The organism is Bacteroides sp. D1 (assembly GCF_000157095.2).
GTDB classification, from domain to species: Bacteria; Bacteroidota; Bacteroidia; order Bacteroidales; family Bacteroidaceae; genus Bacteroides; species Bacteroides xylanisolvens.
The window spans coordinates 57,565-115,235 of the sequence record NZ_JH114332.1 but is presented as its reverse complement, the minus strand read 5'-3'; the positions used below and the strand labels follow the sequence as shown (position 1 = coordinate 115,235).

The window sequence follows — 57,671 nt, the reverse complement described above, 5'->3', positions numbered from 1 at the left end:
GAAAATAGCAGCCGATGCCGCCCGCAACTTTATTAACACGTACGGAACAGGTGACGGAGCTATCATGGGACTTGACGATAATTTCAAAAATGTATTTACCAATTGGTATTCAAACGAACATAAAGAAGTTATCTTCTTCCGTGAAAACGCAATGGATAAGACGGTGGAAACAGCTAACGGTCCATTGGGACTTAGCGGTGCCAAACAAGGAAACGGCCGCACCAATCCCACACAGAATTTAGTCGATGCCTTTTTAATGAAAGACGGTCACTTTATCAATGATAAAGGTAAATATGAATACAATGAACAGCTTCCTTACGCACAACGTGATCCACGTTTGGAATATACCATTATACACAATGGTTCGTCATGGGTGAACTCTACGATGGAAACTTGGCAAGGTGGAGCCAATAATCCTCTTGGTTCGTCATACTCGCTCACGAGTTATTACATGCGCAAGTTTATGGGTGATTTCGAAGCAGCCAACGAATATCAAGACACACAACACAACTGGGTGATGTTCCGTTACGCCGAAATACTTCTGAACTTTGCCGAAGCCGAAAACGAATATTTGTCTACTCCTTCGCAAGCTGTATATGATGCTATCATCGCCCTGCGCCGACGTGCAGGTATCGAACCTGGTGAAAAGAATTTGTATGGACTAACAACCAATGAGCAGACACACAATTTGACGCAAGCCGAAATGCGCAAAGTGATTCAGAATGAACGCCGCATTGAATTAGCTTTTGAAGAGCATCGCTATTGGGACATTCGTCGTTGGCGACTTGCCGAACAGGTCTATGCACAGCCTATTCAAGGAATGTACATCACTAAATCACAGACTTCCACGACCTATGTTCCGCAAGCTGTACTCAATGTACAATGGGACAATAAACGTTATTTCTATCCGATTCCTTATTCGGAAGTAATAAAAAATAAGAATATGGTTCAAAACCCTAATTGGTAATATCTTATGAAAAGAGTAATTATAACATTCTTGTGCCTCCTCTGCATTGTACAGGCATACTCCCAATCGTTTACGATAAGCGGTACCATTATTGATGGGGAAAGCAACGAACCGCTTATCGGAGCTGGTATTCTGGTAAAGGGAGCCGGAAGGGGTACCATCACCAATATAGATGGAAAATATTCGCTGGAAGTGAAACGTGGCGAAACATTGGTATTTTCGTTTGTGGGCTATCAAAATCAGGAAGTCGCAATAACAAATCAGCGCACACTGAATATCGCATTAAGGGTTTCCGAAGCCAACAACCTGAACGAAGTTGTTATCACAGGTCGCGGCAGCGCGAAACGTATCACTTTGACCGGTGCCGTGAGCGGTATTCAAGCCAACGAATTACGTAGAGTTCCTACAAGTAGCTTACAGAATACATTATCGGGTAAACTGCCCGGCTTCTTCAGTCAGCAACGTTCCGGTCAGCCGGGAAAAGATGCTTCCGACTTCTTTATCCGTGGTGTCAGTTCCTTGAATGAGGACGGTAACAAGCCACTTATTATGGTTGATGATGTGGAATACAGTTACGAACAGCTGTCGCAAATCAATGTCAATGAGATTGAAAGCATATCTATTTTGAAAGATGCATCAACGACTGCTATTTATGGTATCAAGGGTGCTAACGGTGTGTTGGTAGTCAAGACACGTCGCGGTGAAGAAGGAAAACCTGTGATCCATGTGCGTGCAGAAGCCGGCGGTCAGATACCTGTCCGTAAACCCAACTTCTTAGACTCATACAACACCGCCCTGTTAGTCAACGAGGCACGTACTAACGATGGTTTGACTAAAATGTTTACACAACATGATTTGGAACTGTTTAAAGACGGTTCCGACCCATACGGACATCCTAATGTAAACTGGTACGACGAAGTGTTCAAAAAATCGGCTATGCAGTCGAACATCAATGTCGACGTATCGGGTGGTACCAAACGTTTGAAATACTTCGTATCCGGGGGTTATTTCTCACAAGGTGGTTTGGTTCGTAACTTTGCTAAAGCGGATGACGATGTGAATACCGGCTATTTTTACCGCCGTTTTGACTACCGTACCAACTTGGACTTTACTGTTACTGATAATCTGACTATGCGTCTGGACTTCAGTTCGCGCTTCATGAACATCAACGAACCGAGTAGTCTGAATGCTACAGGCGAGATTTACAATTTCACCGCCATGCACCCCTATTCGGCACCGGTACTCAATCCGGACGGATCGTATGCTTATCTTTCAGATGTGGACGGTTACGGACCTACATTGAATGCACGTTTGGCTAACGAAGGTTACACGCGTACACGCCGTAACGATAACAACATTCTCTACGGTGTGAACTGGAAGATGGATTGGCTCACCAAAGGATTGTCAGCCAATGCTCGTATTGCTTACTCTACCATTGACGAAGTCTTCCGCAAAGTAAACCGTGGAAAAGATGCGTACCCTACCTACCACTACGATCCTACTACGGATCAGTATAACATCAACCCCAACCGTAAATATGCTTATTCACAGTATGCTCTGACGGCCGGAACCAACCAGGCTGTGAAAAATCTGGATGTTCAGGCCTCCATCAACTATGCACGCGTATTCAATGGAATACACGACGTTAGTGCCACGTTACTGTATAGCCGCCAAAGCCGTACCGTAGAAAAAAATCCAGACGATACAGGAGAAAAGATTCCCGAAAACTTTCAGGGTCTTACCGCTACCGTAGGTTACAAATATAAAGATAAATATCTGGTCGACTTCAATGTTGCATACAACGGTACCGACCGTTTTGCCGAAGGACACCGCTACGGAATATTCCCTGCTATTGGTGTGGGTTGGCGTATCTCCGAAGAATCGTTCTTCAAGGATAACATTTCTTTCATCCAACTATTGAAAATCAGAGCTTCGTATGGTATTGTAGGTTCGGACGTAGCTATGGGTAACCGCTACCTTTACAACCAGATATATACAGCAACTGATAATGCTTATAATTTCGGACAAAGCGATGTCACTTCCACTGCTATTACGGAAGGTGACCTTGGCAATAGCAATGTGACATGGGAAGAAGCTAAGAAGTTTGATATAGGTCTCGACTTCAATGCATTCGACCGCTTCTCATTTACTTTCGACTGGTTCTATGACAAACGATACAATCAGCTTGTGAAACGCAATGACATACCGCAGATCTTAGGTGTGGGTACTTCACCTATCAACGTGGCACGCACCAGCAATATGGGTTTCGACGGACAGATTGGTTATCAAGACCGTTTCGGTGAGTTCAACTTCAATACCAACTTCGTATTCTCGTATGCTAAGAATAAGGTAGAATTTAATGCCGAAGCACAACAAAGATACGATTGGTTGTCGGCAACAGGTCGTCCTATCGGTCAACCATTCGGTTACACTTGGATAGGTTATTATACACCTGAAGAAGTGGACTTGATTCATGCAGGAGCCGCAAATGCACCGGCTGTGCCCAATACCGACGTGCCTATCCAAGCCGGTGACTTGAAATACAAAGATTTGAACGGAGACGGTGTTATCAACGACTTCGACAAGGGAGCTATTGGTAAGCCAAACTTACCCAACACCACGTTGGGATGGACAATCGGTGGTTCGTGGAAAGGATTGTCAGTGAGCGTACTCTTCCAAGGTTCGTTCAACTACAGTTTCTCGGTAAACGGCACAGGTATCGAACCTTTCAAGAGTCAATTCCAACCTCTACACCAGAAACGCTGGACATTAGAACGCTACCTGAACGGTGAAGCCATCGAATTTCCGCGCTTAACAAGCAATCCGTCAACTGTAAACAGCGCAGCAGCGTATATGTCCGACTTTTGGTTGATTGATGCTTGGTACATCCGCTTGAAAACCATCGACGTCTCCTATCAAGTGCCCACAAAAGTGTTGCCTTCATGGCTTACAAACCTCCGTGTCTATCTCAATGCTTACAACATGTTTACATGGACAAGTTTTGATAAGTATCAACAAGACCCGGAAATCAAGTCCAACTCCGCCGGTGATGCATACATGAACCAGCGCGTGTTTAACTTAGGAGTACAACTTACATTCTAATAAACTGATAAATACTCATAGTAGTATCAATGAAAAAGGGGATGCGTCTTCATAGATGCATCCCCTTTTTTCATTGATAACACATTGTAAATCAAGCATTATTATTTGATAGGAAGCCGAATCCGTACATGTAGGGGTACATGGCTTGCCGTAAACGAAAACGTCCCACTCCACACACAAGTCGGTGTGCGGGGCGGGACGAAAACTATTATAGTTGCCGTGCTAAAAATCTATCGGTTCATTCTGGTAAAAGCAGCTACTTGAGGTACTTCTTGTTTACATCTTCCAGTATCTGCATCTGCTGGATAGCTATCCGGTTCAGCCGGACAAGCCTTTCGTGCTGAGGAAGTCCTTCTCCTATGAATACGGCATTCAGATTCTCCATGTTCGAAAGACAAATCAATTCGTTCACCGTGGCATAGTCGCGGACGTTTCCTTTCAGGTCGGGATGCGCATCGCGCCATTCGAGGGCAGTGAGGCCGAACATGGCAACGTTCAGCACATCGGCTTCGCTGGCGTAGATGCGGGAAGCTTGTTGTGGTGTGACTTCTGCCGGGATAAGGTTTTGTTTGATAGCATCGGTGTGGATGCGGTAATTTATTTTCGACAGTTCTCGCTTGGCACTCCAGCCCAGTTGCGCGAGTTCCTGCTCCTTAAGACGCTGGAACTCGCGGACTAAATAGATTTTAAATTCAGCACTAATCCACATTCCAAATTCAAATGCGATGTCCTTGTGTGCATAGGTGCCTCCATATCTTCCGGCTTTCGCTTGAATACCGATAGCATGGGTCTTCTCCACGTATTCTTTCACGCTGATTTTGAAACTGTTCAACCCCGACTGATTTCTAATTGTGGCGAATTCGCCATAATTAAATCCTGGGTTATACAACCGCTCCCATATACCGAGGTATTCCAGTGTATTCCTGTTTCTCAGCCAGTCTGATATGAAGAAATCGCCATCTTTGGCTTTTAGCATGTCAGTAATGCAGATATAATCTTCGTTATTAATAGACACTACATTGATGTCTGTAGTCAATACTGTTATTTTGGTCATCTTGTCTTCTCCGGTTAAACGATGGGCAAAGGTACACTTTTCCCTTCAATCCCTAACACATTATTTATGAATAGTTTTCGTTTACAACAAGTCAAAGAACGCGTCAGGTGAGTAAAACAAAGCCTCTGTTTAAGTGAAACGAAGCCTGCATTTCACTTAAACAGAGGCTCTATTGAACGAATATAGAGGCTCTAAAAAAGAGACTGAACTCATCTCTCTTTTTTGCTTTCGGTTCGCTTTCAGTCAAAAACCTTTTTTACTGATGTTTTTGACTGGAAGCTATTTTTAGTAATCACATTTGGATTATAAGGATGAAGTTTAGTTCTAAACAGTACAAAAAGAAGATAGTTAAATAAACGAACTCCTCATTTATTGTATTCTCCCTTACAATTTCACTGTAATGCCTTTAGCTATATCACCAGAAGATTTATAAGTATGGCCAGCATGCAATACTTCTACCTTTATCATTCCAAAATCAATTTGGTCTTCCCCTTTATCTTCTGTCACTTTTACAATAAGATGATGCCCGTCTACTAACTCTGCTTTAAAAGTTAGCTGTTTATAATCTCCTTTCTGAAATCCCCATCCATCTCCTTTGTCCCAATACAAAGAGCCTTCCGCTTTGCCATCCTCATCCGGGCAAACAACTAAAGTCAATGGGTCGAATGAATTTTCATTCACATTCTGAATTATTTTGCCTACTGGAATAATAGAACCACCTCTCACTTTTAATTTAGCCTGATATTTACCTTTTGTATCTCCTTTAACCAAAGATAAATTTTCCCAAATTCCTTTGGGTAGAGAAGGATTCTTTGCAAATGCAGGAATTATCAACAGGTCTGTCCCCAACATGAAAGCTTGCTCTTCAGCACGCAAACTTTCATCTTTCGGATCGGCAAAGAAAACCGGAGCCATCACAGGCTGTCCATCTTTATGAGCCACATGAAAAGCAGTGTAGAGATAAGGCAGCAAACGGTAACGACGTTCTAATGCCATGCGTGATTCCTTTTCTATATCTTTAGTAAATGCCCACGGTTCCTTGTTATTTGTATCACAGGAAGCATGTCCTCTGGAAAAAGGGAAAAATGCACCGAAGCCTAACCAGTTTCCCCACAAATCGGGAGTCGTATTCCCAGCAAATCCACCTATATCCGGACCATTGAAAGGCTGACCGGACAACCCCAATGTAATAGACATCGGTACAGAAAGTTTCATCTGTTCATAAGTAGCTTCGTTATCGCCCGTCCACATGGCTGCATAACGCTGTCCGCCAATAATATTGGAGCGGGAAAGAAGAAATGGACGTTTGCTTGGATTAGCAGCCATCATGCCATTATAAGAAGCTTCGACCATCAGACGACCATAAGCGTTATGATACATTAAATGGCTACCAATAGGTAAATTGCCTCCTCCTAAATGAATATTGTTCTCCGGCATCGTTCCCCCAGGACCATCAAATACAGACGGTTCATTCATATCATTCCAAATGCCATCTATTCCATTAGCCATAAAGTCTTTATAAAGTCCGGACCACCAAGTGCGCGTCTCCGGACGGGTAAAGTCAGGAAATGCGCAAGCACCCGGCCATACTTTCCCGTGAAACTCATTACGATAGATATCACAAACAAAAGCATTTTGCTCTTTTCCGGTTTTATATACAAAATAGTTATCATCCACTTTTACGCCTGGATCTATCATATACACGGAATGGAATCCATTATCATGCAGATACTTATTCATGCGCTTCGGATCGGGAAAATCCCTGTTATTAATCGTGAATACACGGAATTCATCCATATAGTTGATATCAAACCATATTACATCGCACGGTATCTTCTTTTCACGAAAAGTATTGGCAACTTCTTTCACTCTAGCTTCCGGCACGTAAGAAAAACGAGACTGATGATAACCGATTGCCCATCTGGGAGGCATACTTATAGTACCGGTCAATTCGGCAAGTCCTTTTAATACAGCTTGCGGAGATTCACGATCTATGATATAAGTACGAAAAGGTGCTCCTTCAGTATTAAATTCAATTTTATCTGAATTAGTAATCAATTCAGCCTTCCAAAAACTATCAAACAATACGCCAAACGCTGTCCCGTCCGGACGAACACCCAATACCCACGGATGCGTTTGATACAGACGTGAGCCACCATCAACCCGATACATACCATTATCCGTATTCCACATTTTAATCTTTTGCCCATTACGCAGCAACGGACCGGTCACTTCACCACCTCCATACAGACTTGTTCCGGCTGGAACATCCAATGAGGCATTTGCCTTGCCATCAGTCATCGTAAATTGAGGAACTAATTTCCAGTTTTCCGGTACTCCACCTTTCTTTTCCGGTTCATGGGAAAGAATTAATGAAGGCGTACGGGAAACATCATACCCTACGGGGATAAATTCTACAATTCCATTTCCTACCAGTGTTACTTTTTCTGTTTTTATATTACCTGCCCAAGCTACCTGAGCCGTAAAGAAGAAAACAGCCATTTGCAATAACGATATTCTTTTTCTCATTTAAATATTATTTTAGTTATTAGTTCCGCCAACGGATTTTAGTCTGGCAATTTCATTATCAAAAGCTTGGAAAACAGTCCTCATGATATCATATTTTCATTTTGGTCAAACAGGATTTCCAGCAACTCCTCCGGTCACTCATAAAAGAAGAATAAACAGACCGGAGGAATATTGTGGAATTTCAAACACCAATCCTAACTTTTTACCTATATCTATTGAACTTTATACTATGAACGTTTGAAATTTAAGAAACCACTAAAGAGAAATTTAAAAAGAATCATATAAAAATAATAATCAAGGCGATTAACTTCAAGTCCATTCACTGGACAATTTTCCTAAAGTTAATTTTGTTTCTGCACAGACTTAAATTAAATGATAATTTAGTTTATTACGGTGCGTTTTTAAATGTATCAATAAAAAATTCAGCAGCCTCTAGAGACGATTTTTAAATTTCATTTCTCATATTCTCATAGGTGACTGATAAACAACAAATAATCAAATAAATAGCTTATGAGAAATACTTTCTAAGACGGCATTTCTCATAATACACCTTCTATTTTTGCTTAAAATTCACCTTATTCTCATAGTATTTCAGAGTATTTCTCATAGTTAAATACGATCTTCTCCTTTTTTCTGGTTGAAGATAAACTGTAGTTCCGATTGTCCCATATATTATGGGAAAATATTCCCTAATATTATGAGAATTTATTCCCACAAAACAAGAGAATCTTTTCCCTGTCAATAGGGAATACTTTCCCACAATATATGGGACAAGGAGAATATGTACTTCCCTGATAATGGTTGACTAGCTGTTTCTTTATTCTTGTATAGGTTGATTGGAAAAACACTATGAGAAATGAATCCAACAAGTATGAGAAATAAGGTAAAATACGGGGTATTTGACGGAAAAACTATGAGAAATACCATCTTAAAAATCATCTCTCATAGTCTATCCTATTAGTCTTCTGCCATTTATGATTAATGAATGAGAATATGAGAAATGAAAATCATAAATACACTCTAGTAGGGTATCTATTTCAAATTAAATAGAAAATCATAATGCCCTGCTTCTACATCAACAGTCTGCTCCTTAACGCTCACTTTCTTCTTATTCTTTTTACATGAGACAGCATTATTAGGGATGCAAACTGTAGCCGTTGTTCCGGCAGGAACTGTCAATTGAAGATTCAACTGATTATCATCTTTCAACTTCCAATTAACGGCAATTGTGCCATAAGGTGATTCTTTCGTTACTTTTGCCCAGGTCACACCGTTTGGAATTTGAGGATCGACATAGAAGTGACGATATCCAGGGTTAGCCTCGTCAAGACGTATTCCTCCTACAGCCTGATAAAACCAAGTACCAATTCCATTGTAACAATTGTGCACACGACTTCGTTCTCCGCTCCAATATTCCCAAGTCGCTGTCGCACCATGGTCAATCATATATAGATAACCGGGATAATCACGTTTCTTCATCATTTGATAGAAGAAATCCACTTGTTTATACCGAACAGCCCATTCTGTCAAAATAGGCACTCCAACCAAACCTACAGCAATATGTCCTTTATATTTTTCTTCGGTCATGGCAACGACATTCTCTTTCACTTTATTGTACAAAGAATCAGGTACAACACCTACCAACATAGGATAGCACATATCCAACTGTGAGCCGGTAGAATAGATCCCTTCATCCTCACGGTAGAACGTCTGATGAATCAACTTGTTAAGTTTTTCTCTACGAATAGCAAACTCTTCCGCCTCTTCTCTTTTTCCTAATGTTATGGCTGTCTTATACATAGTGCTCAAGCATTCGCTGATAAAACAGTTACTTACCAAATCCACTGAAGCCTGATTACCTGCATCTACTCCCATAGGTGCCAGCCAATCACCCAAATACCAGTCACGGTATTTGGTATCGGGCCAACGTTTCAGCAAACCATCCACTGTATATTTATCAACATACTTAAACCACTCTTTCATTTGAGAATAATATTTCTCAATCAAGCGAGGATCATTATAGTTGACATACGTTCTCCAGGGAGCCTGTACAAAGAATCCGCACCAATACGGACCGCCGCCACCGGCACCCGGATTAGGACCAACATGCGGTAAACTTCCTCCTTCACGCATGGAGTCTCCCCATGTTTGCACCCAGTTTTCAAATGTTGGAGCTACATCGTACATCGTTTGCAAAGACATCGTTGAGGAGTTTCCATCACCACCATATCCTGCACGTTCCAAATGCGGACAGTCTACCATATATCCACTAAAAGTCAGACATTTCATCGTATACTGAATCATTTGGTGAATAGCATTCAAGTCGGCATCCGAACATTCAAAAGTTGCAGTCTGTTTATAATCTCCATAAATCTGCAGAGATTTCATAGCACCTGTTTCCGGTTTTTGAGGAAGATTGGAAATGCGCACATATCGAAAAGCGTGATGATTGAATTTATTTCTGAAGTATTCTCCTTGCTTACCACCAGATATATAAATATCACTTTCACCTTGCTTGTCAAATTCACCGTCTTTCGTCAAATTATCACTATATTCCATAATAACTTCATGACCCGCCGGCAATATAGGCATTTGCATCTCAAACCATCCGGTCTGAACCTTCCCCATATCTACCAGCCAGAGACTTTCACCCAGCTTCTTTACAGACACAGCCGGCAAAATCTGATGTATCTTGTTTATCTCACACATTTGAGGGGAAGTGATATGATCGGGAACATTCACTTTCACAACAGGAGTCCATTTCATTTTGTCTAAAGCCTGTGTTGAAAGATCTCGCGGAAGAATCCTTCCATCCACCCTCTCACCTCCAAACTGCAAAGCACGCCAAGTACCTGTATCCGAATAGCCACTTTCACATCCGTACCATAATCCGTCTGTCTTCGTAACGACTTCCCATTTACCATTTCTCAACACATCCAATTCTGCTTTTACCAGCGGACCTTCATAAGCTGCTCCGAAAGTCGTCGTTTTATACCAACCTTGTCCCAGCCAGATAAGCAAATCATTTTCTCCTTCTCTTAAATAAGGAGTAATATCATAAGTAACAATTAGTGAACGTTTAGATAAATGTGATACAGCAGGGGTCAGAACGTCCTCCCCAACCTTTCTCCCATTGATATAAATTTCGTGATAACCTAACGTATTTACATGCAGGAAAGAAGTCTCTCCCTGAGTCAATTTCACTTTCTTGCGAAGAATAGGAGCACAAATCTTACCACCTTCAACAGAAGCCCCTATATATTCTCCTTTCATCTGTGACTGATCCAAGATGCCAACTCCAAAACGGGCAACAGGACTCCATGATGAAGCTTGTTTTTTAGCATCCCAAACACGTACCCGCCAATAACACAAAGAACGAGAAGTTAAAGTCTTCCCTCGATAAGGTACCATAACCGAAGTTTTGGATTTCAATTTTCCGGTATTCCATAAATCTGCTTTATCCTGCACCAACAGAATACTATCCGAAGCTACCTGTATTTCATAATAAGTTTGCCCGCCTTTCCAGCCGTCCCCCTTTAACTTCCAACTGAAGTGAGGAGTTACATTATCAATCCCCAAAGGATCAATAAGATTCTCACATTTTAATTCCGCCAAATAGAAAGGCGAAGTTTTCTCATTTCCATATACTATCATCGACAGACAACAGAAATAACAAATCAAACCTAAACATAACAATCGTTTCATTCTATTCATCTTCTATTATTATTCAACTCTTGCCAGCCTCACTTTATGAGTGACAGGTTTATTGATTTTATAAATTGTTTCAACGAGACTCTTTATATAATTGCTCCAAACTTCCCGTATTTCGGGGTTCATCGCTTTTATATACCAGTCGTAGCTCATCCTGAGAAACCCATCTTTAGGTAAGTACTCTTTTAGCTTATCAATAGCCTTCTGATCGTCTGCAAACAACAATCCTTCTTTTTTCAGGAATGAATATTCGGTCCACAAGTATTCTCTAAAACGTTTCTCCACTTCAAACCGTTCTTCATTCAGATACATGATTTTCGCAGCTTGTTGATATTGGGGAGTATTTGGGTAATCTGCCAAATTCACACCATTCGCCAACTTTTCGGATGAGAGATTGTCAATAAACTGATTGTCTATAGTTAACCGATACATTCCTTTCTCTAAGTTTGTTACCTGAAAACGTTCCTGATTAAACTCTTCCATAAATGGAACCAACTGCATTGCATCGCGTTGTGACCTTTTATTTCCCCAGCCACTTCTAGAAATAGAATCCAGCGGATAAGGAAGAGCATACGCCAGATAATCAAAAGTCAGATCAGCTCCGTTCTTTTTCAGTTTTGAAATCTTGCAGTTCTTATGGGTTATTACAGATGAATGATATGCATCAATAGATACTGATGACACTTCATCCCCAGCCAGTCCCTGTGCTTTCAGAAACAAATAGGCCATAACCATCTGTCCGTCATTATCCGGATGAATTCTATCTATCCTGCAGAATGTAAATGTAGAATCTGCCTCCTGCTCTTTTCTGCTTATCTCACGCATCGGTTGGTTAAAATCAACAAAACCCCAGCCATTCTTTTTAGCCGATGTACGTTGGGCATCTATTATTTTTAAAATGGCGTTGTTCTTATTATGCAATATAAAATTATTAAACTGGGAAGTCTCATCATAAGGAGAACCACCAATCAAAACTTTCTTTATTTTATTTTTAGCCAGTAAGCGTTCTTCTATTTCCCGATAGCTTTCCAATGACTTTGCAATCCGTTGTTCCGACAGTTCTTTTGCATCGTCTTTCATGTAAATATCATAACCGGTATCATTCATACCGAAAGTTAGAGTCACATAAGTTGGTTTCCTGTTGAAAACATCATAGTCCAAACGATCCTTCATATCCCACGCACTCTCTCCACCAATTCCGGCATTCATGATAGTAATCGGTTTATCCGGGAAACGAGTCATGTAATACAACCAGATAAATGAATGATAATGTCCGCCGTGAGTAATGCTGTTTCCTACAAATACGACACGTTCCCCTTCTTCAAACCGGGGTATTGTTGTTTGTGCCTGTAAGTAATCGCAATTTATATAAACTAAAGATAACAACAAAAGTATCCTCATTTTTAGTCTATTAGCCATTTTCTTTATTCTTTTAATCAAACCATAAAGATAACCGTACAACAATCAATCTGCTATATCCAGCTTATTCTTCTCTGCTTTCCCATACTGTTTCACCAATACACTTACGCCTCCTTTCAACAGTTCGGGAGTTGCCTCCATAGTGATAACCTTTTCTTCGCCCGGCATCAACGTCGCATAATTATCGGACATAATTATTGGAAGTATTCTTTTCTGCGTAGCCTTATTAACAAGCCTCACCCGATTAGCAAAAGCCACAGTCCCGGAATTGTTCTTTACAGCGATCTTCATCTTTCCGTCAGACATCGATTTATCCACCAATCGGCAAGACAAATCGGCCTCTGGGAGTGTATTCAGCAATGTATAATCAAGATCATTCACACCATTCCGCCAATAGAAGTTTTCAGAGATTAGATTACCTTTGACATCTGTCAGTTCCAACTTGATAAAATGAAGCGGAGTCAGTTCTTCTATCTCTTTTGGTTTCTCACCGTAGATTTCGAATTCGAACAATGAATATCCAAACTGTGTGGCACGGCTGATGCCTGCCAATTTCACATAACGTGCTGTAACAGGTTCCAATTCAATCTGTTCAGTACCACCTCTTCCATCTTTGTTGGCATAAACGGTTTTCCATTCTTGCGCATCATTCGATACTTGCAGTTCGTATTTCTTAGCACAAGCTGCCTCCCATTTCAAAATAGCCTTTTCTATCTTTTCTTCTTTACCAAGATCAATGTATATCCATTGAGGATCACTGTATGCACTTTCCCAACGACTTCCCGCTCCTCCGTCAGTAACCATTGAAGCACTTTTAGAGGCACCTGTTGAAGAAGAAGCTACAGCCTTCTTTCCATAAGCCAGATTGAAAGGGTTAAAGTTCAAAGAAAATGCTTCTGCAATGTTGCTGGCTGCCACATCGACCTGTTTTGCCTGTCCGTATGCAGGCACTTCTTTTCCATTCAAGTTGTAAATTGCAGCTTTAGCTATTGCACCTTTCAAGTCCTTTGCTGTAGTATTTATTACTTTTATATTGTTATTGGAAGCATTCCATTGGATATGTAAAGGTTCACAAGCCTTTTTTGCTCCCCAATAAGCACCTGTAGGATCGTAATAATAGTCATAAGTCTGCCATACAAACGAGGGATAAGCCGGATGGCTCATCCAGATCAGAAGTCCGGCTGCATCATTCCACATCTTATCGTTCCAAGCCTCATACATACCTTTCATCACTTCAAGATTCAGCATTTGCGCTTTCTCGCAGAATTCTTCCAGTCCGGATGATTCTCCGTACTGTGTGTTTACTGAATTCTTATAATTAACCGGGTTGGCATTAGACGCTTCCTTACCGAAGAAATGTTTGTTCCATACATTGTCATCATCATTCTTCAACTGCTCATCAGTAGGTAGAGGCCACCAGTCTTTTTGCGGGATAAACTCTTTGATGCTTTCAAATGTGGGGAAAGTGGCCGTTCCTATTTCTGTACGCATACCGTAACCGTGATCAATACCGTATGGATAAGCCGGTGTATTAAATGCCAGATTACTGCCTGAAGTTTCAAAATGGTGTCTTGGAGGTTGATTTCCCCACCAACCACTTCCGGACAATCCATCCTGATTGGAGCAAGACTTATACATACGGTCATTATTGTCCTCCTTCGCAATCATTTCACGCAGGTAATTATCCAAATCAGGTGCCGGATACGTTTCATTTGCTCCACACCAAATAGCAATAGAAGGATGGTTTCTAAGACGTCTGACTTTATCAAGGGCATTCGCTTTAAATGCTTCCGGTTGCGCCACGTCATTGTATGCTACATATAACCAAAAATCATTCCATACCATAATCCCATATTTATCACAATAATCATAAAACTCATCATCAGTAACACACCCTGTCCATAGACGGATCATATTGTAATTCATTTCCTTATGAAGTCTGATTTTCGTTTCATACTCTTTACCCTGACATCGAAGCAGATATTCGCTCATTCCCCAGTTTCCACCTTTCAGATAGATCTTCTGTCCGTTGATAAAGAATGTAAGAACAGGATATCCCACTACATTATCGACCATTTTATACTCATACTTCTTGATACCGAATGTCATTTCTTTTACATCCGACACTTTTCCATCTACAGAACAAGTCAGCTTACAAGTATAAAGATTGGGATCACCATAGCCATTCGGCCACCAAAGCCTCGGATGATCAACAACCAATTGCGCTATATCATCTTTGTTAATAGATAGTCTGGCTGTTGTTCCTCCTTCTACCCGAATGTCTTTAGAGAAAGAAATATTCCCCGGCTGAATCACTCCGGATACAACGACTTCTTTAGGGGAAGAAGAAGCATTTCTAATATCTGTTGAGACAGAAAGCTCTGCTTTCTGCAAGGTCGGTAACTCTGAACGTACCCAAGGATCTTCCATCACTACATCTCCTGTTACCACAAGATAAGCATTGCCTGTGATACCAGCCAGACGTCCCGGAACGTATGGCATCCAGTCCCAACCGGCACCAGCCAGATAACTGGGGCTACACGCAACTCCATACGGGTCTTTAGCCTTACGCGTCTTTTTCTGATCGGCATCGGTAATCAGAACAGCTATCACATTCTTACCGGATTTCTTTATCAAATTAGTTACATCAAACTTCGAACGTAACATGTGACCGCTTACATCTTTAGTAGATGCTTTTGTTCCTGATATCTTCTCACCATTAAAATAGAAATCGGCAAAGCGGTTCGTATTGTCGAAATGAAGCCATACCCGCTTCCCCTCCGAATAAGAAGACGGGAGTTCGAATTCCGTACGATACCAGAAAGGACGGTTATAAAACGTTTCGTCTACTTTATAAATATTATCGGCATAATTAGGATCTGGAACGATTCCTGCTTCAACATAAGCAGTAAAAACAGTTCCGGGAACCACACCTTTAACGTAATCGGACATTTTAAATTCCGGAGTAGAAATCTGCTCTCCGGTTATGTTCTCTAAATCTGCCTGGGGTTTCACTTCCCAGATAATCCGAGGATTAGAGCTGTTCAAAGACATCCATGTACTCTGCTCTGCACACCCTGTCTGGATTAGAGCACATATAACCGATATAATGATAAGCCCAAGTTTATTCATCATACTATCAAGATTTTAAAGTAACAATTTGTTTTAGAGTATGTTATTCAATCAAAGTCCCCACTCAACATTAGGTTTATCACCCATAAACAGCTCCAATGTACCTCCGGCTGCAATGTCCGCAAAATCAAGATAACATTTATTGTATTCCTGACCGTTCAACAAGGCCTTTTGTATATAGACGTTATTTATGCTGTTATTATGAGCTATCACCGTGAATTTCTTACCAGTATAATAGCTGGGATCAAGATTGAACTCTACTTTATCAAAAACCGGACTTGTAATCTCCATACGTGTATTTCCCGGACAGGAAGGATGAATACCGGAAGCAGCCAACACATACCACGCTGACATCTGACCTACATCTTCATTGCCAACAATTCCTTCAACTTTGTTTGCATAAGCCTTTTCACATGTATAGCGTGTCCATTTTTGAGTATACCAGGGAACTTCAAGCTGATTGAACAAAAAAGGAACGAAGTGCACAGGTTCATTCGCATGATTATAATATTCATTCCACAGCATATTAGAAGGAGTTTTATTAAAGAAATCTGTTAAATCCGCAATAACTTTCTCCTTACCACCCATCAAATTCACCATTCCCGTAACATCGTGAGGTACAAACCAACCTTGCTGATAAGAGTTTGCTTCTATACACCCATACCATTCTTTAAGACGTGCATTCTCCGGCCATTCTACCCATGTTCCATCTGCTTTACGGGGACGGAACCACCCCTTTTCTTTATCAAAAATATGATGATATGCCTGTCCCTTTTCATAGAAACATTTGGCATCATCTTCTTTCCCCATAGCTTTCGCTAATTGAGATATACACCAATCAGTATAAGCATACTCCAAAGTGGTTGAAATACTCAATGGTTCCGGAGCATACCCCAATGAATCATTACCAAAACGACGGGATGTGTTAACGGCATAACGATATGCTTTCTCTGCATCATACGTACGAATCCCTTTGATATAAGCATCCGCCAAAACAGACAAAGCAGGATTTCCCAACATACAGCCGGAATAGGAATTCAGCAATTCCCAACGTTCATAGTATTCGCGCCCACTCTGATCTGCCATAGTAATCAATGAGTTCAGTTCATCACTTACTAAACGCGGATTAATTATAGTCTGCAAAGGAAACTGACTACGAAATACATCCCATCCACTGAATATAGTACGTTTTGTAAAAGTGCTGTCAGCCGTATGTATTTTATAATCACCACCTACATAACGTCCGTCTACATCTGTATAGATACGAGGATCAATCATCGTATGATACATGGCAGTATAGAATATCGTTTTTTCATCATCCGTACCACCGGATATCCGGACACGATTAAGTTCTTTGTTCCACAATTCAGTAGCTTCCTGCTTTACTTGTCCAAAATTTTTAGAGGCTATTTCTTGTTCAAAGTTATTTGCAGCACCCTCCATATCAACAAAAGAGATACCAACTTTCATCTCTACAGTCTCTCCCTCCTTCGTTGGAAATTCAGTAAAAAAGCCCAGATGTTTACCCGTCAGTTCTTTCTTGTCTTTTATAACCGGAGCTTGTGATACACGAGTCAAATAAGGAATACTCACTACTTCATCACGTTTCCGAACCCAATGTTCGGGAATATCTGCACTCCAAAAGCCATAATTAGTCAAAGGTTTACTAAATTGTGCATAATAATAAACGGTATAATCGGCTTTTCCTTCACCATTACCCCATCCACCACCATCAGGTGTACACTTCATCCATCCTTGAATAGTGTAATCATCTACAACTTTAATATACTGTGAAGTAGATGTTCCCCCTACTCTACGAGCTAAATCAATCTGAATACGCGATTGGTCACTAGAAGGATAAGTAAAATGTAAAATTCCACAGTGTGGTGTCGCGCTACTTTCTACTTTGATATGATAATCAGTCAATTCTACCGAATAATATCCGGCCTTAGCCGTTTCAGTGGCTTTGTTATAAGCCGAACGATATCCTTTTATACTATCATTATTCTCTTTACCTGCCACTTTATATAATTCACCAGTTGTAGGCATCACAAGAAAATTGCCCAAATCACCAAACCATCCCACACCACTCATCTGGGTAAAGGCAAATCCTTCGATTGTCTTATGTTCATCACTGTATCCGGAACCGTTATCACCTCCCGTTATTGTATTAGGACTAACCTGTACCATACCATACGGAGTCGTAGCTCCGGGAAAAGTTTTACCTAATCCGTGATAAACACCGGCAGCCCCTACACTAGTACTGGCACCAATAAACGGGTTTACATAATCGGTCGGAACCCAATCTTCCGATACGGTATTGGTTGATGAGCAACCCGTCATCCAACACAAAAAGCAAACAATTAAAAGATTAGCAGTCGCTTTATACATAACAATAATCTAATTATTTTAAGTCAAACTAAGAACGAAAGTCTTAATACCAAACCGAGGCATTGAAATCATCATTTCCGATTTACCTGCACGTGTTTTTATCTTCTTTCTTTCGATACATTGTCCATTCAAATCAACTTCCTCCACTCCGGATAATGGCATGTCAATGGTAACCTTTTGTAATTTTTCGTCCCCTTCAGAATTGAACAGGCGCAATAGTACCTTTCCATCTTTCATTTGAAGAGCACTCACTTGATAACCAGTATTCTGTAAATCAATAAATGATTTCGATTCCGGTTTTGCCACTGGATAGCAAGAATGCAGCAATGGTTCATTCCAACAATCGCTATCATCTGCGATTGATGCTTTGTCCCATTTGCCACGATGAGGTATAATTGCATACTTCATCCTCAAAGGGTGTGTTATTTTATAATCAGGTCCCCAAAGTCCTCCACCCGAATATTGAGCAGTCAGTCCTAATGGATAGTCCTCTCCATAAGAATAAGAAGTAGTATGATCTGATAATAAAGCCAGAGCATAGTCGCCTTCCTGTTCAGCCAAGTCAACCCAATGAAGTATAATATTATGTTTAATTTGATCCCAAGAACCAAAGAAAGTATCAGTCAGTTTGCTTTCGCATACGTCAAACGGTGCATTTTTGTAAACGCGGGGAGCATGTAAATCAGTCGGGAATAATACACTTAGTTTAAACCGATCGTCACAATAAGCTCGACGATTATCACGCCAACGTTCCTCTTTATATTCACCAATACCTACATTCTTTTTCCAGTCAACCGTCAAATCAAAATCGATCCGTCTCGTTCCTTTAGTGAGAGTGATTACTTGTGTAAACGGATGGGAAGCAATCTCACCCTCTATCTTAATTTTTTGCTCATATACATTATCCCTTACTACTGTCAGCTTGGCCGGAGTCTCTATAGAAGAACGAAATTTACCTTCTTCATAAAAAAAGCCTCGTAGCTCCCCTAAGGCATATTTCTCCGTTTTACCTGCAAAATCCTTATTCCCTTCTTTTTTAGCTATCAGGCTTTTTATGGTTCCTCCCTTTGATAAGTCAAAAACAATTTTATACATATCATTTTCAACCACGTATTCCTGTTTATTCACCTTATTACCTTCCAAAACGAATCTACTCTCCGAAGCCTCTTTCTTACCGGCTTCTTTCTTTTTTATACAATACGTGGAATAACCAAAGGGAGGAATCTCTGCCTCAAAAAATAATCTTATCTCTTTACCTCCATTTTCTACCAAACAACCTATATCTTTACCTTTCCAGTCATAAACACTTAAATCCGCATTTTCAAATTCCGTAGGCAGAAGAACACTTACGATTTCCTTTCTTCTCATTCCTAATGTATTAAAAACACGTATATATTGCTGTTGAGCATTATTTTGCGGAATAAACTTTTCATTAAAGCTCCGCATAGATGCCTCAATAATTCCATCTGCAAGATGATTGGTACTGTCTGTCCATCGCTTAATCTGATCAGCCCATGTTCCTTTCCTATTCAGTCCATTATAAGGCACAATCCATGAATCATGATGTTGTGCCAACATCAGTGTACGCCAAGCCTCATCCATATCTGCCTGTCGACAAATATATTTATTTTCCAGATAAGCCATTACAGACATTTTCTCTGCCATGACAATTCTATTTTCTGAAACGCGTACTTCTTGCGCTATTTTTTGCAAAACCTGACTTCCCCACATAAGATTCACAGGTATATCTTCCTGTGAAAAAGACCAATTATCATCCGTTTTTCCGATGGAGACATTTTCAATATAATCTCTCCATGTCATATATATAGAGTTATTTTTTGTGTTCTTTCCACTTCCCAGCCATGGGCCGTTTTTCCATCCCGCATCCTGAAAACACATACCAACAGGATGCTTGATACCTGCGTTACGGCAATCTTTTAAATAAGCATCCGAATTTCCCCAAGCAGTTGTCTGCCAAGTTGATCCCGGCTCCAGTTTTTCACAAGCATATCTGGGAACAGTCAATATTGCAGTCCCGTCCGGTCCCACCCAATTAACCAATTCTCCGCCATAAGCAGCAGTATACCCTCCCCAACAGGTGTTGGGACATTTTAATACAGCATATTTAAAGCCGAATTGTTTAAGGATTTGTGGCAAGCAACTTGTGAAGCAAGGTTCTTCTACCGAATAGGTTACAAAATCTACCTCCGGAAAATGTTTGTTTATTTTAGCAATACCATATTGAAACTGTCTTATTATACTCTCTCCCGAGATATTATAGCAATAAGGCTGTGCATAAGTAGGATTCGTAAACTCTACCTGATTACTAGTAGCCATCTCTTTAAAACGCAAATAAGCCTCCGGAGTCTGTACTCTGACTGTATCCCATGTTTCAGGCTCTATCTCCATACAAATCCGCCAGTCCGGATGCATAGCCAGCTGATCCACAATAAATTGAGTTTTCCACTTTACCGGATAATGTCCATATATCCCGCCATGATACCCATCAACAAAATAAGCTTGTTGAGAATAAACATTTGCATAAAAGAAAACAGTCAGTAATATGATATAAATTTTACTCATAGTATCCTAAAGCTATTTATCTTTGTGTTGCTCCATTCTACGCATAAATTCATATAATTTATGTTGGACAACTTCTTTATTATTTTCATATTCCGGAGATATCCAATCAACGAGTGCCAGCAAAGTCTGATTTTCTATAAATTCTTCCTTCAGCCTTTCGTTGTTTTCCACTTCTATGAGAAACTCTGTTTTTTCATCAGAAGTAAATTCATCCGCAAAATATTTATTCAGACAATTCTCCATATACACAGTCCTTTTTTATCAAAGAACGATTATCTCAATAAATACCCCTAAAAAATACCGATAAAATCATTAAAAAGTTATGCAGCCAATGTTACATTGAGTTTTGCTCTCAACTTTTTTAGTGCTATTCCCATCTGACATTCCACTGTATTTACCGAAATGCCTAAACGTTCGGATATTTCCCTATACTTCAATCCTTCCATGCGACTTAACAAAAATATGTCACGGCATCTTTTAGGCAAACTATTGATAGCATCCCGTATCAGTTTCTCCATCTGATTTCTTTCTGATATATCATATACATCAAAACGATCTAAAGATTGCAATTTCAGATTCAACTCAATCTCAAAAGAAGCCTTCACATTCTCGACATACTTTTGCTCGAATACTTTATGCTTTAAATAATCCAAACATTTGTTTCTCACAAGTCTGAAAAGATAAGCATTCATATTCTCAATATGATTCATTGACTCTCTCTTTTCCCATAAGTCTGTAAACACATCTTGTGTTATGTTCTCAGCATCCTCTTCCGACATCACAAATTCTTTTGCAAACCGAACTAGCTTGGGATAATAAATAAGATACAATTCTGAAAAACTCATAGTTGTGTGTTTCTTTAGATTAGTATTCAGTTATCAAAAATCTTGTGATGCAAATATAGAGATGAAAAAAGCCTACTTCTTAGTGGAAGTAGGCGGGAAAGTAAACGTTTTATAGATCAATTATTGTATATACATTTAATAATCAACAATTTACAATAAGACCATTTTTTAGTTTTGGTAAACCGGATAGAATCATTTTTGAGACAAAGAACCAAGCTTTTTTACCTCCTCCTCAAAGATATTACTATCAAGAGTGGACATTCTCTTCACTTTACTCTTATAATTATAGATTGTCTGCACAGAATAATGCAAAAATACAGCAATCTGTCCAACATCGGTAATTCCTAATCGTATCAATGCAAATATGCGTAATTCTGTATTCAGTTGGTCCTTTTCCAGTTTATAACGCTCCTCCGGTTTCAACAAAGAATTAAACTTTTCCACAAAGTTAGGATACAAATTAAGGAACGCTTTATCAAAGTTATGATAAAGTTCTTCAAGTTCCTTTTCAAAAGGTCGGGAGGATGACTTATATAAATCATCAATCTGTCCGGTCTTGATTTTCCTGTTCACATTCTTCCTGTACTCATCGAGTTTATTAATATAAACGGCACATTGATTCATAAAATACCCCACATATTTTTCCTTAATCAGATTAGCTTCGTCGAGATTCTTATTCAGCCCGACCAGTTCCTCATTCATAGCTTTAAGATGCCGTTTAGCCCGGGATACAATTTTTGTTTGTTTATATGTAAAATACAGGGTGATAGCAAGAGCTACCACAAACAAGCTAGTCAGAAATATATAGAAACGGAGGTTCTGCTTTTGTTTTTCCAACCGGATCAAGTATGTATTTTCAATAATCGGATGGATGCGGGCAATTACCGTATTCTTAAAACGGGAATTATAAAAGATGGCATCATCCAACGCTACTTTAATATAATTATAAGCCCTGTCTATATCTCCTTTATGATATAAATTAACTGCCAATGTCAATAATGCCTCATTCTCTTTGACAGCCAGTTTTGTATCTGTCATAGCAGCCAGCATTAGAAACTTTTCTTCCAATGCATAATTCCCAATCAACCGATAAGCCCTGGCAAGTCCCATAGCCATCATAGCATAGCCATGAGATGCCGGCTCTTGTTTATCATATATCTCTGTCAAAATCAGAAGAGCCTCTTTGGTACTTCCCTTATCTTGAAGCTTCACAGCTTTTTCTTTTCTATATTCATCCGACTGGTCAAATAAGATGCTCATCACAGTATCCCGATAAGCCTCTTTTTCCGATATATACTCGTTTGAAAACCGTACATCGTCCGTGTATTTAATGAGATTTTCATAATAACGTATACGATTCCAGCAATACAAAGCTTTCAAATGATCGGGTAAATCCGCACATTTTATCGACTTAAAAATATCATTTGCTTGAATAAACAAACCGGATAAAGAATAGACAAAAGCCAACCGGAGCTGCTCTTCCAAAAGATATTCTTTATTACCAATCGTTTTTGCTATATCAATATTCTCATGAATATATTGTTCTGCCGAGTCACAGACAAAAGTCTCATATTGATGGATAATCTCTTTATTTAAATTGTATATATCCTCCAACGAATTAAGGCCAACTTTCTTTTTCTTTAATTCTTTTATGGTAGCTTCTTTTTTCTGGGTATATATCAAACGTTCAGAAATCACTTTGTCCAACACCTTCAACAAAGAATCATTCTCACTATCTGCATAGAGGTAAAACAAGGAGTTTAGAAGGAAAAATATAAACCAAAGTGTGCGTTTCATAATCATGTATTCTTTCTTAATCTGCAAAAAAATGTATTTTCTTTGTGTTATTCGCCAAAAAGAGCGTAAATCATTCTTTTTATTGCATCTTTTAACAAATGAAGATGGAGAAATTACCCCATTCTAAATGATATTTGTGAAACCATGCTGACTAAAAAATGAATCTAAAAGATATGGAGTTAAAAAAAGCTTTTTTGCTATACGGACTTTGCAAAAAGTATAAATATTAGTTCTATATTTGCAGCCGTTAAAAGAGAAAGATGAAACAAAGCTTAAAATTCGGACTACTTTTAGTGTTGGCTTTGCTCATCCATTGTGCAACTAATGGAGCAATGGAAGATATGTGCAAAGTTTCCTCCCCGACTTATCGGCAGGAGAAATGCTATGTATCACAAGATCGTCCGATTCAGGATGCTTTGGAACGTCTTTATAATCTTTATACGACGCAAACCTGTGACATGAGTCATACAGACGTCGCACATGTTCCGACAGATAAAAGCATGTTTTTGTTAATCGCTTATTTCTGTGACCATTACAAACATCAAAGTCCACCTTACCCTGTTTCATCCCATTCTCCTACATATTATTACGATCCTATCTCCTATTATATATATGGGTTGAGAAAGATTGTCATTTAGCCTACAGTACAGTAGACTCTTTTGCTCGTCATTTATTACAGTTGGTTTTATTCTCCATAGGGCGAATAGACTAATTGCTTATTTCTATATAATATTCAATCTAAACAGCTATTGAATTATGAATTTTACATTTTTAGTTGTTGTTTTACTGACAGCGCTTGCTTTTGTCGGTGTAGTAATAGCCCTCTCGCGTGCTATCTCTCCCCGTTCATACAACCTGCAAAAGTTTGAGGCTTATGAATGTGGTATACCGACACGTGGTAAATCATGGATGCAGTTCCGTGTAGGCTACTACTTGTTTGCCATCCTATTCCTTATGTTCGATGTCGAAACAGCTTTTCTGTTTCCGTGGGCGGTAGTTATGCGTGACATGGGACCACAGGGACTTATTAGTGTTCTCTTCTTCTTTATCATTTTAGTTCTGGGTCTTGCTTATGCCTGGAGGAAAGGAGCTTTGGAATGGAAATAACCAAAAAGCCAAAAATAAAATCTATTCCGTATGATGAGTTTATTGACAATGAATCATTGGAAAAGTTGGTCAAAGAACTTAATGCAGGAGGAGCCAATGTTGCCCTCGGAGTACTTGACGACTTTATCAACTGGGGACGCAGCAATTCACTGTGGCCGCTTACCTTTGCAACCAGTTGTTGTGGTATCGAATTTATGGCACTGGGTGCCGCGCGTTATGACATGGCCCGCTTTGGGTTTGAGGTAGCACGTGCCAGCCCGCGTCAGGCTGATATGATTATGGTATGCGGAACAATCACCAATAAAATGGCTCCGGTACTGAAACGACTTTACGACCAGATGCCCGATCCGAAGTATGTGGTTGCCGTAGGCGGATGCGCTGTCAGCGGAGGTCCTTTCAAGAAGTCCTATCACGTAGTAAACGGGGTGGACAAGATTCTTCCGGTAGATGTATATATTCCCGGATGCCCGCCACGTCCTGAAGCTTTCTATTATGGCATGATGCAATTGCAACGCAAAGTGAAAATAGAAAAGTTCTTTGGTGGAGTAAACAGAAAAGAGAAGAAACCGGATTATTTAAGAAATGAAGAATGATGAATGATGAATGAAGAATTCGCATGCAACATCCCGGCAGATTTTTCATTCTTAATTTTTCATTCTTAATTTAATTTGATTTATGCAAGAAATACAATTTATAGCTCCTGCAGCGTTACACGACGAGATGCTGCGCTTGCGAAATGAAAAACAGATGGACTTTCTCGAAAGCCTCACCGGTATGGACTGGGGAGTAGCCGATGAGAAAGACGCTCCGGAAAAACTCCGCGGCTTAGGCGTAGTCTACCATCTGGAATCTACCATTACAGGCGAACGGATAGCACTAAAAACAGCGACAACCAACCGCGAGCTACCGGAAATACCGTCTGTCAGCGACATCTGGAAGATAGCCGACTTCTACGAACGTGAAGTTTTTGATTTTTATGGCATCACCTTTGTCGGTCATCCTGATATGCGCCGGCTCTACCTGCGCAACGATTGGATTGGTTATCCGATGCGTAAAGATAACGACCCGGAAAAGGATAACCCACTGTGCATGACCAATGAAGAGACGTTTGATACGACTCAAGAAATAGAACTGAACCCGGACGGAACCATCAAGAACAAAGAGACGAAACTGTTCGGCGAAGAAGAATATGTAGTCAACATCGGTCCGCAACACCCTGCTACTCATGGTGTAATGCGCTTCCGTGTTTCTCTGGAAGGTGAAATTATTCGTAAGATTGATGCGAACTGCGGGTATATCCACCGAGGTATCGAGAAAATGAATGAAAGCCTCACTTACCCTCAAACATTAGCTTTGACAGACCGTCTGGACTATTTGGGCGCGCATCAAAATCGTCACGCATTGTGTATGTGTATTGAAAAAGCCATGGGCATTGAGGTCAGTGAACGCGTACAGTACATCCGTACCATAATGGACGAGTTGCAACGTATCGATTCTCACTTGCTGTTCTACTCTTGTCTTGCTATGGACTTAGGAGCGTTGACAGCATTCTTTTATGGATTCCGTGACCGCGAGAAAATTCTCGATATCTTTGAAGAAACTTGCGGCGGACGTCTGATTATGAACTACAATACGATTGGCGGTGTACAGGCTGATCTTCATCCTAACTTCGTCAAACGAGTAAAAGAGTTCATTCCATATATGAGAGGAATTATCCACGAATATCACGATATATTCACGGGTAACATCATCGCACAGAGCCGTATGAAAGGCGTCGGTGTGTTAAGCCGTGAAGATGCCATCTCTTTCGGTTGTACCGGAGGTACAGGCCGTGCATCAGGATGGGCGTGTGACGTACGTAAACGAATGCCATACGGTGTATATGACAAAGTCGATTTCAAAGAAATCGTTTATACGGAAGGTGACTGCTTTGCCCGTTACCTGGTGCGTATGGATGAGATCATGGAAAGTCTGAACATCATTGAGCAATTAATAGACAATATTCCCGAGGGACCTTATCAGGAGAAGATGAAACCTATCATCCGTGTTCCGGAAGGCAGTTACTATGCAGCAGTAGAAGGAAGTCGTGGTGAATTTGGTGTCTTCCTGGAAAGTCAGGGTGACAAAACGCCTTACCGTCTGCACTACCGTGCTACGGGATTGCCGCTTGTTGCTGCAATTGACACCATTTGCCGGGGCACAAAGATTGCCGACTTAATTGCTATTGGCGGAACAATAGATTATGTCGTTCCGGATATTGACAGATAATACTTAATTATTAAAAATATATGTTCGACTTTAGTATAGTAACAAACTGGATACATGAGCTACTGCTCTCCATTATGCCGGAGGGATTAGCCATCTTTATAGAATGTGTAGCTGTCGGCGTGTGCCTCGTAGCACTGTATGCCATCCTGGCTATCATATTGATCTACATGGAGCGTAAGGTCTGCGGTTTCTTCCAGTGTCGTCTTGGACCGAACCGTGTTGGTAAATGGGGTTCTATCCAAGTGGTCTGCGACGTGCTCAAAATGCTGACCAAAGAAATCTTCATGCCGAAGGGTGCCGACCATTTCCTTTACAATCTTGCTCCATTCATGGTGATTATCGCTTCATTCCTGACTTTCGCTTGTATTCCTTTTAATAAAGGTGCGGCGATTCTGGACTTTAATGTGGGCGTGTTCTTCCTGTTGGCAGCTTCCAGCATTGGAGTTGTCGGTATCTTGCTGGCCGGTTGGGGTAGTAACAACAAATTCTCTTTGATCGGTGCCATGCGAAGCGGTGCACAGATTATCAGTTATGAACTTTCGGTTGGTATGAGTATCATGACAATGGTAGTGCTGACGGGAACCATGCAATTTTCTGAAATCGTAGAAGGACAAGCTGATGGTTGGTTCATCTTCAAGGGACATATTCCTGCGGTCATTGCTTTCATCATCTATCTGATTGCCGGAAATGCAGAATGTAACCGTGGCCCGTTCGACCTTCCCGAAGCGGAAAGTGAGCTGACAGCCGGATATCATACTGAATACTCCGGTATGGGTTTCGGTTTCTTCTATCTGGCAGAATACTTGAATCTGTTTATCGTAGCCAGTGTTGCCGCCACCATCTTCCTGGGAGGATGGATGCCGCTGCACATTGTTGGTTTGGATGGATTTAACACTGTAATGGATTATATTCCGGGCTTTATCTGGTTCTTCGCCAAAGCATTCTTTGTGGTATTCCTTCTGATGTGGATCAAATGGACTTTCCCACGCTTGCGTATCGACCAGATCTTGAATCTGGAATGGAAATACCTGGTTCCAATTTCTATGGTAAATCTATTATTAATGGCATGCTGCGTAGCTTTCGGCTTCCACTTTTGATAAATGAAAATTATGGAATATAAAGATAAAAAATATACGTACTTAGGTGGTCTGGTGCATGGCATCAGTACACTGGCAACGGGTATGAAAACCAGCATCAAGGTATACTTCCGTAAGAAAGTGACCGAGCAATATCCCGAAAACCGGAAAGAGCTGAAAATGTTCGACCGTTTCCGTGGTACGCTGAATATGCCCCACAATGAGAATAATGAACATCGCTGTGTAGCTTGCGGACTGTGTCAAATGGCCTGTCCGAACGATACAATCAAAGTGACCAGCGAAACCGTCGAAACAGAAGATGGAAAGAAGAAGAAAATCCTGGCAACCTATGAATATGATTTGGGTGCCTGTATGTTCTGCCAGCTCTGTGTCAATGCTTGTCCGCACGATGCCATCACGTTCGATCAGAACTTCGAACATGCAGTCTTCGACCGGACGAAACTTGTCCTGAAGTTGAACCACGACGGTAGTAAAGTAATAGAAAAGAAAAAAGAAGTTTAGATATGGGATCAACACTTGAAACAGTAGTATTCTACTTTTTGGCAGCATTTATTATTGCTATGTCCATCATGACGGTGACTACCCAACGTATCGTACGCTCGGCCACCTACCTGCTCTTCGTGCTCTTCGGCACGGCCGGCATCTATTTTTTGCTGGGTTACACCTTTCTGGGTTCCGTTCAGATTATGGTTTATGCCGGTGGTATCGTCGTTCTTTATGTATTCTCCATCCTATTGACCAGTGGAGAAGGCGACCGGGCCGAGAAAGCAAAACGAAGTAAAGTCTTAGCCGGACTCTTCACTATGATTGCCGGTTTAGCCATTATCCTGTTTATCACACTGAAGCACGATTTCATGCAGACAGCTAATTTGGCCCCGCAAGAAATTAGCATTCATGCTATCGGGAACGCTTTATTAAGTAGTGACAAATACGGTTATGTATTGCCTTTCGAAGCTGTCAGCATATTATTGCTGGCGTGTATCATCGGTGGCATCATGATTGCACGTAAGAGATAGGAATTTTAAGTATTAACTATCAAAATAGAGTTCGAATATGATACACATGGAATATTACCTGGTAGTTTCTACCATCATGATGTTTGCAGGAATCTATGGATTCTTTACCCGCCGAAATACACTGGCTATCCTGATTTCTGTAGAGTTAATGCTGAATGCTACGGACATCAACTTCGCCGTATTCAATCGTTTCCTTTTTCCGGGGGGAATGGAGGGTTATTTCTTTGCACTCTTTTCCATCGCCATCTCGGCTGCGGAAACTGCAATAGCTATCGCCATCATGATTAACATTTATCGTAATCTTCGAAGCATTCAGGTGCGCAACCTGGACGAGTTGAAGTGGTGATTTGTTTCATTCCCAGGAACAAGGTGTTTCATCCCTTGAAACACTTCGTTTCACACCGAGAAACAAAGTGTTTCTCACCGAGGAACAACTAGTTTCACACCGGGAAACCAAACAGAAGGTCCGAGTATAGTGATTATCAGCTATAAGACCAAAAATTAATAATAATAACTCAAGTAATTAAATAAAACTGTATGGAACTAACAATTCTAATACTCCTTCTTCCTTTCTTCTCCTTTCTCATATTGGGAATCGGAGGTAAATGGATGTCCCACCGGACAGCGGGTACAATCGGTACGCTGATACTGGGAGCAGTAGCAGTACTATCCTACGTTACAGCTATCCAATATTTCTCCGCTCCACGACTGGAAGACGGAACATTCGCCACACTGATGCCTTACAACTTCACGTGGCTTCCTTTTACAGAGACTTTACACTTCGATTTGGGCATCTTGCTCGATCCTATATCGGTAATGATGTTGATCGTCATCTCTACAGTGTCACTGATGGTACATATCTACTCTTTCGGTTACATGAAAGGAGAAGTCGGTTTTCAACGCTATTACGCTTTCCTATCCCTGTTTACCATGTCTATGCTGGGATTGGTCGTTGCAACCAACATCTTCCAGATGTACCTTTTTTGGGAGCTGGTGGGGGTAAGTTCTTACCTGCTAATCGGTTTTTATTATACAAAACCGGCTGCCATTGCTGCTTCCAAGAAAGCGTTTATTGTTACTCGCTTTGCTGACTTGGGCTTCCTGATCGGTATCCTGATTTACGGATATTACGGTGGTACATTCGGCTTCACTCCGGATACAGTATCCTTGATAAGCGGTGGAGCTTCTATGCTTCCGTTGGCTCTCGGACTGATGTTTGTCGGTGGTGCCGGTAAAAGTGCCATGTTCCCGTTGCATATCTGGTTGCCGGATGCAATGGAAGGTCCTACTCCGGTCAGCGCATTGATTCATGCGGCTACCATGGTAGTTGCCGGTGTATATCTGGTGGCACGTATGTTCCCACTTTTCATTACATACGCACCGAATACGCTGCACATGGTTGCTTGGGTAGGTGCATTTACAGCATTCTACGCGGCAAGTGTGGCTTGCGTACAATCAGACATCAAACGTGTACTGGCTTTCTCTACCATTTCACAGATTGGCTTCATGATGGTAGCTCTGGGTGTTTGTACTTCCATGAATCCGCACGAAGGAGGTTTGGGCTACATGGCTTCCATGTTCCACCTTTTCACACATGCCATGTTTAAGGCATTACTCTTCCTCGGTGCAGGTAGCATTATCCATGCCGTACATTCTAATGAAATGTCCGCTATGGGAGGTTTACGCAAATATATGCCGATCACTCACTGGACATTCCTGATTGCTTGTCTGGCTATTGCCGGTATTCCTCCGTTCTCGGGCTTCTTCTCGAAGGATGAAATTCTGGCTGCTTGTTTCCAATACAGCCCTGTAATGGGATGGGTGATGACAGTCATCGCTGCAATGACAGCTTTCTATATGTTCCGCCTTTACTACGGTATTTTTTGGGGGAGCGAGCCGCCCCGGGCAGGTTCCCATTCGGAACATAACACGCCGCACGGAAACTTGGAAGCGGCACCTTGCCGCCCACATGAGAGTCCGTTGGCTATGACTTTCCCGCTGATGTTCCTGGCAGTTGTAACTTGTGGAGCAGGATTTATTCCTTTCGGACACTTCATCAGTTCGAATGGTGAATCTTATTCTATCCATCTCGATCCGTCAGTAGCTATTACGAGCGTTGTTATTGCGATTATTTCGATTGCAATCGCTACATGGATGTACAAGAATGCCAAACAGCCTGTTGCTGATTCGTTGGCAAAACGATTCAAAGGTCTGCACAAGGCAGCCTATAATCGCTTCTATATTGATGATATCTACCAGTTTATTACGCATAAGATTATCTTCCGCTGCATCTCTACTCCTATCGCATGGTTCGACCGTCATGTAGTGGATGGATTCTTTGACTTCCTGGCATGGGCCACCAACACAACAAGCGACGAGATTCGTGGTTTGCAGAGCGGTCAGGTACAACAATATGCGTATGTGTTCCTTTGCGGTGCATTGGCACTTATCCTACTGCTGATTCTCTAAATAGTAAATAGTAAATCTTTAAATAGTAAATCATAAAGATGAATTTCTTATCCATATTCGTACTTATCCCCTTATTGATGCTGGCCGGACTTTGGGCAGCACGAGGAATCAAAGCCATCCGGGGGGTTATGGTTACTGGCGCATCGGCACTTCTGATTGCCTCCGTCGTACTTACATTCCTGTATCTGGGAGAGCGTAGCGCCGGAAACACGGCAGAAATGCTTTTCCGTGCAGATACGCTTTGGTATGCCCCGCTTCACATATCTTATTCAGTAGGTGTTGACGGAATTTCGGTAGCCATGTTGTTATTGTCTGCTGTCATCGTATTCACCGGTACATTCGCTTCCTGGCGCCTGCAACCGCTGACGAAAGAATATTTCCTCTGGTTCACCCTGTTGTCTATGGGAGTATTCGGATTCTTTATATCCGTCGATTTGTTCACCATGTTCATGTCCTATGAAATTGCGTTGATACCGATGTACCTGCTGATTGGTGTATGGGGATCAGGACGTAAAGAATATGCAGCCATGAAACTGACCCTTATGTTGATGGGCGGTTCCGCTTTCCTATTGATCGGTATTCTCGGAATCTATTTCGGCTCGGGAGCAACCACCATGAACCTTCTCGAAATTGCACAGTTGCACAACATACCTTTTGCACAGCAATGCATCTGGTTCCCGCTGACTTTCCTCGGCTTCGGTGTATTGGGCGCCCTTTTCCCGTTCCACACATGGAGTCCTGACGGTCACGCTTCTGCCCCGACTGCCGTATCCATGCTTCATGCCGGAGTATTGATGAAACTGGGAGGTTACGGATGTTTCCGTATCGCCATGTATCTGATGCCGGAAGCAGCCAACGAACTTTCCTGGATATTCCTGATACTGACAGGTATCTCTGTAGTCTACGGAGCCTTCTCCGCTTGCGTACAGACCGACTTGAAATATATCAATGCTTATTCATCCGTATCTCACTGCGGACTGGTTCTTTTCGCCATTCTGATGCTAAACCAGACAGCAGCAACAGGAGCAATCCTTCAAATGCTTTCACACGGATTAATGACAGCCTTGTTCTTTGCTCTGATAGGTATGATATATGGACGTACACACACACGTGACGTCCGCGAACTTGCCGGTTTAATGAAAATTATGCCGTTCCTTAGTGTATGTTATGTGATTGCCGGTCTTGCCAACCTCGGTCTGCCGGGATTAAGCGGTTTCATTGCTGAAATGACCATCTTCGTCGGCTCTTTCCAGAACAACGACGTATTTCACCGCACACTGACCATCATCGCCTGCTCTTCGATTGTGATTACCGCAGTCTACATCCTGCGCCTGGTAGGTAAGATTCTATACGGAACCTGCACCAACAAACATCACCTCGAACTGACCGACGCAACTTGGGACGAACGTGTAGCCGTTATCTGCCTCATCGTTTGCGTTGCCGGACTAGGTATGGCTCCTTTCTGGGTTAGCCACATGATTGGTGAAAGCGTATTACCGGTTGTCTCACAACTAATCCCCTAACTCATAAATCATAATTCTTAATTCATAAATAAACAAGATGGATTATTCACAATTTCTAAATATGCGAGAAGAGCTGTCGCTCATAGCTGTCTTACTGCTGCTATTTCTAGCTGACCTCTTCATGAGTCCGGATGCACACAAAAATAGTGGGAAAGCACGCCTGAACACTATGTTGCCCGTTATTCTGATGGCTATCCATACGGCTATCAACTTAATTCCGGGAACTGCTACCGATGCATTCGGTGGTATGTATCACTATGTACCGATGCACACAGTTGTTAAATCGATCCTGAATGTCGGTACACTGATTGTTTTCCTGATGGCACACGAGTGGATGAAAAGAGAAGACACTTCATTCAAACAAGGAGAATTCTATGTGCTTACACTCTCTACCTTGTTTGGTATGTATCTCATGATTTCCGCCGGACATTTCCTGATGTTCTTCATCGGTCTTGAAACAGCTTCTATTCCGATGGCAGCATTGATTGCCTTCGATAAATACCGTCACAACTCTGCCGAAGCAGGTGCCAAATACATTCTGACAGCTCTTTTCTCCAGTGCATTGCTGTTGTTTGGTCTGTCCATGATCTATGGTTCTGCCGGGACTCTTTATTTCGATGACCTCCCTGCCCATATCGACGGAAATCCGTTACAGATCATGGCATTTATATTCTTCTTCACAGGAATGGCATTCAAGTTGTCACTGGTTCCGTTCCACTTATGGACAGCAGACGTTTACGAAGGCGCTCCGAGTACAGTTACCGCTTATTTGAGTGTTATATCAAAAGGATCGGCAGCATTTGTTTTATTGGCTGTCCTTATCAAAGTATTCGCTCCAATGATTAATGACTGGCAGGAAGTACTTTATTGGGTAACCATCGCTTCTATCACTATTGCAAATATATTTGCTGTCCGTCAGCAAAACCTGAAACGTTTGATGGCGTTCTCCAGTATTTCGCAAGCGGGATATATTATGTTAGGCGTTATCGGAGGCACAGCACAAGGCATGACGGCATTGGTATATTATGTATTAGTGTACGCTGCCGCCAACCTCGGAGTATTTGCCGTTATCACTATCGTGGCATTACGCAGTCAGAAATTCACGCTCGAAGATTACGCAGGACTTTATAAAACGAATCCTAAAATCGCTCTCTTGATGACTCTGTCTCTGTTCTCATTGGCAGGCATCCCTCCGTTTGCCGGATTCTTCTCTAAGTTTTTTATCTTCATGGCTGCTTTCGATGCAGGTTTCCACTTGCTGGTATTCATCGCATTGGTAAATACAGTGATTTCGTTGTATTACTATCTATTGATTGTAAAAGCAATGTACATCACTCCTTCCGACAACCCGATTCCTACTTTCCGCAGCGATCGTTGCACAAAATGGGGACTAGCACTTTGCACATTGGGTATCATCGGACTGGGTATTGCAAGTATCGTATATCAATCTATCGATAAACTGTCGTTCGGAATTTAAACGGACTACACCTTTTCACCAAAGAAACGGTCTTGGTTTCATGTCAGTATCAATCGACATCAAAACCAAGACCGTTTCTTCTATATAAAAGCCGCTTTTATTAATGAGGAAGGAAGATATTCACCTGCCTTATTACCACTCTACCGGGCACAGTTCATCTCTTCCGTCACGATCACTCCGGGAATAGTAAACCAAAACCTTGATCCTTTTCCTTTTTCAGAATCAACGCCAATCCGCCCACCTAATTGTTCAACGATGCTCTGACAGATAGAAAGTCCCAATCCTGTACCGTGTACAAAAGAATTAAGCTTCACAAAACGCTCAAAGATATGTGGCAACTGCTCTTTTTCAATACCGATGCCTGTATCTTCAACATAGAATTCCAATTCGCCATCTTTTAGTTTATATCCCACATGAATACTACCTTCAGAGGTAAACTTCATTGCATTGTTAACAAAGTTAGAGATCACCTGATGTATACGGTTACGGTCACTAATGACATGACAAACCGGAAGATGATCATCAAACACCAGTTCCACCTCTTCTTTCGCTTTCATCCCCATAGAGCGGACAATATCCTCACATAACAGATTTACATCTACATCTCCGTTAGTAAACTCAAATGTACCCGCTTCAATCTTTGACAAATCGAGTATATCTGAAATTAATTGCAACAAAAGTTCATTATTCTCACGTACAATCTTAATATACTCCTGACGTTCTGCCAGCTCTTCAGTTTCTACCAGCAAATCGGAGAAACCGACAATGGCATTCAGCGGCGTACGGATTTCATGACTCATATTGGCAAGGAAAGCACTTTTCAAACGATCCATCATCTCTGCTTTATCACGTGCCTGAATCAATTCGGCTTCAGTCTCCTTCAATTCTGTAATGTCATAATTGATACCGATGATTTCTATTTCATTTTCTTCCGGTTTATAATTGGTGACCATCACATTACTGCTGACCCAATTCCATTCGTTCTTCGTTCCGGGACGACGAATACGCATCTCCCCTTGGAAATGCCTCCTTTTTCCGTCTCTGACTCCATCATAAAAATCAAGGAAACGCTTACGGTCTTCGGGATGCATTTGGCTATAAACTGCTACCACCTCACTCAAAGGAATATCTTCCTCCTCACCTAAATTCTTATACCACTGTTTTATAGCATAACCTTTGCGGTTCAAGAGATTCAATTTAGCATATCCTACTTTTGCATAATCGGATATCATCAAGAAGAAATTCTCAAAATCACGAATACGGTTCATTGCATCAATACGCTCCGTATTGTCAATGCTTATTAAAATATATCCGCTGAAGTTGCCCTCATTATCATATAGTTTACTAACCTTCGAATATAGTTCTATCACATTAGAACGGCTTGTCTCATAATATCCTCCTGCTTGCTCAAAAGAATAATTAAGTCTGAAATCTACTAAATCTTCATTCCGTACACGATCACGTATGTTCTGCGGCACATTCGGATTATCAAAGAAGTTAACTCCGATCACATCCGACTTATTCACTACACCGAATATCTCCAAATCCTTATTATTCAGGTCTATCAAATAGCCATCCTTATCGTAGATCTCTACTCCTGCCGGAATATTAGCAAATATGTTCTGAAAGAGCTTCTCGCTACGGTCCAATGCCCGGTTAGCTTGTACCGATCCTGTAGAATCGAGGAACAAACCGACTATTTCATCTTTTCCGGGAGAATAAATAACCCAATGCGTATACCGTTCCGTTCTTGGAAAATATTCATCTTTCTCCCTATAAGAATTACTATCCAGTATCTCTTCCAGAAAATTAAGTTTTTGGAGATAGTCAGGATGCTTTTCAGATGCCAAAGAACCAATATACGATTCCAAAGGAAGCCCGAAAAAGGTTGAACTGACCTCATTCGCATCCGTCACCCGATAATCGCAAGGTTTATTATTCTCGTCACGGATAATGGACATACGTATATATCCCATCGGCATAAAATGAAACAGATTATTTAGGAAAGTCTGTTCACGGATTACCTTGTCCTTAGTTTTACGCAACTCGATACAGATATTTATAATATTTCCCAATGAGGAGAACCATTGAAAATCTTCATTACTCCAGTCATGGTAGGTCTCAACCAAATCAATCCCCATATATCCCCAAACGCGGTCGCCTGTCATCAAAGGAGTCACCATTAACGATTTGATTCCCTGAACTACAAGAATCTGATATTCATCAGGAGCCTCTTCTAATAACTGCTCCAGTGTATTTAAAATAATCGGCTTGCCCGATAATATCTGTTCACTCCACCATTTTGACTCACTGGCAGGCATGTCCTGCAGATTGTCTATCTCTGCCGATACTCCTTCAGAAACAACTTCGTAGATACAACTATGATGGGCATAAATTTCATCGTATTCAAAAATATAAACACGACCTTTTCCATTATAAAGATTCAGAATATCTCTTAAAATATCTGCGATACAAGATTCTACTGCCTCATCACGTAGGAAACGAAGCAACGATTGCGAAACAAAATTCTGACGACAAAGCAAATCATTCACACGCCTTAATGCATCCCTTTGATCTTCCTCCTTGGGAGCCTCAACGCGCTGGATTATTCCGAAAGCCTTATCACCTCCATCAACACCTGTACCCTTCTCACGAAAAGCCAGACGAGTATGCAACCAGACCTCGCCATATTTTGAATGAATAGGGAAAGTTTGTTCATAAAAGTCCTTATGGATAGAAGAATTTGCCCGGAACTCCTGGGCAATCTGCTTGCGATAATCTTCACGTATCAGGTTCAGAAAATCCGAAGTAGAGATGGTGTCGCCGTCCAATCCCAAAAGATCAGAAAGATAATCGGAACATAAATAACATCCTGCCGTTAAATCTACTTCCCACCACCCGATTTGTGCAAGAGAAGCCATTTTTTTGTATCGCTCGTTGTCTGTTTGCATATTTTGTATCGTTGTAAAATAATAGGTTGACAAATATACGAAAAAGGTAATCACTGATACCATAAAGGAGCAAATAAAAAAGCTAAAAGAAGATTACGAAAACAAATAAATAGAATATGGGAGAATCTGTTTGTTACAAATTCTCCCATACCTCCTATTAAAAAAGATACACTTTGCTACTCTATATCTTATTTATAAGGAAGAGAAATTATATCCGCTCCAAGTGAACAGGGATGCATCTGCACCTGTATTCGTAGTTGGCTCGGTAAATGTATTCAATGTACCGTTCAGCTTATTCTTAAAGTTCAATGTATAGGTGATGCTGATGCTGGAAGCAGCATTTCCTGCACCTTTACTGTCATTCATATCAATCAAATCGATTGTACCGCCTGAACCTTTGACAAGAGCATTGGTGATCGTAGTTTTTGCTCCACGACGGATTTTAATCACGTCTTGCATACGGTCTGCATTATCCGTTGTATTGGCAGCATTATTTACGATTGTCATATTTTCAACCGCAAAGTCTGACTGACGTAAATGATCCGGATAAATGCCATCCAAGTTACCATCTGCTTCAATGCCGCGCGGATCTGCTTCCGTACTGGTATAACCGCTTTCCCAAACACCATAGCAGTTTTTCAATTTACCGGAATATCCTTGAGTGAAGTCGAACATATCATCATCCGGGTTCACAGCCAACAGGTTGGTTACATTCACCGTACCGCCAAAGAATTCGATGGCATCATCCGCGCTCTCAAGAATGTAGATATTCTCGATCTTGGTACCGTTTCCAACACCGTTCAGTGTCAATCCGTTGTGCTCGATATCGGCAGTAGAGCGAGCACCGGCATAGCAGATTTTCACATAAGTCAGTGAACCGGAATTGTCATTATCGACATTACCACCGTATTTATAGTTGTTGTCAATTTCCGTCAGACCTGTATCACTCTTATTGGCGTTCGAACCGGAAATCGGAGCTTTACCATTGATAATGATTCCTCCCCAATAACCGGATGTAGGGGTTGTTGAATTGGCAGTGAAAACAATCGGTTTATCAGCTGTACCGTCAGCATAAAGTTTACCGCCCTGTGCTACCAGCAGATAACTGCTGAAACCTTCGCGAGCCTTAATCGTTGTTCCGGCAGGGATATTCAGACGGCCTCCATTTTCAATGACTACCGTTCCGTTCAGAATATATTCCTTAGCTTCCAATGTCTGTTCTCCGGTCAGCGTGCCGGACAGGATATTTTCGCCCACAACAATAGAGCTACCGGTCCCACCGTTGTTTCCACCATCTCCGTTACCATCACCGTCTCCGTCACTATCACTGCTACATGCAGTCAATGTAAGTGCTGTTGCCATAACGGCAAACGTCATAAAGTTCACAAACAATCTTTTCATTTTGCTTTCATTATTAGTTAATAATCTTATTTCATCACCCGGTTTAGAATGTACACGACACTCCCAGGCTTATATTTATTCCTTTCTTATAATCATTCAATATCACCTTTTCCCCGTTTTCGTTCACTTTGCGGCTTAACTTATAAGAGGGATTCAGCAGGTTGCGGGCTTTCAGGTTAAGGGAAAGATGCTTGTTCAGTTTGGCTTGGGACACAAAATCCAGTGTCAGTACTCCCTGCTCCATCATATCCTGATACCCCTGCGTGCCAATGGTATATATCTTATCACTCACATAATTAAGTACCAATGTATTGACAAAACTGCGTTCTCTTTTCGTGAAGTTATGCGAGAGGTCGAAATTGACAATCCACGGTGCAGCTCCTTCCAGTTGCGAACCGGTGGTAACCGTTGCCAAAGGCATTTTTGCATTCGTGTAGATATAAGAGCCATTCAATCCCAAAGAGAGTTTATTCATTCCATGCGCAGCATTACTCACCGGACGGACAAACAGATTCTTACGTATTTCTACTTCCACTCCTGCCACGGTTGCCTTATCCGCTATATTCTCATAAGAAAGATAACCTCCGGCGCTTGCCACTTCGATGCGGGATATCGGATTCTTAATCAATTTATAGAAAGCTGTGAGAGAAATCAACTCGGTCGGAGTGGGATTAAAGTCCCACTTCAGATCAAGGTTATAATGATCCGAAGGTTTCAGATTGAGGTTACCCTGACTGTTGAAGTTCACGCCGACATAACGGTAAGGAGATATTTCCTTTGCCTGCGGAAGCGTATATGTCTTACTAGCTCCCAAGCGAAGCGAGTTTTTATCATTCAGATTGCATTTGAGATTCAAGCTGGGCAGGAAATAATCTTTTTGGATGGTATTGTTTCCTTTAGAGCCTCCACGATTCACATTGTAATCCACTTCAATATCTACCTTGTCGTATTTCAGTCCCAGATTCACAATCCAACGGGGAGTAAACTGGTAGGTAGCCTCGGCATAAGCGGAATGGATATTCTTTTTTACGGTATATTCATCTAAGTTCTTTTGTATCTTGAACCAGTCGGAAGCAAAGTTTTCCTGATTATAATAATCGTCAAGCGAGAAGTCGTCCAAAGAAGGGAGGGTAGAAACATGTCCTACGGTCAGGTTATATTCCGTAGCTTTGAAGTTATCATCTACGAATCGGCCTGTATATCCGAAACGGATATTCGAAATTTCTTCTATATTATCTTTCAGACGATAGACCAAGCCTGCTTTTACATTCAAGTCGTCTTCATCTAAAGTTGAGAAGTAGCGCTGTTGTGAGTTGCCCCTTAGCAACGTATAGCCGTCTTCCGCTTTAGTCAGGTTATTGATACGACGATCCGGTTCGTAGCCTTTCACCATATTATAGGAAGCACCTGCATCGAGACTTAATGATTTGGTTAATCCCCAGTTAGACATCAGTTGATTAACGATCAGCATATTATCATTCGTTTGTTGGCGACGGGTGAATCCGAGGTTTTCATAGTCGTCACTAAAAATCGAGTTCTTACCGTTGTAATCGCCCACCGACTGGGTATTGGCATGAATCATCATCAAATTATAACTGATGTGATGACGGTTCTGCATATCGAAATCCACATTGGCAAGTGCCAGTTGACTGATATTCTCCGCATACTTCTTTCCATTCATATCTTTGTAGACCGTACCGCCGGTAGTTGTATTACGTATGATTTCATCCGTATACTGATAGTCCGTCGTATGTCCGGCAGTCAGGAAGAAAGAAAGCGGATTTTTGTCTTTTCCGACATAGAATCGTTTACCTCCGGAAATACTGTAACTCCGGTTGATTTGCAAATGTTGAGCGGAAGGGTCTAACTTATTTCTGAAGTTCCATGAGTTTTCATCGGCAGGTTCGGTACGATTGGCAAAGCCCATGAAGTTCACTCCATCCTGTTTCAGAAAATCGGCTGCTACCGTTTGTGTATTCAAGCCACCGGAAATGCCGAATCCCAGATGACCGCTACCAATTAGTTCTTTGGATACGATATCAATGGTTGCCCCTCCGACATCGCTGCTGCCTCCCGCGTTGAATGCTTTATTTACGCCTACGGACTGAATAATGTCCGTACCGAAGAAATCAAGAGAGATATTCTTATATTCCGGGTCTTCGGAAGGAAGAGCAAATCCATTAAAAGTAGTTGCATTGTACCGGTCACCCAATCCACGGACAAAGACATTTTTCACTCCGTCTTGTTTAGACACTCCGGCAACTTTCGTCACAGCACCTTCTGCATCCGAAACACCTTTGCGGGAAAGCTCCCTGACACCAACAGATTGTACGGCAATGACTGCTTTTTGCTGTTCGAGCAACAGCATATTCTCATTTTCCCTATTCTTCTTAGCTACAACCACCACATCGGCAAGTTCCTGTGCATCGGTTTCCAACTCCAGATTCAGTATCACCAGTTTTCCATTCTCCACACGCACTTTACGGCGCACTTCCGTTTTGTAACCTACATATTTAATCTCAATATCATACATACCTTCCAGAACGCCCATGCTGTTCAATTCGAAATTACCCTCCATATCGGTCACTGCTCCGACTTGAGTTCCGAGCAAACGTATCGTAGCTCCTATCAAAGGTTCCTTGGATAGTTTGTCTTTCACAGCTCCTTTAATCTTGATATTGGCAGCCAATGCAGGAAGTACACACAACAGGCAAAAGAAGGCCGCCACTGAAAATCGGATAAGAAATAGTTTTTTCATCTAACTTTGCTCTACGTTTTAATTACGTCGGCAAAGATAGAGGGTGAGCATTACAACCGTAAGACGAAAAAAATACAATCTATTGAAAGAGTCATTGCAAGATGATGACAAGATGTTACAAACGTATTATCAATCAGTTACGCTATTAGTTTAACTTGTTTATAAGCAAATTTAAGACCGGAACTTCACTCTTTTATCTCTCATTATGCATAAAATTAATCGGCTGACAGTTGTGAGAAGGTGAAAATTTTGGCTGATAGTGTATTTCCACCCGCTTGTCGTCAAAGATATGTTTCACCGCTTTTCAATGCATTACGCAAAGAAACACCGATAGCTCCTTTCCCACTAAGTATATATCCAACGTTGGACTTTCTTAAAAAAAGAACAGGCATAATTGACTTGAAACTAAATATCATTATCTTTGTGAATGTTTCACGCTAAAAACAGATATGCGTCATGGAAGAGAATTTCAGAAGATATCCGATAGGAATACAGAACTTTGAAGATTTACGCAATAATGATTGTGTCTATGTTGATAAAACAGAATTGATTTATCGTTTGACTCATACAAATAAAGTCTATTTTCTAAGTCGTCCCCGACGCTTTGGGAAAAGTTTGCTGGTTTCTACACTAGAAGCTTATTTCCTGGGAAAAAAAGAACTGTTTCAAGGCTTGGCTATGGAGACTCTGGAAAAGGATTGGACGGTCTACCCGGTACTACACTTTGATTTTAGTGTGAGTAAATATATAACCGCTGATATGCTGTCAGCCGTTATTAACCGCCAATTGCTTTTATGGGAGAAAATTTATCAACGGGAAGAAGGAGAAACGACTTTCAGTTTACGTTTTGAAGGAATTATTCGTCGTGCTTACAAACAGACGGGTAAACAGGTGGTGGTATTAATAGATGAGTATGACTCACCAATGCTGGACAGCAATCATAATGATGAAGTTCAAAAGGAAATACGTAATATCATGCGGGATTTCTTTAGTCCACTGAAAGCCCAGGGACAGTATCTTCGCTTCTTATTATTGACAGGTATCAGCAAATTCAGCCAAATGAGTATCTTCAGCGAGTTGAATAACTTGCAGAATATCAGCATGAGGGATGATTACAGTGCCATCTGCGGCATCACCGAACAAGAGTTGCGCACGCAATTGCAAATTGATATTGAACAAATGGCCCAAGCCAACAAGGAAACATACGAGGAAGCCTGTGTACATTTGAAACAACAATATGACGGTTATCATTTCAGTAAGAATTGTGTAGACATTTATAACCCATTTAGTTTATTCAATGCATTTGCGCAAAAGAGTTATGAGAATTTTTGGTTTTCGACCGGTACTCCCACTTTCCTGATAGATATTCTGCAAGAAAGCGATTTTGATATCCGGGAACTGGATAACACGACCGCCACCGCCGAACAGTTTGATGCGCCCAGCAATAGAATCACCGATCCTCTTCCGGTGCTCTACCAAAGCGGTTATCTCACAATTAAGGGATATGATCCGGATTTCCAACTGTATACACTGGCTTATCCCAACAAGGAAGTAAGAAAAGGATTTATCGAATCGCTGATGCCCGCTTATGTGCATCTGCCTGCACGAGAGAATACATTTTATGTAGTGTCCTTTATTAAAGACTTGCGTATCGGTCATTTAGAGGAGTGTCTGGAAAGACTGAAGTCTTTCTTTGCATCTATCCCGAATAAACTGAACAACAAGGAGGAGAAACATTACCAAACTATCTTTTATCTGTTTTTCCGGCTGATGGGACAGTATATAGATGTGGAAGTGGATACAGCCATCGGAAGAGCAGACGCGGTTGTGAAACTTCAAGATACCATCTATGTTTTTGAATTTAAAGTAAATGGTACACCCGAAGAAGCATTAGCGCAGATTAACAGCAAGGGGTATGCTATTCCGTATCAGGCGGATCACAGGAAAATAGTTAAAGTAGGTGTAAACTTTGACAGCGCCACACGAACGATTGGTGAGTGGAAGATAGAACTCGGGAGTTAATCACCGAGTTCATAAAAGAGAATAGGCTAAATCAGTTTCTTTTTCTTCCGGTAGTTCTCACGAAACTCTTTAGGCGAACAACTCTTTTTCTTCTTGAAGATCCGGTTGAAATTGGAAAGGTTATTAAAACCGCACTCATAACAAATCTCGGCGATAGACATCGTAGAATCTACCAGCAACCGGGAAGCAAAGCCCAGCCGAATATCAATGATATAATCGGAAAGATTCTTGCCTGTACGCAGTTTGAAGAAGCGGCTGAATGACACATCCGTCATCCCCACCATATCGGCCAACTGCCCCAGGCGTATTTCTTCCTGATAATGTGTATTGATGTACTCCTGCACTTTCTGCACACGCCGGCTGTCCGAATGAATATCTATCTTGGCAAAAGACGAACTGGACAAGGTACGCGCTTCTTCTTCAAAGAGAGAAAGTTCATACAGGATCGTCATAAACTTAATGACCGCATAAAATCCCTGTTTTTCGGAAGCAAGCGTATCCAGCAACGGATATATTTTGAGTATGGCAGACATCGGGAAACAAAGCCCTTTTTGTGCTTTATCCAGCATCCGGCGGATAGAGTCGAACTGATTCTTATTGATAAAGCTCTTGAAGAAAAGATCGGAAGAAAACTGAATCGTAATCTCCCGTATCTCTTTCGAATGGCAGTCGTTCTGTTCCCAGACGTGCTCCAAATCTTTTCCTGTTATCAACACCAAATCATAATCACCTATCACTTCGGAAGAGTCTCCCACAATCCGCCTTACTCCGGCAGCCTTTTCGGTGAAGTTCAATTCAAACTCGGAGTGGTTGTGTATAGGATAAGTGAATTCCGTTTTATAACGTTCCGCAATGTAAAAGCAATCCTTATCTGACAAAGGAGTGATTTCACGGATAATCTGGTTGGATAACGGTGTAGTCATAGTAATTACAATTTATAAGCGTTTTATCGTTTGATTAGTTTTCTATCTTTACCCCTATCTGATGCAGGTCTGCCCCCGACGGGTTTTGGAAGACACGCAAGTCGAATTCGGGAATAATGGCAAGCACATGATCGAAAACATCTGCCTGTATGCCTTCGTAGGCAACCCATACTTTATTGGCAGAAAAGAAATAAAGTTCCAACGGGATACCGGTTTCGGTAGGCTGAAGCTGACGTACCATGCAGGTCAGGTCTTGGTTGACAGTAGGCAGATTCTTCAGATAGTTAGTCAGATAGGCACGGAAAACTCCCAGGTTTGTTTGCCGGCGTCCATTCACTAACACAGAGTTGTCGATATGATGTTCCTTATTATATTCTTCCACTACCTTTTCCGTTTCATCCACATAGTCTTTCAACAGTTGTATCTTCCGGTATTTTGCCAACATCTCCGGTGTACAGAAATGCACACTGGTCATGTCTATATTGATGGAACGTTTCACACGACGTCCGCCGGATTCCTGCATTCCCTGCCAGTTTTGGAAAGAATCACTAATCAATAGATAAGGAGGAATGGTGGTGATGGTATTATCGAAGTTACGTATTTTTACGGTATTCAATGTTACTTCTATCACCGTACCGTCCGCACCGTATTTCGGCATCGTGATCCAATCGCCCACCTTCAGCATATTATTGGCGGAAAGCTGGATGCCGGAGACAAATCCCATGATACTGTCCTTGAAAACCAACATCAGAACCGCAGCGGAAGCTCCCAATCCGGTCAGCAACACCACCGGACTTTGCTTTATCAAAATACTGATAATGATGATAGCTCCTATAAAGAAGAGAATGACTTGCGCTGTCTGCAAAAGCCCCTTCAAAGGTTTGTCTTTATATTGTTCACGCGCGCTATATACCAGATACACAGCCGTAAACAAAGCACTGACGAAGCGAAGAAAGACTGCAAGGATATAAATCATGCAAAGTCTTCGAAGAAAATCAAGCAAAGCAGAGTCTGCATGTTCGGGGAAGGCAATAGGAATAGATATATAAATCAATATAGGCGCCACCATCCTGCTGATGTTCACCATTACTTTATCATTAAATACAATATCATCCCAAGTAGCTTTTGTCTGTCTCACCAATTTAGCCACGGTACGCAGAATAATCTTGCGGCAAATCAGATTAGCCAATAATGCTATTCCAATAATAAACAATAAAATGATAAAGTTATCAATCTTATCAGCCATAGCTTCATCCACTCCCATCGAGAGCAAAGCATGATTCACCTCTTGCATCACTACATTACCTGCTTCTTCCGGTTGCCCGTTTGCTAATGCCACACTCACTGTATCAACCACTTCTTTTACTTCTTTCATAAGCAATCGTCTCTCTCTTTTTTAGTTTTTCTTTTATTTATGATCTCTGTTTCTTTTCTTCTTTATTCTTTCCTTCTTCCAAATATTCACTGATATCCTGCCGTAGCCAATCATAATGGAAGAGTCTTTTGTAGGCTACATTCTTCTTGAGCATGATTTCTACGTTCACCTGGCTGTTCTGATAACAAGTCAGTTCGTTTCTGAACTGTTCATTGTGTTCGGCCAACCGCTTGATTTCCTGTTCCCGTTCACGGCGCAATACGGTGCAGACCGGAATCAGTAGTTTCATTACCACATTATCCATCACATGGTGTCCCTGCATATACAAGTAAGTAGTTTCCGGCACCAAGCCCAGCTCTTTAAATTCAGTCCGCAATCCATTCACCTGATTAATGTTATGGGGGAATTTCCTTTTCAACTCTGCCAACTTCTGATTAACCCGTTGTTGAAGGGATTCCAAGCTCTTTTCCGGATGCCGGAGATTAATCTCGCGCAAAGAAGTATAAGTATGGAAATCGTACATGGGGAAAGTGTAAGTATCCCGTTGGCGATAGAACCATACGTTCCAGAGGAAAAGCGGATATACTATTTCAGAGTACTTCTTCAGGTAGAAGTTGAAATCTAAAATGGAACGGTCATTCAACGTAGCCTGCACACATACTTCGTGAAGGCTTTCGGCAAAACAATGATAGTTTTCAATAGCATAGGTATAAGTCTGAAAAATATACCTGTTCCGATTGATTTTACGGGAAGTATTGGTAGCTCCCTGCAACAGGAAATCATAGTCACTGTCCACACAGGCAATCAGACTTCTCCCCAATTCGGCTGTATTCAGCGTGTTCATGAGTACCATCTTTTTTCCTTTTGCCAGGGAGGTGGCCGAAGGAAGCATCACTTGGAAATAGTGTTCGTCGTCTTCAAACTCTTCAAGCAATGTGCGCCAGAAAGCGATGTCGTCATAGCTTTCTACGTAAGCGATGATACGTCGGCGGGCTTTCTTCGGATAAAGCTTATGGGCGGCATTGAAATAAGAAGAAGTCAGATTATCTCGTAGTGAAGTTGCCATTTGTTCAATTACAGGTTACGAATTACAAATTACAGTTGGGAGAATCCTTGTCGAGCTTGTGCCCTACGGTGGTAGATATATCACTTACTTCTGTCACGGCATCCAGCCAGCCTTCCATAATGACGGCAGGCGAATGGGTAGTCAGGATAATCTGCACATTCGGATTCAGTTCACGTATCATAGCAATCAGTTTCTGCTGCCATTCTATATGAAGGGAGGCTTCCGGCTCATCCATAAACAATACACAATGGCTGTTGTCCTGCACGAGTACGGTCAGCAGGATAACCAGCATTTGCTTTTCACCGGACGACAGTTTATAAGGGAATAATAGTTCGCCATCCTGATAGAAAGCGATATCGTTCCGTTTCCGGTCTATCTTTTTGCGTGTATAGCTGAACAGTTCGTCAATCATATCCTGAAAACGACGTTTGGCTACAGATAATGTAGCTGCTTTACGACGCTCTTCTTCATCAGTGCTGGAAAGCATTTCAATCATCTTATTACCAATGTTGACCTGATAATCGAGGTAACGGCGTTGCAAGAGATAGAGTTGCCAGTCCAGTTCAGACTTTACATTCTTGTCGGCCATGCGGGCTGTGAAGTCACCCATAATCAGGGGACGGTCGTAGCTTCGGATGACGTCATAAGGAATATAGGTTGCCTGGGGATTGTCGAAAAAGAGACGCACTCCGTTCTTCTCGTCACTTTTCATTTCACCGGAAAGTTCTTCGAGGTATCCCACCGAACGGTTCAGAATGGTAGTCTTCCCCACTCCGTTGATGCCGGAGAGGATGTTCACATCGGGACGCAAATCCCATCCTATATTAAAGCGTTCCCATAGTCCGTGTATCTCGATACGACGGATATAATTGGCTTGTTGTTCCATAATATTCAAGTTTAATCAAGGCAAATATAAACAAATCATACGATAAAAGACTACCTTTGCAACCGTTTTCTCTATTTGATTGTTAATGATATCAGAGATATGGTAAAATAAATAGTATCAACATGGACAAAAGTAAGAACCTGTATGGTCATTTGTTTGCGCTTACAGCAAACGTTATGTGGGGATTAATGTCTCCCATCGGTAAGTCGGCTCTTCAAGAGTTTTCTCCAATTTCTGTCACTACATTCCGCATGGTGGGGGCAGCAGCCGCTTTCTGGATCCTTTCCATGTTTTGCAAACAGGAACATGTGAATCATCAAGATATGCTGAAAATCTTCTTTGCTTCACTGTTTGCGCTAGTATTCAATCAAGGAGTGTTTATCTTCGGACTTTCTATGACTTCTCCTATTGATGCTTCTATCGTAACTACCACTCTACCGATTGTAACAATGGTTGTAGCGGCCATTTACTTGAAAGAACCTATTACCAATAAGAAAGTACTGGGAATTTTTATAGGTGCTATGGGAGCGCTCATTCTCATTATGAGTAGCCAGGCAGGAAGCAACGGAAATGGAAGCCTGATTGGCGACTTGCTTTGTCTCGTTGCACAAATCAGTTTTTCCATATACCTGACTGTATTCAAAGGATTGTCTCAACGATATTCGGCAGTAACGATTAATAAATGGATGTTCATATATGCTTCAATGTGTTACATTCCGTTCTCCTATTATGATATTTCTACGATTCAATGGACTTCTGTTTCCACTGTCGCCATTCTACAGGTACTTTATGTCGTATTAGGAGGTAGCTTCCTCGCGTATCTCTGCATTATGACTGCACAGAGGCTGCTCCGTCCTACGGTAGTCAGTATGTACAATTATATGCAACCGATCGTGGCTACGATTGCGGCAATCGCGATGGGTATCGGAAGTTTCGGCTGGGAGAAAGGAATCGCTATCGCGCTCGTATTCCTGGGAGTATATATTGTGACTCAAAGTAAATCAAGAGCTGATCTTGAAAAAGCAGAAAAGCCTCATTAATAGTACAAGCGGGTAGAAAGACTGACGTTTCCTACCCGCTTATGCTAAATGTATTCTTTAAGAATCAGAATCTTATTATCATTTAAAGTCTTATTTCAAATCCTCAAAATAAGTATCGAGCAAGCTTCTTGCAGCTATAAACGAAGTCAGGTTGCCTTTCAATACCTGCTGTTCTTTTTCTAAGAGCATTGTTTCAATCTTCGGATTATGATAAAAGCTGTCACGAAGTTGTTCATTGATGCTTTCATACATCCAATATTTACTTTGCTCGTTGCGGCGATATTCAAAATAGCCGTTTTCTTTCACGAAGTCAATGTATTCGTAAATCATATCCCAGACCTCCTTCACTCCCAGGTTATAAAAACCGGAGTAAGTCAATACTTTGGGAATCCATCCGGATTCAGGCGCAGGAAACAGATGCAATGCATTACGGAATTGAGTGGCAGCCAACTTGGCACGTTCCAGATTATCTCCATCGGCCTTATTGATAACGATACCATCCGCCATCTCCATAATACCACGCTTAATCCCTTGCAGTTCATCGCCCGTACCGGACAACTGAATCAACAGGAAGAAATCAACCATCGAGTGAACAGCCGTTTCGCTCTGTCCCACTCCTACGGTCTCCACAAAAATCTTATCGAATCCGGCAGCTTCACAAAGAATAATCGTCTCACGTGTTTTGCGTGCCACTCCTCCCAAAGAACCGGCTGACGGACTAGGGCGGATAAACGATTTAGGATGCACGGAAAGCTGCTCCATACGCGTTTTATCCCCTAAGATACTGCCTTTACTACGCTCACTACTAGGGTCGATGGCCAATACCGCCAGTTTGCCCCCCTTTTCGAGCACGTGCAGACCGAATACATCTATGGAGGTACTCTTTCCCGCACCGGGAACGCCGCTGATACCAATCCGGATCGAATTACCGGAAAATGGCAGACACTTCTCTATGATTTCCTGTGAGACAGCCTGATGTTCAGGCTTTACGCTTTCAACCAATGTCACAGCCTGACTCAATATGGTGACATCACCTTTTACGATACCTTCTACAAACTCTGCTACTGAAAGTTGGCGTTTCTTAGGTTTCCGCTTTAAGTAGGGATTCACAGATGAGGGTTGCTCAATGCCTTTATTGACAACAAGCCCCTTATATTCTTCACTATTTTCAGGATGTTCCATAATCATAGGATTTAGCGTTTGATATTGATTTCAACTTTCGGGCGTAACGGATCATTTGTTATCATCAGGATACGTAAATGATGCTTCTTATTACCTACGTCACGCTTACGAATAGTTACTTTGAGCTTCGTCATTCCATCCGGAGGAAGGACCGTCTTCTTCAGGCTCACTCCTACCGACGAATTGAATACCTGCAACTTACTGATGACTAACGGAGTCTTTCCGGAATTGGCTATCAATATATCATGGCTTACCTTATTCTTCTTTATCAACGGGATACTAAGATCAATATCCGTTTCCGAAATGTGCATGGCAGGAGCGTTCAAAGAATCTTTTTCCGTCATACGAGAGAAGTCGGGAAGAAGAATGGCCGAAACCGGTATTTCATTATCTTCGCTCACCTTATCACCGGAGAAACGGGAAAGGTAGACAGAAGTCTGTGTCAATCCGTAATCTTTTAGCTGGCTCGCATCCAGCGTCAGTTTGATAGTTCCCTTCTTGCCTTTCAACAAGACTTTGGGTTCCGCTTCCATTTTCAGATAAGGAGGCAGATGCATCAATACCGGTTCGTAAGGACGATCCGAAAGATTGGCGATATCAAAGGTCAATGAAGGCTGCTGTCCGCGATAGACATCGGGGAAAGCAAACTCATCACGATCTAAACGAATATTTCCAATTGTATAAGGAAGTAGCTTTGTATAATCTTTTATTTCCTGCACTACTTCACCGGTAAACTTCAGATAGACCAAGCTCGGACTGGCATTGCTATATATTCCTATCGACTTTTCAAAATGTCCTAACGCTTTTGCGTCAAAAGAAGCTTTTACTACTCCTTTTCCTCCCGGGGCAATCGGTTCTTTGGTCCAGTCGGCCACGGCACAGGCACAAGAGGTTGTGACGTTGGTCAGTACCAATGGCTGGTTTCCCGTGTTAGTGATGGTATATTCCACTGTCACCGGACGTTTCCACTCAATTTGTCCGAAGTTATGTGTCTCTTTATTTGAAGAGATACGAGGTTGGGCAACGGCTGCCAAAGCGACAGTAAGTAAAGATAATATAGATAGTAAACTACGTTTCATGCGATATTTTTTATTTTGGTGCACAAATGTAGGGGTTTTAGATGAGTTTTTCACCACAGATTACACAGATTAACACAGATTGACGAAAGAGGATAATTCTCCCCATCAAGAGGTATCAAATAGATTCAGGCACGGATTACGCCTATTTTACGGTTTCAGTTTATCTAATGAACCGTAAAATCGGCATAATCCGTGCCCGAATATTTCTCTTACAAATGTCCTGCGTTACTCTTTAACAGCTACCGTCATCGAAGCAGAATGTGAAGCATATTCTGGTGCGTATGCACATTGCATGGTTGCCAGACCTGTTTCGTAAGTTCCTGCACGGCTGACACGGTAACTATATTCCAATACATATACTCCTTTTCCTAAATGATCGAAGAAGAAATTGGTCGATGCATCTTTGATGTCTACGTAATAGCCCAGTCCGTTGTTCCAACGATAGCCGGAAATGCTGCCGATCGGTTCGAAGCAAGCTCCCCGCTGATCTTTCAACTGCACAAAGTCCATCGGACGGTCTACACGGATGCTCAAACGGGAAACGACTTTATCACCTACCTGAAGAACAGTTTTCGCTGTTATAGGCTGCAATTGAGGGACATTATTTACCATACGTTCCACATACAATTGTTTCTCTACATTCAACTCACCACCCTGTTGTTTCACATCACTGATGGGGGATTCAAATTCTGCATATACAGCTCCCCAGGCGATACCCGGATTTCTCTTTTCCACTTCAATCTTACGGGCATCCACCACGCTCTTCTGTGTGAAAGAACGTTTGATATATCCCAATCCGGGAACAGTTGTTTTACTCGGAGCAACCGTTTCCAGCACTTCATTAGCAATTACAATCCGTACATCTCCCTGATTGTCGAGCAAGTTAACACCTTTCATCAGCAATGCAAATACCGCGTCGGCAGTAGCTACCGGAGAGTTCCATTGTTGTGTTTGCTTTTGCTTCAACAGCCAAAGTTTCATTTCTTCCACGGTATCGCTGTTACCGCCTATCGCCTCCAATGCTTCCATCACATCTACGTGAGCCTGCATCTGCATTCCGCCCCATGTATACGGATTCTCGTTGAAAGCAAAGAACATTCCCTGTTCATCCGTCTTGGTCAGGAATTCTTTCAGAGAAGCGACAAATTCCTGTGCTTCTTTCTTGCGTCCGGCTTTATCCAGTACAATAGCGGCAATCGCTTTCGTATCCATCGAAGGAGAAGTAAGCAGTTCTCCTACTTTAGAAAGATAATAGGTATAAGCAGCTTTATTGGCAGCAGGCACCTGCTCTCCGGAAATAGCGATGAGATACAAATATTGCAGAATACTACCCGAAACACCGGTAAATTTCACTCCTTCTTTCTGTGCTTTCAAGATTTCCTTATATTCGTCTAAAGCTGATTGATGAAGGTAAGTGAAAGCATTTTGTTGCAAGGAGAGAGCTGGACCTGTTAATTTCTCACCTGTCAACATAGCCAGACGGGCATTCAGTTCGGCGATATAGGTAGTAATATATCGGCTGCCGGTCATTCCTTTATACCAAGACCATGCACCGTTTGCGTTCTGCAACTCCTGTAATCGGGTCAAAGCCGCTATATTATTGCTACGGATATTATTCAAATCAAACAAAGTGGCGATACGTTCTTTCTGTTGCTCTTCCGTTTGCGCTTCGAGCACCCAGGGAGATTCGGACAGAATAATATTCTTCACTTCCTGATTCTTTTGCAGATTGCTCAAGAAGGTTTCTTTCGTACCTCCCTGCAATTTCCAACTTTCAAACACTGCTTTGATCTTCGGCTGACTGTTCATAATGAACGAAGCCAAGGTATTTGCATAATATGCCGTAGCCCAGGAGATCGCATTATTGCTTGTAGGAAGACTCAAAGAAGGCAATGCCTGAATAGCATACCAGGCCGGATTTCCTGTAAACTCGACAGTCAGTTTACGGTCGGTTGCCGTTTTACTTTGTTGGTTGAACAGGCGGTCGAGTGAGAAAGTACGGGTTTCTTCTCCACGTACAGGCATTGGAAGTGTCTCTACCAAATGTTCTTTATTGCTAAGCACCGGAAGCAACTGTTGTTCTCCATCGCTGAAAGTACCGCTGTCGGCTATCATCCGGCATCCCAATATTTCGTATTTATCACTGACGGTAAACTGGAAGCTCACGCCAATCGTCTTTCCGGCAACAAGGCTGAATTTCTGTTTTTGTGTACTGATTACTTTCTCCGTCATCGGATCGAAAAGAATCAGAGTTACTGTTCCGGCTTGCGACTTACCAGTCATATTAGAGATAGAAGCTGTAAGAGAAGTCTTATCTCCCACACGTACAAAGCGGGGAAGATTAGGAGTCAGCATAAATTCCTTACTCGTGGTAGCTTCACCGTCCAATGTTCCCATCAGCATCCCTTTCGTATGAGAATATCCACGGAAGTTCCAACGCGTCAGACTTTCGGGCATCGTGAAAGAGAACGAGATTTCTCCCTGTTCATTGGTACGAAGTTGCGGATAGAAGAAGGCCGTTTCTGCAAGATTTGTACGCAGGTCGGCAGGAGCTTCAGGGAGTGTTTCGTTTCCGGACGTTTCATCAAGTTTACCAAGTGTTCCCGTTTGACCCCATCCTGACTCAAATTCCACATCTTCAGAAGCATCGGAGACTAAAGCCGGTACATATTTCACTTCCACCGCATTGCTCCGGCTTGTAACACTTCCTGTCATCGACACCTTTCTCTGAACCGCCAGACCTCTAACCACCACTCCATCAGCCAAAGACTCCGACAATGCATATACATTTCCTACACCGGAAGACATCACGAAATAATCATACGCCAATCCCGGCACTTTAAGACTTTTCGTATTCCACCAATAATTAAATGAATTATTTCCTGAATATCCGCTCATCCAATTAGAATACGGAACAATCTGACTATAGAAGATTTGGAAATTCTGCTGACGGTTCCATATCTTATCCAGTGAAGCATCATACATCGTTGCCAGCATCTCCGCATTAGCGGCTTGTCCTTGCGGCGTTTTAATCGTCAGTTTCCATTCTTCCTTCTGTCCGGGACGCAACTTATCGCGGAATACTTCCCACTTCATAGTCAATGTCTTATCCGGTACACGTCTGGTCAGCCGGGCATGTTCCTGATAAACCTGTCCATCTCTTACCATACAGAAATTCACAAACACACCGTCACCATAACTCTCCTGATATGGATATTCGAAGCGAACAATCGTATCAGACAAGTTCAACGTCTTACTTTCCAGCAGTTTATCACCGGAGAATACATTCATCATCACATAAGCATCCTTTTTCGACGTACCGAAGCAGAATACAGCCGGATGAGTCGCATCAAATTCCATATTTTCTCCATAGAACCAAACTGTCGTTTCTACAGGCGGACGTTTGTCCTCAATGGAAAAAAGAATCGTGTTAGTATCAGCAGTCACTTCCTTGCCCTGATTATCTTTCACCGATGCTTTCAGTACATAAGGGCCCGAAGGAAGATCCTTCCAATCGAGCGTTATTTCTTCGTTAGAAGTAAAAGTTCCCGTTGCAATCGATTTCTCTTCCAGTTGTTTGAAATCCTGGTCTTTGGCAGGATACAAGTAATAATTTCCTTTCACTTCCACAGGTTGTCCATTCAGGTTTTGCACGTTAAACATCGTGTCGAATGGTTTATCCTTACAAGTCTTATCATGCAATTCCACCTGCAAAACCAACGAACGATTTCCGGCCGAAATGACATCCGTAGAAGATTGTGTTTCACCCGCCACATTGGTAACAGTAGCTTCAATGGAATAGCGATAATATACTTTATCATCATTCTTATAAGAGTCACTTTCCTGCAGGCGGACCGGTATCGTAAATTCTCCGTTCTCATTGGCCGTCACTTCACCGGAAGCAATCTGTACCGATTCCGCAAACCGCCAAAGGCTGTATGTAGAACGCATCACTTTATATTTTACCGGAAGATCCTGAAGCAATACACCGCTATAAGATTCTATCTTGCCTTTCACCTGCACTTCATCTCCCAACTTGTAACTTCCCTGTTGCTTTTCAAAAGTGATGTCAAATGTCGGACGTTTATAATCTTCCACACGGATACTTGTACGGCCTCTTCCTGCCTTCAACGAGAACATTCCGTTCAGGCAAGCTGAAGGCAACGCGAAATCAGTGGCAAACGAACCGAACTCATTGGTGCGTACCGACTTCTGCCCTACTTCCTGATTATTCGCATCCAATAAAGTCACCATATATTCCTTGTTCGGGAGCACATCCGCCGTATCTGATTTTTGAGAATAGGCAATCCCTTTCACATACACCGTTTGTCCGGGACGATACAAAGAACGGTCAGTCAATAAAGTCATATTTTCCGCCACTTTATCTTCGTCACCGTAGTATCCGTAACTTCCTGCATAGATACCTTGCTTCGGCATCGCTGTATCCGTGCCCTTGGAGGCTCTCAAATAGCGGTATTCAGATTTCCAGGGAAATACCACCTTACCATCTTTGTCCGTCGTAAACTCTTGCAAAACTTTTTCATCGTTACTATACATCGTAACTTTCGCATTCGAAATAGGATGTCCCGTCTGTCCGTCCAACGTCACCACTTGATATTGTTTTTCCGGCAGACGACAAGTCAACACCTTGAAACGTGTTACGTCAAACTTGCTTTCACTGTCTCTCTTTGCACGAATATCCGGTATGATACGCATTATGTAAGCTCCAAGTTCGGGAGCTTTGAACGTAAACACCGTGTCCTGTGTCCGGTAATCTTCCGGACGAATTACAGAGTAATGTTGTTCTTTTATCAGTTTCTTCGCCTGATAAATCCGGACGGTAAAACCATCCAGATTCTTATGTGAGGCTCTTAGTTCTATCTCTTCGTTCGGGAAAGCCTGATCTGCTGCATAGACATTCAAATAAGGAGCCAATATCTCTTCCCGAAGATTTTTTAGAGCATTGATTCTGTCATACCCCGGATAAAGACGAATCGCCTCATCGCAAAGCTGCAATGCATTAACCTGCTGTTGCTTTTCAATTGCATAACGGGCTTGTGCCAGATACACTTCAGCACATATCGGTTCCGAAGCATATTTACTTTTCAATGTATTCAATGCTTTCAGGTAAGTGTCATCCGTCAATACCAAAGCCTCTCCCTTCGCTTGAAGAGGTCGGATATACCGTTCCGCTCCCCGTCTCCATTCCAAATAGTTAAGTGCGGTCAACACATAACCTTCTTTCAATCCGGCTGCTTTATAAGCAGAAAGCATATTTCCGTAAATAGCTATTATATCCTGTTTCACCGGATTTACGGCGTTCGTTTCAGTATACCCGCTACCTAGTTTTTCCACTTGCAACAGAGCATCAATTCCACGGGAAGCCAATAGATGATAGAGGTCATGGTGATAATATTCACTCGTTTTCCCCAGTTCTACGAAAGGGATATAGTCGCGTGAAGAAGTTTCGAGCAGTAACACAGAGTCAGCCAAGGCTTCTTTCACATTTGTCCGCACTTTTTCTACAAACATATTGGCGGTCCACTCGCGTATATCCGCAGAAGGCGTTTGGCCTACGATTTCCGTCCGTTGGCGAAGTTGCCACTGGTTGTTGGCAGCATAATTTGCATAAATTCCGGCTATCAGAGAATGCAAAATAGCACGGTCCATTGGTTGGTCGGTTTGTTTCACCCACTGTTCCAGTCCTTTCAGACCGGCATAAAGACTATCCGGATTCAACATTTCCCGGTATTTCATCCGCCACGCGTATGCTTTGAGCATCTGCGGAGAGTTTTTCTCTTTTTCCCCTTTCTGATAAATCTCATCAGTCAGTTTTATCACTGTTTTAGGCAAGCTCTTTTTCTCTGCTTGCTCCACTTCTTTCCATAATTTGTCGAAAGTCTGTGCCTGCACCGCCGGAATCACTCCCAACCATAGTAGCACCATCATACAAATCTGCTTTACTTTCATAATCTTTCTAGTTTAAGTTCGCTATAAGTCTCACTCTATAAATAACAAAGTAAAGAAATAAAGTTTAAAGATTTGTACTTTTTAGCTTAAAAAAAACTTTTATCAAGCTACCAACCTTATACTGTATCGTATAGACGTTAGCTCATTAGCAGATTCACTTTAGAATAAAAAAATATTATTCGGTTTGTTATTTAATTGAATAGTTCATTTTTGCACTGTTTTCACCACAGAGGACACGGAGGGCACAGAGGTGAATTGGGTTTATGATTACGGTTGTGACCCTAATTTTGATGCGTAATCCTTCCTCTATAAAGTTGAAAAAACGGTTCTTCGTCAAATTTGGTGGTACTTCTTCTATTGTGAATAAAGAATCTTGGCTCTCAGTAGTTTACTTCCTGCCCTATTGTACATCTGCCTTTTTACCGCTTTAATTTTATTCACTGTCCCCTCCAGTAATCCGTTATTAAAGGGGATATCAATAGCTGCCTGTACTGCCTCCCAGTCTTTTTCTAATACCATATGCAAGTTCGT

The 57,671-nt window shown here is 41.7% G+C and carries 35 protein-coding genes (1 of these 35 running past the window's edge); 15 read left to right on the top strand and 20 right to left on the bottom strand.

The features are described 5' to 3' along the window. Together BSAG_RS17970 and BSAG_RS17975 are read left to right on the top strand one after the other, a co-directional pair. A protein-coding gene (locus tag BSAG_RS17970) for a RagB/SusD family nutrient uptake outer membrane protein (RefSeq protein WP_004320977.1) crosses the window boundary here: on the top strand, positions 1 to 967 show its 3' portion. 809 nt of this gene lie to the left of the window's left edge; only the last 967 of its 1,776 coding nucleotides appear in the window; its start codon lies beyond the left edge, outside the window; the stop codon is at positions 965 to 967. Between the two features lie 6 nt (positions 968 to 973). Further along, positions 974 to 4,069 (top strand): SusC/RagA family TonB-linked outer membrane protein, encoded by a 3,096-nt coding sequence (locus tag BSAG_RS17975; protein WP_004315042.1) that lies wholly within the window; start codon positions 974 to 976, stop codon positions 4,067 to 4,069. A gap of 256 nt (positions 4,070 to 4,325) precedes the next feature. Here BSAG_RS17975 and BSAG_RS17980 read toward each other — a convergent pair whose 3' ends face one another. From BSAG_RS17980 to BSAG_RS18025, 10 genes are all read right to left on the bottom strand, one after another. Continuing rightward, positions 4,326 to 5,123, bottom strand: coding sequence for a KilA-N domain-containing protein (locus BSAG_RS17980; RefSeq protein ID WP_004301479.1), 798 nt, complete (start codon positions 5,121 to 5,123; stop codon positions 4,326 to 4,328). 384 nt (positions 5,124 to 5,507) lie between these two features. Next, positions 5,508 to 7,652: a TIM-barrel domain-containing protein gene (locus BSAG_RS17985; RefSeq protein WP_004315041.1), complete on the bottom strand. Its 2,145-nt coding sequence runs from the start codon at positions 7,650 to 7,652 to the stop codon at positions 5,508 to 5,510. Positions 7,653 to 8,684: 1,032 nt separating this feature from the next. After that, entirely contained in the window at positions 8,685 to 11,366 is a 2,682-nt protein-coding gene (locus BSAG_RS17990) for a family 78 glycoside hydrolase catalytic domain (protein ID WP_004315040.1), read from the bottom strand. Positions 11,367 to 11,375: 9 nt separating this feature from the next. Continuing rightward, positions 11,376 to 12,782, bottom strand: a complete 1,407-nt coding sequence (locus BSAG_RS17995; protein ID WP_004315039.1) for an SGNH/GDSL hydrolase family protein — start codon at positions 12,780 to 12,782, stop codon at positions 11,376 to 11,378. 45 nt (positions 12,783 to 12,827) lie between these two features. After that, on the bottom strand, positions 12,828 to 15,917 hold the full coding sequence (locus BSAG_RS18000; protein ID WP_008997374.1) for a discoidin domain-containing protein: 3,090 nt from the start codon (positions 15,915 to 15,917) through the stop codon (positions 12,828 to 12,830). Between the two features lie 48 nt (positions 15,918 to 15,965). Further along, positions 15,966 to 18,305 carry a GH92 family glycosyl hydrolase gene (locus BSAG_RS18005; RefSeq protein ID WP_004301473.1) on the bottom strand — a complete coding sequence of 780 codons (2,340 nt, stop codon included), beginning with the start codon at positions 18,303 to 18,305 and terminating at the stop codon, positions 15,966 to 15,968. 18 nt (positions 18,306 to 18,323) lie between these two features. Then, the gene (locus BSAG_RS18010; protein WP_004315037.1) at positions 18,324 to 20,888 is read right to left on the bottom strand and encodes a glycoside hydrolase family 38 C-terminal domain-containing protein; all 2,565 of its coding nucleotides are present in this window, start codon (positions 20,886 to 20,888) and stop codon (positions 18,324 to 18,326) included. A gap of 12 nt (positions 20,889 to 20,900) precedes the next feature. After that, positions 20,901 to 21,131, bottom strand: a complete 231-nt coding sequence (locus BSAG_RS18015; protein ID WP_004315036.1) for a hypothetical protein — start codon at positions 21,129 to 21,131, stop codon at positions 20,901 to 20,903. Between the two features lie 77 nt (positions 21,132 to 21,208). Continuing rightward, entirely contained in the window at positions 21,209 to 21,733 is a 525-nt protein-coding gene (locus BSAG_RS18020) for an RNA polymerase sigma-70 factor (RefSeq protein ID WP_004301470.1), read from the bottom strand. Positions 21,734 to 21,925: 192 nt separating this feature from the next. Continuing rightward, positions 21,926 to 23,530 carry a DUF6377 domain-containing protein gene (locus BSAG_RS18025; RefSeq protein WP_008020697.1) on the bottom strand — a complete coding sequence of 535 codons (1,605 nt, stop codon included), beginning with the start codon at positions 23,528 to 23,530 and terminating at the stop codon, positions 21,926 to 21,928. Positions 23,531 to 23,790: 260 nt separating this feature from the next. On the opposite strand from BSAG_RS18025, the gene BSAG_RS18030 reads away from it, so the two are divergent. The 11 genes from BSAG_RS18030 (at position 23,791) to BSAG_RS18080 (ending at position 34,487) form a co-directional block, all read left to right on the top strand. Beyond that, positions 23,791 to 24,168 carry a hypothetical protein gene (locus BSAG_RS18030; protein WP_004312115.1) on the top strand — a complete coding sequence of 126 codons (378 nt, stop codon included), beginning with the start codon at positions 23,791 to 23,793 and terminating at the stop codon, positions 24,166 to 24,168. A gap of 118 nt (positions 24,169 to 24,286) precedes the next feature. Next, complete coding sequence (locus BSAG_RS18035; protein ID WP_004312114.1) at positions 24,287 to 24,637, top strand: NADH-quinone oxidoreductase subunit A; 351 nt, start codon at positions 24,287 to 24,289, stop codon at positions 24,635 to 24,637. After that, complete coding sequence (locus BSAG_RS18040) at positions 24,628 to 25,230, top strand: NADH-quinone oxidoreductase subunit B (RefSeq protein WP_004312113.1); 603 nt, start codon at positions 24,628 to 24,630, stop codon at positions 25,228 to 25,230. The genes BSAG_RS18035 and BSAG_RS18040 overlap by 10 nt, the downstream gene beginning before the upstream one ends. Before the next feature lie 82 nt (positions 25,231 to 25,312). Next, positions 25,313 to 26,905: an NADH-quinone oxidoreductase subunit D gene (locus tag BSAG_RS18045; protein WP_004312112.1), complete on the top strand. Its 1,593-nt coding sequence runs from the start codon at positions 25,313 to 25,315 to the stop codon at positions 26,903 to 26,905. Positions 26,906 to 26,925: 20 nt separating this feature from the next. Continuing rightward, positions 26,926 to 28,002: an NADH-quinone oxidoreductase subunit NuoH gene (nuoH, locus tag BSAG_RS18050; RefSeq protein WP_004315645.1), complete on the top strand. Its 1,077-nt coding sequence runs from the start codon at positions 26,926 to 26,928 to the stop codon at positions 28,000 to 28,002. Positions 28,003 to 28,014: 12 nt separating this feature from the next. Then, positions 28,015 to 28,503 (top strand): 4Fe-4S binding protein, encoded by a 489-nt coding sequence (locus BSAG_RS18055; RefSeq protein WP_004305338.1) that lies wholly within the window; start codon positions 28,015 to 28,017, stop codon positions 28,501 to 28,503. A 2-nt stretch (positions 28,504 to 28,505) separates the two neighbouring features. Beyond that, positions 28,506 to 29,018, top strand: coding sequence for an NADH-quinone oxidoreductase subunit J (locus BSAG_RS18060; RefSeq protein WP_004312110.1), 513 nt, complete (start codon positions 28,506 to 28,508; stop codon positions 29,016 to 29,018). A 37-nt stretch (positions 29,019 to 29,055) separates the two neighbouring features. Further along, entirely contained in the window at positions 29,056 to 29,364 is a 309-nt protein-coding gene (nuoK, locus tag BSAG_RS18065) for an NADH-quinone oxidoreductase subunit NuoK (protein ID WP_004312109.1), read from the top strand. Positions 29,365 to 29,555: 191 nt separating this feature from the next. After that, complete coding sequence (gene nuoL / locus BSAG_RS18070; protein WP_004312108.1) at positions 29,556 to 31,487, top strand: NADH-quinone oxidoreductase subunit L; 1,932 nt, start codon at positions 29,556 to 29,558, stop codon at positions 31,485 to 31,487. A gap of 38 nt (positions 31,488 to 31,525) precedes the next feature. Beyond that, the gene (locus BSAG_RS18075; protein ID WP_008771081.1) at positions 31,526 to 33,010 is read left to right on the top strand and encodes a NuoM family protein; all 1,485 of its coding nucleotides are present in this window, start codon (positions 31,526 to 31,528) and stop codon (positions 33,008 to 33,010) included. A 37-nt stretch (positions 33,011 to 33,047) separates the two neighbouring features. Next, positions 33,048 to 34,487 carry an NADH-quinone oxidoreductase subunit N gene (locus tag BSAG_RS18080; RefSeq protein ID WP_004312106.1) on the top strand — a complete coding sequence of 480 codons (1,440 nt, stop codon included), beginning with the start codon at positions 33,048 to 33,050 and terminating at the stop codon, positions 34,485 to 34,487. A gap of 140 nt (positions 34,488 to 34,627) precedes the next feature. On the opposite strand, the gene BSAG_RS18085 is transcribed toward BSAG_RS18080, so the two are convergent. From BSAG_RS18085 to BSAG_RS18095, 3 genes are all read right to left on the bottom strand, one after another. Then, positions 34,628 to 37,438 carry an ATP-binding protein gene (locus BSAG_RS18085; RefSeq protein WP_004312105.1) on the bottom strand — a complete coding sequence of 937 codons (2,811 nt, stop codon included), beginning with the start codon at positions 37,436 to 37,438 and terminating at the stop codon, positions 34,628 to 34,630. Between the two features lie 192 nt (positions 37,439 to 37,630). Beyond that, positions 37,631 to 38,839: a hypothetical protein gene (locus tag BSAG_RS18090; RefSeq protein ID WP_004315642.1), complete on the bottom strand. Its 1,209-nt coding sequence runs from the start codon at positions 38,837 to 38,839 to the stop codon at positions 37,631 to 37,633. 43 nt (positions 38,840 to 38,882) lie between these two features. Further along, complete coding sequence (locus BSAG_RS18095; protein ID WP_004315641.1) at positions 38,883 to 41,597, bottom strand: TonB-dependent receptor; 2,715 nt, start codon at positions 41,595 to 41,597, stop codon at positions 38,883 to 38,885. Between the two features lie 456 nt (positions 41,598 to 42,053). Here BSAG_RS18095 and BSAG_RS18100 point away from each other — a divergent pair, with 456 nt between their 5' ends. After that, the gene (locus BSAG_RS18100; protein WP_004315640.1) at positions 42,054 to 43,619 is read left to right on the top strand and encodes an ATP-binding protein; all 1,566 of its coding nucleotides are present in this window, start codon (positions 42,054 to 42,056) and stop codon (positions 43,617 to 43,619) included. Between the two features lie 26 nt (positions 43,620 to 43,645). Here the strand turns inward: BSAG_RS18100 and BSAG_RS18105 are convergent, their stop codons facing one another. From BSAG_RS18105 to BSAG_RS18120, 4 genes are read right to left on the bottom strand one after another with little or no spacing between them, the layout of a single operon-like run. Further along, positions 43,646 to 44,542, bottom strand: a complete 897-nt coding sequence (locus BSAG_RS18105; protein WP_004315639.1) for an AraC family transcriptional regulator — start codon at positions 44,540 to 44,542, stop codon at positions 43,646 to 43,648. A 34-nt stretch (positions 44,543 to 44,576) separates the two neighbouring features. Further along, positions 44,577 to 45,917: a mechanosensitive ion channel family protein gene (locus BSAG_RS18110; protein WP_004315638.1), complete on the bottom strand. Its 1,341-nt coding sequence runs from the start codon at positions 45,915 to 45,917 to the stop codon at positions 44,577 to 44,579. A gap of 37 nt (positions 45,918 to 45,954) precedes the next feature. Then, entirely contained in the window at positions 45,955 to 46,983 is a 1,029-nt protein-coding gene (locus tag BSAG_RS18115) for a DUF4435 domain-containing protein (RefSeq protein WP_004315637.1), read from the bottom strand. A 22-nt stretch (positions 46,984 to 47,005) separates the two neighbouring features. Continuing rightward, positions 47,006 to 47,869, bottom strand: a complete 864-nt coding sequence (locus BSAG_RS18120; RefSeq protein ID WP_004315636.1) for an AAA family ATPase — start codon at positions 47,867 to 47,869, stop codon at positions 47,006 to 47,008. A 122-nt stretch (positions 47,870 to 47,991) separates the two neighbouring features. On the opposite strand from BSAG_RS18120, the gene BSAG_RS18125 reads away from it, so the two are divergent. After that, positions 47,992 to 48,909 carry a DMT family transporter gene (locus BSAG_RS18125; protein WP_004315635.1) on the top strand — a complete coding sequence of 306 codons (918 nt, stop codon included), beginning with the start codon at positions 47,992 to 47,994 and terminating at the stop codon, positions 48,907 to 48,909. Positions 48,910 to 48,999: 90 nt separating this feature from the next. On the opposite strand, the gene meaB is transcribed toward BSAG_RS18125, so the two are convergent. The 3 genes from meaB to BSAG_RS18140 all read right to left on the bottom strand — a co-directional run bounded on the left by meaB (position 49,000) and on the right by BSAG_RS18140 (position 57,140). After that, a complete protein-coding gene (meaB, locus tag BSAG_RS18130; protein ID WP_004305376.1) occupies positions 49,000 to 50,091 on the bottom strand; it encodes a methylmalonyl Co-A mutase-associated GTPase MeaB in 1,092 nt (363 codons plus the stop codon). An 11-nt stretch (positions 50,092 to 50,102) separates the two neighbouring features. Then, on the bottom strand, positions 50,103 to 51,170 hold the full coding sequence (locus BSAG_RS18135) for a DUF1573 domain-containing protein (RefSeq protein ID WP_004301426.1): 1,068 nt from the start codon (positions 51,168 to 51,170) through the stop codon (positions 50,103 to 50,105). 225 nt (positions 51,171 to 51,395) lie between these two features. Beyond that, a complete protein-coding gene (locus BSAG_RS18140; protein WP_004315634.1) occupies positions 51,396 to 57,140 on the bottom strand; it encodes an alpha-2-macroglobulin family protein in 5,745 nt (1,914 codons plus the stop codon). Between the last annotated feature and the right edge of the window lie 531 nt (positions 57,141 to 57,671).

Excerpts from the sequence above, each read along its gene's own strand:
- BSAG_RS17975 (WP_004315042.1), top strand. The coding sequence starts at position 974 with ATGAAAAGAGTAATTATAACATTCTTGTGCCTCCTCTGCATTGTACAG.
- BSAG_RS17980 (WP_004301479.1), bottom strand. The coding sequence starts at position 5,123 with ATGACCAAAATAACAGTATTGACTACAGACATCAATGTAGTGTCTATT.
- BSAG_RS17985 (WP_004315041.1), bottom strand. The coding sequence starts at position 7,652 with ATGAGAAAAAGAATATCGTTATTGCAAATGGCTGTTTTCTTCTTTACG.
- BSAG_RS17990 (WP_004315040.1), bottom strand. The coding sequence starts at position 11,366 with ATGAATAGAATGAAACGATTGTTATGTTTAGGTTTGATTTGTTATTTC.
- BSAG_RS17995 (WP_004315039.1), bottom strand. The coding sequence starts at position 12,782 with ATGGCTAATAGACTAAAAATGAGGATACTTTTGTTGTTATCTTTAGTT.
- BSAG_RS18000 (WP_008997374.1), bottom strand. The coding sequence starts at position 15,917 with ATGATGAATAAACTTGGGCTTATCATTATATCGGTTATATGTGCTCTA.
- BSAG_RS18005 (WP_004301473.1), bottom strand. The coding sequence starts at position 18,305 with ATGTATAAAGCGACTGCTAATCTTTTAATTGTTTGCTTTTTGTGTTGG.
- BSAG_RS18010 (WP_004315037.1), bottom strand. The coding sequence starts at position 20,888 with ATGAGTAAAATTTATATCATATTACTGACTGTTTTCTTTTATGCAAAT.
- BSAG_RS18015 (WP_004315036.1), bottom strand. The coding sequence starts at position 21,131 with ATGGAGAATTGTCTGAATAAATATTTTGCGGATGAATTTACTTCTGAT.
- BSAG_RS18020 (WP_004301470.1), bottom strand. The coding sequence starts at position 21,733 with ATGAGTTTTTCAGAATTGTATCTTATTTATTATCCCAAGCTAGTTCGG.
- BSAG_RS18025 (WP_008020697.1), bottom strand. The coding sequence starts at position 23,530 with ATGAAACGCACACTTTGGTTTATATTTTTCCTTCTAAACTCCTTGTTT.
- BSAG_RS18030 (WP_004312115.1), top strand. The coding sequence starts at position 23,791 with ATGAAACAAAGCTTAAAATTCGGACTACTTTTAGTGTTGGCTTTGCTC.
- BSAG_RS18035 (WP_004312114.1), top strand. The coding sequence starts at position 24,287 with ATGAATTTTACATTTTTAGTTGTTGTTTTACTGACAGCGCTTGCTTTT.
- BSAG_RS18040 (WP_004312113.1), top strand. The coding sequence starts at position 24,628 with ATGGAAATAACCAAAAAGCCAAAAATAAAATCTATTCCGTATGATGAG.
- BSAG_RS18045 (WP_004312112.1), top strand. The coding sequence starts at position 25,313 with ATGCAAGAAATACAATTTATAGCTCCTGCAGCGTTACACGACGAGATG.
- nuoH (WP_004315645.1), top strand. The coding sequence starts at position 26,926 with ATGTTCGACTTTAGTATAGTAACAAACTGGATACATGAGCTACTGCTC.
- BSAG_RS18055 (WP_004305338.1), top strand. The coding sequence starts at position 28,015 with ATGGAATATAAAGATAAAAAATATACGTACTTAGGTGGTCTGGTGCAT.
- BSAG_RS18060 (WP_004312110.1), top strand. The coding sequence starts at position 28,506 with ATGGGATCAACACTTGAAACAGTAGTATTCTACTTTTTGGCAGCATTT.
- nuoK (WP_004312109.1), top strand. The coding sequence starts at position 29,056 with ATGATACACATGGAATATTACCTGGTAGTTTCTACCATCATGATGTTT.
- nuoL (WP_004312108.1), top strand. The coding sequence starts at position 29,556 with ATGGAACTAACAATTCTAATACTCCTTCTTCCTTTCTTCTCCTTTCTC.
- BSAG_RS18075 (WP_008771081.1), top strand. The coding sequence starts at position 31,526 with ATGAATTTCTTATCCATATTCGTACTTATCCCCTTATTGATGCTGGCC.
- BSAG_RS18080 (WP_004312106.1), top strand. The coding sequence starts at position 33,048 with ATGGATTATTCACAATTTCTAAATATGCGAGAAGAGCTGTCGCTCATA.
- BSAG_RS18085 (WP_004312105.1), bottom strand. The coding sequence starts at position 37,438 with ATGCAAACAGACAACGAGCGATACAAAAAAATGGCTTCTCTTGCACAA.
- BSAG_RS18090 (WP_004315642.1), bottom strand. The coding sequence starts at position 38,839 with ATGAAAAGATTGTTTGTGAACTTTATGACGTTTGCCGTTATGGCAACA.
- BSAG_RS18095 (WP_004315641.1), bottom strand. The coding sequence starts at position 41,597 with ATGAAAAAACTATTTCTTATCCGATTTTCAGTGGCGGCCTTCTTTTGC.
- BSAG_RS18100 (WP_004315640.1), top strand. The coding sequence starts at position 42,054 with ATGGAAGAGAATTTCAGAAGATATCCGATAGGAATACAGAACTTTGAA.
- BSAG_RS18105 (WP_004315639.1), bottom strand. The coding sequence starts at position 44,542 with ATGACTACACCGTTATCCAACCAGATTATCCGTGAAATCACTCCTTTG.
- BSAG_RS18110 (WP_004315638.1), bottom strand. The coding sequence starts at position 45,917 with ATGAAAGAAGTAAAAGAAGTGGTTGATACAGTGAGTGTGGCATTAGCA.
- BSAG_RS18115 (WP_004315637.1), bottom strand. The coding sequence starts at position 46,983 with ATGGCAACTTCACTACGAGATAATCTGACTTCTTCTTATTTCAATGCC.
- BSAG_RS18120 (WP_004315636.1), bottom strand. The coding sequence starts at position 47,869 with ATGGAACAACAAGCCAATTATATCCGTCGTATCGAGATACACGGACTA.
- BSAG_RS18125 (WP_004315635.1), top strand. The coding sequence starts at position 47,992 with ATGGACAAAAGTAAGAACCTGTATGGTCATTTGTTTGCGCTTACAGCA.
- meaB (WP_004305376.1), bottom strand. The coding sequence starts at position 50,091 with ATGGAACATCCTGAAAATAGTGAAGAATATAAGGGGCTTGTTGTCAAT.
- BSAG_RS18135 (WP_004301426.1), bottom strand. The coding sequence starts at position 51,170 with ATGAAACGTAGTTTACTATCTATATTATCTTTACTTACTGTCGCTTTG.
- BSAG_RS18140 (WP_004315634.1), bottom strand. The coding sequence starts at position 57,140 with ATGAAAGTAAAGCAGATTTGTATGATGGTGCTACTATGGTTGGGAGTG.